This window comes from uncultured Tessaracoccus sp., from assembly GCF_947255005.1.
Lineage (GTDB): Bacteria > Actinomycetota > Actinomycetes > Propionibacteriales > Propionibacteriaceae > Arachnia.
In genome coordinates, this window is the sequence record NZ_CAMYFI010000012.1 from 1 (window position 1) to 55732 (window position 55732).

Here is a 55732-nt window from a genome sequence, read left to right on the forward strand (position 1 = left end):
GGTGTTGTGGAGACTGTGGATAACTTGCGTCGATCCTTGTCGCCATCCGAATCCTCGGTGTGGAAAAGTTCGACGAACCTGTCGAATTACACGCTGAGGATTTGTGGAGAGCCGTCCTCGAATAGTTTTCCACAGGAGCATCCACATCGAAACAACAGCACTTATCCACAACCCTGTGTGGGCATGCGACAGCGCCGCGGCGCACCGCGGTAAAGCACGAGCAGGAAGGCTCAGCGCTGTTTGATCTTGTTGGTGAGCTCAGTCACCTGGGTGAACAGCGATCGATCCTCACTGATGCGATCGGTGACGCGGCGCACGGAGTTGAGCACCGTCGAATGGTCGCGGCCGCCAAACTTGGCGCCGATCTTCGGCAAGGACAGCTCGGTGAGCTCTCGGCATAGATAGATGGCGATGTGGCGAGGCATGGCGATGCCTGCGACGCGGCTCGTCCCGGTGAGGTCATCCATCGAAATGTTGAAGTACTCACTGGTGGCTTCCATGATCGTTTGCGCATCCACCTGCACTTCGCCCTCCGGCATGAGGCTATCCAGCACTTCGGTGGCGAGCTCCGTCGTGATCTCCTGCTGATCCAGCGACGCGAGCGCCGCGATGCGGGTAAGGGCACCCTCGAGCTCGCGGATGTTCGTCGTGATTCGAGCCGCGATGAGTTCCAGCACCTGCGTACCCGCGGTCAGGCGCTGCGAAGCAACCTTTTTGCGCAAGATAGCGATGCGGGTTTCGAGGTCCGGCGGTTGAATATCGGTCATCAATCCCCATTCGAAGCGCGAACGCAGACGTGGCTCCAGCGCCTCCAGCAACTTCGGCGGGCGGTCGGAGGTCATCACGATCTGCTTTTGCGCATTGTGCAGCGTGTTGAAGGTGTGGAAGAACTCTTCCTGCGTCTGAATCTTCTGCGCCAGGAACTGAATATCGTCGACGAGCAACACGTCGATGTCGCGATACGTGCTCCTAAACTCCGCAGTTCGGTTGCTCGAGATGGCGTTGATGAAGTCGTTGGTGAGCTCTTCGGTGGAGACGTACTTCACGCGCAGATTGTCGTAGTAGCTCGTGACGTAATGCCCGATGGCGTGCAGGAGGTGCGTTTTGCCCAGCCCGGAGGCGCCGTAGATGAGCAGCGGGTTGTACGCCTTGCCGGGGGTTTCCGCGACGGCGGCCGCCGCGGCGTGCGCGAAACGGTTCGACGAGCCCGCGACGAAACTCTCGAAGGTGTAGCGGGGATTGAGGCGAACATCGGACTGGGGACGAGGCTTCGCCAAGATGGGTTCCGGAAGCTCCGAGGTTATCTCCTCGTCGACTTCCGCCTCGACAGTGCGCTGCTCGGGCACCTGATCCGGATCAATCATCACCGCGAGGTGCGTCGGGGTGTCGAAGTGATCGGACAGTTGCTCTTCGAGGGCGACGCGCAGGCGAGACTCAATGCGCTCGCGGGTGGGTTCGTCGCTCACGGCCAGCATCATCGTCGAGCCGTGCATGGCGATGGGTTTGGTGCGACGCAGCCATGCGCGAGTAGGTGCGTCGGCCGATTGAATGATGCTCTCCCACATGACATCGAGGTCAACAGCGTCAGTCACAAAGACCCCTTGTCACACTCGCGAGCGCATGCTCATTGTCCACATTTCCACAGAGTTTCCCACAGGCGCGGGTGACACCTGAACCTAGTACCCTCACTCAGGTTGCGCAACCTCTTTGAGCGAATTTGACGGCGTGTTGACTGGACTACATCAATGTAATTCATCTTGGAAGAATTCGGGTTTGGAGAAACGCCTCTCGTACGCGTATCGTTACATAGCCGCTGTCTCGGACAGCCCACGTCCTCAAGCCTTCGGGCTCGTGATCACCAGATCGTTACGGAGAATTCTCGCATGAGCAAGCGTACCTTCCAGCCGAGCAATCGTCGCCGCAGCCGCACCCACGGTTTCCGCAGCCGCATGCGCACTCGGGCCGGCCGCCAAATTCTGGCCGCCCGTCGTCGCAAGGGCCGCTCCAAGCTGTCGGCCTGATCCTGCTCCGTGCTGCCCGTCGCGCGTCGTCTGAAGGCTCCCGCAGACTTCACCGCCTGCTTTCGTGACGGCGTGAGAGCGGCAGGAGCGTCGGTCGTCGTGCACGTAGGCCGACCACCCCACACGAATCCACCCGATGTGACCCGGGTGGGTTTTGTTGTGTCTAAGAAGGTAGGCAACGCCGTCACCCGGAACCGCGTGAAGCGTCGGCTGCGGCACATCGTCGCCGACCTGCCCACCCCCCTGCACACCGACGTGGTCGTCAGGGCCCTGCCTTCGATTGTGAACGCCGGGCCTGAATTACGCGACGATGTCGCCTCCGCCTGGCGCAGAGCGTTCAAGAAGGCGTGCCGATGCTGAAGTATCCGCTCATCTGGTTCGTCAAGGGTTGGCGACGCTGGATCTCGCCGCTGTACGGGGACGTGTGCAAGTTTCATCCGACGTGCTCCGCGTACGGTCTCAGGGCGCTGGAGGTGCACGGGGCGGTGCGCGGTTGTGGGTTGATCGCGTGGCGGTTGGTGCGCTGCCATCCGTGGTCGATGGGCGGCGTGGACTATGTTCCTGGCACCAAGGAATACGACACCTGGGAGGCAGAGATGACCTCGCAGAACACACTTGAGGTGAATATCTGATGGAGTTTGTTGTCCCCCTGGGCATCGGCGACGCTTTCATGGGCTTGATGTCGACGATGATGCAGCCGCTCTACTGGGCGGTCTCCGGGCTGTTGGTGATGTTTCACTGGGTCTGGGGTGTGTGGCTGAACCTGCCGCAGGGTGCCGCGTGGGCACTGGCGATCGTCTCGCTCACCGTCATTGTGCGTACCGCGATGATTCCGCTGTTCGTGAAGCAGATCAACAGTTCGCGCAACATGCAGCTGCTTCAGCCCAAGATGCAGGAGCTGCAGAAGAAGTACGGCAGCGACCGCGAGCGTCTAGGCCAAGAGACCATGAAGCTGTACAAGGAGGAAGGCGTCAACCCCATGGCGTCGTGCTTCCCCCTGCTCATTCAGATGCCCATCTTTTTGGCGCTGTTCCGTGTGCTGCAGGGAGCATCCGACGGGCCCGTGCGCGGCCAGTGGCTGAAGGATCGCCCGGAGCTGGTCGAATCGCTGCAGAGCGCGAAACTGTTCGGAGCAGAGCTCGCCTCCCGAATCTTCCCGCTGACCCCCTTCGGCATGACGCAGATCCTCGGCATCATCTTGGTGATTTTGATGGTGGGAGCGCTGTTCATCACGCAGCTGCAGCTAATGCGCAAGAACATGCCGCCGGAAGCACTCACGGGGCCGATGGCCCAGCAGCAAAAGGTCATGCTGTATCTGTTTCCGATCCTCTACGCCACGTCCTCGGTGGTGATCCCCATCGGCGTGTTGCTGTATTGGTTTGCCTCGAATGTGTGGACGATGGCGCAGCAGGGCATCCTTATCCGCAACAATCCAGCCCCCAACACCCCTGCATACATCGACTGGGAAGAGCGCATGCGCGCAAAGGGCCAAGACCCGGCTCAGATCATGCGGGAACGCCGCGAGAAGGCTCGGCGCAAGCGCAGGGGCGTAACGAACGCGTCCACCACTCGCAAGGTGCGCGGGCAGGACGTGACAAGTTCCGACGATGTCGACGAGACCACAACCCCCACCACCCCCAGGGTGCAGCGGCAACAGGTGAGCCGCTCTACCGTTCGCGTGGACGCAGACGGCAAACGCGTGGTGACGAGGCGCCAGCCTCGCCAGCAATCGCGCGCCAAGCGCAAGAAGAAGTGAAAGGACGCTCATGAGTGACAGCGAATCCAGCCTCCTGGCTGAAGGCGACCTCGTCGCGGATTACCTTGAGGAACTGCTCGACATCGCCGACCTCGATGGGGACATCGAGAACTTAGTTGCAGAAGGAAGAGCCTTCGTGGCCATCGACACCGACTCCGACTTGCTGGTGGGCAAGGACGGCAAGGTGCTCGACGCTCTCCAGGAGCTCTGTCGCCTCGTCGTGATGACGGAGACGGGTCACCGCTCCCGGTTGATGGTGGACGTGGCCGGTTACCGTGAGCGTCGGCGAGCTGAACTCGTCGCCATGGCGCGCGATGCGATCGCCGAGGTTCAAGCCACTGGCGATCCGGTACGCATGATGCCGCTGAATGCCTACGAACGAAAGATCGTGCACGACGAGGTTGCCGGTGCCGGCCTCATGAGCGAATCCGAGGGTGAGCCTCCGAACCGTCGAGTCGTGGTGCAGAAGGCATGACGAAGCCCGGTCACGGATCGTTGGATGAAAGCGCGGCAATGGCCGCGCTTTCATCTTTATACTCACAAAGCGCTAAGCAGCTAAAACGATATGTCGATATACTGTTGCATGAGGGGATCACCTGGGGATTGCTTGGCCCGCGGGAAGGTGAACGCGTGTGGACCAGGCATATCGCCAACTCCATCGCGCTCGTGGATGTGATTGCTGAAGGTGTTCAGGTAGCCGACATTGGCAGCGGAGCTGGCTTGCCTGGCATTCCGGTGGCCCTCGTCCGCCCTGATCTTCGGGTCACCCTGGTTGAGCCACTTCTGCGACGCGCGGAGTTCCTTGAGCTCGCGGTGGACCGCCTCGACATTGGCGACCGCGTAACCGTGCAACGGGCCCGTGCAGAAGATCTGGTATCCGGGGCTAGACGTTCCGCCCTCTTCGACGTGGTGACCTGCCGAGCAGTGGCACCTTTGAGCAAACTGCTCGGTTGGACCACCGACCTGTTCCTTCCCGACGGTCAGCTCGTTGCCCTGAAGGGCCAGTCTGCCGAGCAAGAGGTTCACAAAGCCAACAAGATTCTCGCCAAGCGTCAGTGCTCGGCAGAGGTGCTTGAGCTCACACTCCCCGGTGGCCTCGAGGGCACCAGGGCCGTACGTGTTCGTCGCACTTCCTGATTGAAGTGCTGCGTTCCACGTGGAACGCTCTCGACATGTCATCGTCGGGCGGAGCGGGTAGAATCGCATCGCACGAGCGATTGGAGCACTGTGGCGATATTTTTCCGCAAACGTAAGGCGACGGCGGACGCTCCGTCTAGCGATTCCCCCCAGAGCAGCGAAGACGTTCCACGTGGAACGGAAGACGGCGTAGCCCAGCCTCGGCGTGCCAAGCTCGATGATGAGCTCGACGAGTACGGCATAGAGCCGGAGTCGGAATACGGGGACGAGCTGCATCCCGATGAGATCATTCCGAGTAAGCTGCCAAAACCGCAGACGCCGCGGGTGATCGTCGTGGCAAACCAAAAGGGCGGCGTCGGGAAAACGACCACGACGGTGAACATTGCGATGGCTCTGGCCATGGGTGGACTCAACGTGCTGGTGATCGACAACGATCCGCAGGGTAACGCCTCCACGGCGCTCGGCATCGAGCACCCACAAGGAACCCTGGGCACCTACGAAGTGCTGATTGAAGGCGATCCCATCATCGCACACGCTCAGCAGACCCCCCACTCCCCCAACCTCCACGTACTTCCCGCGACGATCGACCTCGCCGCCGCAGAGATGGAGCTCGCTACCGCTGCAGGACGGGAATCGCGAATGAGTACAGCCATCCGGGACTATCTCGAGGAGAGCGGGGCCGACTATATCTTTATCGACTGTCCCCCCTCGCTGGGCCTGCTCACACTGAACGCGTTAGTCGCAGCTAGAGAAATCATAGTGCCCATACAGACCGAGTACTACGCACTCGAGGGCGTCACCGCTTTGATGAACACGATCAACCGGGTGAAGGGCTCAATGAACGACGACCTTCGACTCTCGAACATTTTGCTCACGATGTACGACCGACGCACGAATCTGTCGAGAGACGTCGCGGCAGAGGTGCGGGCACACTTTCCCGACGAATTGCTCGAAGTGGAGATCCCGCGGTCCGTGCGCATCGCGGAGGCACCCAGTTTCGGGCAGACGGTGCTCACCTATCACCCGCGATCAGAAGGAGCCGTCGCATATCATGAGGCGGCGCAGCTCATTGCGAACCAAGTGGAGTTGAAGGAGTAAGACGTGGCGACGACGAAACCGTCGCGCCTAGGCAAGGGCCTAGACGCGCTCATGACGAACACGGCCAACGACGACCGCGTAGCGTTCAAAGAGATTGCGCTCGGCAAGATCCAGCCGAACCCGAAGCAGCCGCGACGGGACTTCGACGAAGACGAATTGGACGAGCTCGCCGAGTCGATTCGAGCATTCGGTGTGCTGCAGCCCGTGGTGGTGCGCCCGCTGAAGGCGGGTTCGTACGAGCTCATCATGGGGGAGCGCCGCCTACGCGCCAGTGAGAGGGCTGGACTACAGACCATTCCAGCGGTCATCCGCAACACAGACGACGATTCGATGCTGCGCGATGCGCTCATCGAGAACGTGCACCGCGCGGATTTGAACCCCATCGAGGAGGCGCTCGCCTACGAGCAGTTACTCGAGGAGTTCGGGTGCACGAAGGAAGAGCTGTCGACGAGAATCCATCGCTCGCGCCCACAGATCTCGAACACACTGCGCCTGCTCGGGCTGCCCACGTCGGTGCAGACGAAGGTGGCCGCGGGGGTGCTCACGGCCGGCCACGCGAAGGCCCTGTTGGGGCTCGACAACCCAGCCGCAATGGAGGCGCTTGCTACGCGCATCATCGCGGAGGGCCTTTCGGTGCGGGCGACAGAGGAGCTCGTCGTGCTCGACAAACACACCAGCGAGCGACGGTTGGTGGAGCGCGGCCCGCGTCTGCCGTCGGAGAAAGAACGCAGCCTCTCAGCCTCGCTGAGCGATCATTTTGACACCCGGGTCAAAGTGAACATCGGCCGCAACAAGGGCAAGATCACCATTGAGTTTGCGACGGGGGAGGACCTCGAGCGCATCATGGCGATCATTAACGGTAAAACTATCTAACGATAAGCCAGTAAACCCTTAAAAGAATATAGAGGTATGTCGACAAATGGATGATTTCGAGGACGTTGAGGTGGACGCCGACGATCTCCGCGAGGTGGACGTCGAAGACCTGCCCGCGATCCGCACCAGCCTACGCGCCTATCAGGTACTCGCCTGGGTGGTGGGCGTGCTGCTCGTCGTGCTTACCCTCATCGCGATGCCCATCAAGTACCTCGCCCACGACGGACGACTCGTCCAGTACGTCGGTGTGACCCATGGCTGGCTGTACGCCATCTTGCTCATCAGCGTCGTCAACCTGGGCATGAAGATCAAATGGTCATGGAAATGGCTGCTCGGCATTGCATTGGCCGGCACCGTACCGTTCCTGAGCTTCGTCGCCGAGCGCAAGGCGACGCGCTACGTGCAAGCACGCATCGCAGAGATCGAGGCAGGCGCTGCCCCCCAGCAGTAACAGCTACCGATTCGAAGGGCGACGCCCCTACGCGCGCTTCTGTTTGCGGGCTTTCGCCTGGCGCTCCTGCTGCGCAAACTGCCGCGCGAGGAAGACGCCAAAGGCGATGGAGGCGACGGCAAACACCCACCACTGCAGTGCGTAGCCCTTGTGCATCGCCGTGCCCTTCTGATCTGGCAGCTGCACCTGGGCAGGGAGGAGCCCCTGCTGAGCGGAGGCCTCGTCCTCGAGCGTAACGTAGCCCGAAATCAGCGGACCAGGCCAAGTCTGCGCCAAAGCCTGCAACCGGACGGTGCCATTCGGCCGATCGGCCGCGCTGTCGCTGGCAAGAAACACCCCCCGAATGCGCTGTGGGCCGCTCGGAGGGGGTGCGGGCTGCTCACCCTGGCTCACGCCGCCGCGCACCACCGCCAAGATTCGGCCGTCGTCGAGCCGTAACGCAGTGACCACGCGCGCCTTCGTCGAGCCCACCACCTCTTCCACATCGGGCACGTAAGTACCAGACGCGGTGACCGTCCGCCCGTAGACGTCGTCTACAGAACCGTCTGCGTGTACAGCCGGTGCCAGCTCAACGGGTTGCTGGGCCGCCCGCTCAGCGGCGATCTGTTCGACGGACAACTCGAAGCGGTGCATCTGCCACAGCCCGAGCACGAGCATCACGATGGCCACCACCACACTCACCGCGATGGCCGTAGCCTGTTTCCCGCGCAGGCTCATCTGGCTCGCTCCAGGAGCACGCAGAACACGTCGCCAATGGAACGCCCCGCGGCCTCGAACGCGAGGGGGGCAAGCGAGGTCTCCGTCATACCCGGGGCCACATTGCCTTCGATGAAGACGGGTTCGCCTTCCGGGCGCACGATCATGTCCATGCGCGACAGCTGCTCGAGCCCCAGAGCCTGGTGTGCCGCGACGGCTGCGTCTGCCACCCGGGCGGCCACCTCGTCGGGAAATGTTGGTGGAGTCACGAAGCGGGTCTGCCCTGCGGTGTACCTGGCCTCGTAGTTGTACATCCCCGAGGCCGGATGCACCTCGACTATGGGCAATGCGACAGGGCCAGCGCCCTCATCGACGATGGTGACGGCCACCTCGGTACCCTCAACGAATTCCTCAATGACTACGTTGTTTCCGTAAGCGAAGGCGCTGACGAGCGCAGTGGGAAGCTCCTCTGACGAGTGCACCATCGCGACCCCCAGTGCGGAGCCGGACTCCGATGGCTTCACCACAAGGGGGAAACCCAACCGCGCGGCCAACGCATCCATGATGCGATCGGCGCCGAGCTCTTTGAACACGTCTTGTGGAAGCGCCACCTGGTTGGGCGTCGCGACGCCGGCAGCGGCTACGATCGGGGTGGCGATGGATTTATTGAATGTTCGACGAGCGGCCCGCCCGTTCGATCCGACGAAAGGCACCCCGAGCGTCTCGAACACCTCACGCAGCGCCCCATCCTCACCCAAACCGCCGTGCAACATCGGCACCACGACGGCGTCGGGGTGCTCGTCGAACAGGGCAAGCAGGTGGGCGTCGACATCGGCTTGCAACACGTCGTGCCCGGCAGCGTGCAGCTGGGCGCTGACCCTTCGCCCCGAACGCAAAGAGATGTCGCGCTCGTGGGAGAGCCCCCCGGCAATAACGATCACGTCCATAGCAACACTCCTTGTCAGCTGAGATCCGGCGCGGGCCCGGGGCCATCGAATCGGTGAAGCTGTGTGATGGTTGTGCCGAACACCTGCTGCATCTCTAGCTCGCTGCGGATCACCTTCGCGAGCCGACGAACCCCCTCACGGATGCGCTGCGCCGTAGGGAAGCAGTACGACAACCTGATGTTGTTGGAACCCTGGCCGTCGACGTAGAACGCGGCGCCTGGCACGTACGCGACGCGCGCATTGACGCCACGGGGCAGCATGGCCTGCGCGTCGATACCCATCGGGAGGGTGAGCCACACAAAGAAACCACCCTTGGGCTGCGTCCAGGTCACCTGCTCGGGCATCAGCCGGGCGAGCTCTTCCAGCATCGCGTCGCGGCGACCGCGGTACATGTCGCGGTACGAGACGATCTGCTGCTGCCAGGGATAGTGCTCGAGGTAGTCGGCGATGGCGAACTGCGAGAACACCGGCGGGCAGAGCGTCGCTGACTCCTGCGCCAGGGTGAGCTTCTCGCGCACGGCGTGCGGGGCGAGCACCCAGCCCACCCGAAATCCGGGGGCGAAGATCTTCGAAAACGAACCGAGATAGATCACCTCGGACTGCATGGAACGCATCGCCGGCAGCGGCTGTGATTCCAGCGTGAGTAGGCCATACGGGTTATCTTCGACGACCATCACCTGCAAGTCGTTGCACACGTCGAGAACCTCCCTACGACGCTCAACCGGCTGCAGCAACCCCGAAGGGTTGTTGAAGTTTGGGATGGTGTAGAGAAATTTCACGTTCTTCTTCGCGCTGCGCACGCGGTGGATCGTCTCCCGCAGCGCGGCAGGGTCAATGCCGTCGCCATCGGAAGGCACATGCACTACCTCTGCCTGGTAGGAATGGAAGGTGCCGAGGGCGCCAACGTAGCTCGGTGACTCGGCGAGAATCACGTCGCCAGGATCGCAGAACACGCGCGTCACGAGGTCGAGGCCCTGCTGAGAGCCCGCCGTGACGACAACGTCGTCGGGATGCGCCTTAATGGACTCGAGCGCCATGACCTCGCAGATGCGCTCGCGAATCTCGGGCTCGCCTTGGCCAGACCCGTACTGCATCACTTGCGCGCCACGCTCGCGGATCAGGCGAGCGACGTTGTCGGCGATGGCGTCGAGGCCCAGATCCTTGATATTCGGCATGCCACCGGCGAGCGAAACGATCTCGGGGCGATTCGCGACGGCGAACAGCGCCCGCACGGCGGACACCCGCATGCCTTGCGTGCGCTGAGCGTAGTGATCGACGAACCGGTCCAGCCGGGTGTCATGCCTGGGGGTGCTCACCTCGTGCAGTCTACGCCGTGCACGACGCGGCTGGGTGGGAATGCCGAGCTGTCCCACACACTGGTCAGCGAGGAATCTGCGCGAGCAACGCCCGCAGCGTCTCGGGCTGCAATTCGGTGGTGGCGACGACGAGTTGCCCCGTCGTCGGCAACCCGTCAGCGCTCACCATGCGCCCGCAGGCGGCGAACGTGGTGTCCGTCGAGCGCCCGCACATCTCCGTCGCCCCCGAGCCGCCGGTTGCGTCCGGCGACGTGGAGGTACCTGGCTCGACCCCCTGCAAGTCGGTGACGCCGGCGTCGGTCATGAACTTCTCGAGATCATCGACGGGCCTGGTTAACACGACGATGAGTTGGTTCGAGCCGTCGGTGTAGTCACCGCGCAGAATCTGCTGTGATGTGCCCGGCGCCATCGACGGAGCTCCGGTGGTCGAGAGCGTGTACCCCTCGAGCTGCTGGGGCAGCGTCAGCGTTGCTGAAGGTGTGGCGCTGGGTTTCGGCGCGGTGGGTGTGCCGATGCTGCGGCCGAGCAGGTAGGCGCCGCCGATGAGCGCCACCGCCACCAGCACGGCGGCGATGGTGAACAGGGTCGGAATCGGAGGCTTCGACTGCTTGGCGTTGCGCTCCGGATGCTCGCCCTCGACGGCTTGCGCGTTGGTCACTACGTTCTTCTCGTCAGCCACGTCAGCGCAGTTCTTCGATGACCTTCTTGAGCGCCTTCTTCGTCTTGCCGCCCGTGAGCGACTTCTCGACGCTGCCTCGCTGGAAGAACTGGAGCGTGGGAAGACTCATCACGCCCTGCAGGGCAGCGAGGCCGGGCTCCGCGTTCGTGTCGACCTTGACGAATTTCACGTCGGCGTATTCCCCGTCGAGCTCCTCGAGGATGGGAGCAATCTGCTTGCAGGGTGCGCACCAGTCGGCCCAGTAGTCGACGACGACGAGCCCCTCGTGGTTGAGCACCTCGTCGGCGAATGTGCGTTCTGTAACAGCAGCGATAGCCATGCGTGTCTCCAATCAGTCGAGTCAGTTGCTCAATGAGGCGAGGAATTTTTCGGCGTCGAGCGCGGCCTTACAGCCGCTACCCGCAGCGGTGATGGCCTGGCGATAGCGGTGGTCGACGAGGTCGCCACACGCGAACACGCCAGGAACGTTGGTGATGGAGGTGTCGCCGTCGACGAGCACGTAGCCCTCCGCGTCAAGCTTCACCTGGCCCTGCACAAGCGCGGAGCGCGGGTCATGCCCGATGGCGATGAACACGCCGCCCACCTCGAGCTCGCGAGTCTCGCCCGTCACCGTATCGGTGAGGATGAGCGCCTCCACGGAGTTCTCACCCTTGATGCCGGTGACCTGCGAGTTCCAGGCAAACTCAATCTTCGGATCGTTCATGGCGCGCTCGGCCATGATGTGGGATGCGCGCAGTTCGTCGCGGCGGTGCACCACCGTAACCTTCGACCCGAAGCGCGACAGGAACGTGGCTTCCTCCATCGCGGAGTCGCCGCCGCCGATCACGGCGATGGGCTTGTCGCGGAAGAAGGCGCCATCGCAGGTAGCGCACCAGCTCACGCCACGCCCAGAGAGGCGGTCCTCGTCGGGGAGTCCGAGGCGACGGTAGCCAGAGCCCATTGCGAGGATCACCGCACGCGCGCGATACTCGGTGCCGTCGGAATCCTTCACCACTTTAACGTCGCCGGTGAGCTCGACTGCCTCAGCGTCGTCGGTGATGATCTCGGCGCCGAAGCGCTCGGCCTGGGCGCGCATCTGCATCATGAGGTCGGGGCCCTGGATGCCCTCGGGGAAGCCGGGGAAGTTCTCCACCTCGGTGGTGTTCATGAGTGCGCCGCCGGAATCCAGCGCGCCTTCAAACACCAGCGGTTGGAGGTTGGCGCGGGCGGCGTAGATCGCTGCGGTGTACCCGGCCGGGCCGGATCCGATGATGATGATGTCGCGAATGTCGGACATGGATCTCCTTGCGGCAAAACGTGCTAGCCCCACTATCCTAGACGCTTGCCAACCGGTTCCACGTTTCGAGTGCTCCCCACCGTGGGTAGGCTGTATTGCTATGAGCGAAATTGGCCGCGACGATATCGAGGCGGCGCTGGAGGTCCGCAAGGAACGCGGCGCCGACATCGAACCCGCCCTGATTGACGCCATGGCGCACAAAGTTGAGGCGACGGTGCGCAGGCGGTTCGACGCCGAGGTTGCCGAGCGTCGGCGCAGTGAGACGGCTGAGCAGTCGAGCAGGGGAGGACGCGTCGCCGTCGCAGTGCTGTCACTCATCATGGCTGTTCCGCTCACGGCCATCGCCTTGGATGCCGGCCTCCTCGCGCTCGTCGTCGTGTGGACGGGCATCGCGTTGGTCAACATCGCCCTCGGAATGCGGCGCCCGCCGAAGAAGTAGGTAGGCGCAGGGAGAACCACCACAGGTTGTCCTGGTCATCATCGCTTCCGGCTTGGCGCTCAGCCAATGCCGTGGCCGTCAATGCTCCGACGGCGTGGTTGGCGAAGTGGGCTCCTCGGGCGGGCGACCGGTGGCGCGGTCGCGGAGATTGCGCAGGGCTCGTCGGATGGCGCGACGGTTGTCGAAGTAGCTTTCGTCGTAGTGGAATATGGGCAGGTTGATCCGGAAGCGGATCGCAAGGACGCGCAGTACGAATCCGACGGCTAGCGTGATACCGACGGCCCAGTTCGTTGATGCTCCAGCGGTCAAGAGCCCGACGTAGCCGAGTCCGCAGACGGCCGAGATCGAGCCGTAAAGCTCCTGCTGGAAAACGAGGGGGATCCGGTCGCAGAGCAGGTCGCGCATGATGCCGCCGGAGACGCCGGTGAGCACCGCGGCCATGACCGCGATGACGACGCCGAGGTCCATGTCGAGCGCAGCTTGCGCGCCGAGGATGGAGAAGACGACCAGCCCGAGGGCGTCGAGCAGCAGGAACCACTGTCGAAAGTACTTCATGAGGTGGGAGATCGACATCGCCACCGCCGAAGCGCCGACGACCAGAAGCAGGTAGAGCGGCTCCCGGATCCAGATGAGGGGGTAGTTGTTGAGCAGCACGTCGCGGATGGTGCCACCACCGAGCGCCGTCACGAAGCCGACCATGATCACGCCGAACAGATCCATGCGGGCCTTGCCCGCCGCGAGTGCGCCGGTCATGCCCTCCGCGGTGATGCCGACGATCCACAACCAAGTGAGCATGCCGTCTCCCTTTCAGAGCTGGACTCTAAGGTAGCCGGCGCTCCGGGATGGCTGGCGTCACGTGACCTTCAGGGCGGTCACCGCGGCTGCGAACTCCGGTAGCCGCCCTCGTCACGTCAGTACGCGAACACTTCGTCGACGGCGGAATCTGGCACGTCTTCCAGGCGCTGCCAACGCCACTGCGGGCGGTTGTCTTTGTCGACGAGCAGCGCGCGCACGCCTTCGGCGAAGTCGATGGGGAGCATGCGCTCTGCCAGGCGCAGATCTTGGCCGAACACCTCAGACAGCCGCAGATTGGCGGCTCCGCGCAGGGCGCGCAGCGCGACGAGCACCGAGAATGGGCTGTGTGCGCGGATGTCGGCAGCGGCCGCGTTCGCATCCGGGTGCTCGTGCTCCTCGAGGCGGCGCACGATCTCGACGGCGTCGTCACCTTGGTAGCACTCCTCAATCCACTGCGCTTCGGGCGAGAACAGCGGAGCGGGGAGTTCGCCGTCGCGGGACTCATTGGCGATGTTGAGACGCAGCGCGTCGCCGCCGGTGAAGGTGCGGCTGGTGAGCGCGAGGTGCGTGCCGACGGAGCCCGCGCGCGAGAGCTGGTACATGATGGCGCAGTCGGGGAAGAACCCGATCTTCGTTTCGGGCGTGGCCAGCGTGGAGGATTGCCCCACGATGCGTCTCGCCGCATGCCCGGCAAGGCCGAGGCCGCCGCCCATGGTGATGCCGTGCATCTGAGCGGTGACCGGCGCGGGGGAGGTGGCGAGCAGCATATCGACGGCGTACTCGAGCTCGAGGAACTGCAGCCAGGGGCCGCCGTCGAGGATTGTCTGGCGCAGTTCGCGAACGTCGGCGCCCGCGCAGAAGCCGCGCTCGCCCTCGCCGCGCAATTCGATGGCGGTGATCGTCTTCTTGTGCAGCCAGCTTTGGAGGGTCTCGTAGACGGCTTCGAGCATCTCGAGATTGAGCGCGTTGATGGTGCGCGGGCGACACAGCGTGAGGTGGCCGACGTCGTCGATGATCTCACTGCGAATGAGTTCCGTCATGGCCCCAGAGTGTACCTAGCGTACTTCGCTCTTGTGCGACTGAGCGCACACCAGATGCCCAAAACCGGCCCACAAACCCCAGAATCGGCAACTGGAGTGCGCTCAGTCGCGCTGCGGGGTGTGAAACAGAAACTGCGGGGTCGAAAGATAAGAGGAGGCCGGACGCAGGGGGGGTGAGCGTCCGGCCTCGGCCACGCGTTTCCAGGTAGTGATGGGGGGGGGAACTTACGTACCTTCAACTGCGTGGCGAATGACACAATAGCTTGAAGGGAGATCACCTTTCAACGCGGGGGGAGGCAATACGCACCGATTCATTGGCCATGGGTTCCAGCGATCCTTTTCTTCGTGGGTTTTGCCACCTGGCTAGGTGATTTAGTTGAAAATTACTGGAATATTGGAATCCGCAGTCGGCCATGCCGCGGCCAAAGTGCAGCGGCCCTCCGGGGCCATACGCACTGCGCTCGGCAACGGGGTGGATGGCCCCCGTCGACCGGTCCCCGACGCTGAAGCGTGAGCAGCTGGATCTAGAGCACCTGCTTCAGATCAGGGTGGACGAGGGCCTGCACCGCGCGGCGCGCCGCAGTCGGTGAATTGGCCGCGAGCACGGCTTCCAGCATCTCCTCGCAGTCAGCGACGGTGTGCCGCGCCAGCGAGGCACGAACCAGCGGCACCCGAGGCAACGCCATCGACAGCGACTGCACCCCGGCTCCCACGGCCAGCAGCGCCAACAGCGGGTCTCCGCACGCCTCGCCACACATGCCGATGGGTTTGCCCGCCGCTGCCCCCGCGTCGGCGGCGAGCTTCGTGAGTTGCCACAAGGCGGGTTGCCAGGCGTCGAGAAGGTCGGCGAGCCCACCGTTCAGGCGGTCGGCGGCGAAGAGATACTGCGCCAGATCGTTCGTGCCCAACGAGGCGAAGTCGCAAGCCTCCAGCACGTGGCTCGCCTGCAGCGCGGCACTGGGAACCTCGATCATCGCCCCAACATGCGAGATGCCCACGCTGTGCGCGAGCTCGTAGAACCAGGCTGCCTCGGAAGCGGTGGAGACCATCGGCGCCATCACCCACACGTCGGTGCACGTCATCCGTGCGGCCCGCGCGATCGCGGTGAGCTGATCGGCGATGATACGGGGCATGACCCCATAGAGCCGCATTCCCCGCATCCCCAGCGCGGGGTTCTCGTCGATGCTGGTGGGGACAAAGGGAAGTGGCTTGTCAGCGCCAGAATCGAGCGTACGGATGACGACCTTGCGCCCCTGGAGCACCTGGAAGATACGTCGATAGGTGTCGGTTTGCTCCTCCACGCTCGGGGCGGTCTGCCGCCCCAAGTACAGGAATTCGCTGCGGAACAACCCCGTGCCCTCGACGTCGGAGCGGCCGGCAGCCATCGCGTCGGCAACCGTTCCCAGATTCGCCAACAGCGCTACCGGCCTACCGTCTTTTGTGTGGCCAGGCCCCCCATCCTGTTGCTCCAGCGCAGCGCGACGCTCGCCCTTGCGCGCCCACTCGTCGGTGTCGTCGTGACTGGGATTGACGGCCACCTGCCCGACGGTGCCGTCCACCGCCAAGAACGTGGCATCCTGATCGAGAATGCCAGAACACTGCACGACGGCGGGGATGCCGAGCTGCGACGCCAAAATCGCCGTGTGCGATGTCGGCCCGCCCTGCTCTGTTACCACCGCCAGCACCATCTCGGAGTCGAGGTCGACGGTGTCTGCCGGGGCGAGTTCCGTCGCGACGATCACCGCCGGCTCAGTGAGTTCGGGCAGGCCCGGCTCGGGGTGCCCGAGTAGGCGGGCGTGCGCGCGACGGTGCACGTCGCGCAGATCGGCCACCCGTTCCGACATGTAGCCGCCCAGGCTGCTGAGCATCTGCGCGAAGTGATCGATGGCGCCCGCCAGCGCGCGGAGTCTGCCTTTGCCGGCCCGTAATTGGCGGCCCACCTCGTCGCTAATTGCCGGATCGCGCGCAATCATGGCGGTGGCGCGCAGCACGTCGGCCGAATCGGGTTCCGCGACGGACTCCGCGCGCTGCTCCATGCCGCGCGCAACCTCTTCCAGTGTCGCCACGATTAGCCGCTGTACCTCGTCCGGATCCGCCTCGACGGGCTCCGTCGCCGGCAGCTCGACCGCGTCGTGGTGCACGACGACGACACGGCCCTGCGCCAACCCCGGGCTGACCCCAATGCCGCTCAATCTCATGTCCACAGAATATGGTGCCGAGGGGGCACAACGGCTCCGGAGTACCCAATGAATCGCCGCCTCGCTTGATGCCCGCCTGGCGGGGAGATCGTCGGGATGCGCACGCCTCGATATGCGCTTGCCCCCGAGGTATTGGTACTTTTGACTTGGTTCGATATTGATTGCCCTCGTCACACGTCATGAAGGCAAGCTGAGAAAGGAAACGTATGTCCCAGTACGGTCAGAACCCACAGGGAGACTACGGCCAGCAGAACTACGGTTCTAACCCGTACGGCCAGTCGCAGCAGGGCGGCCACGGCAGCTACCAGCAGCCAAGCGGTATGCAGCAGTACGCCTCGTACGGGCAGCAGGGGGAACACCCGCAGGCGCAGACGGTGCTCATTCTCGGCATCCTTGGCTTCGTCACCGGCATCACCGCGTACATCGGCTGGTACATGGGTGGCAAGGCCAAAAAGGAAATTGAGGCGGGCGCTCCGTATCGCTGGGACGGCAACCTCAAGACGGGTTACCTCATCAGCAAGATCCTGTCGATCATCTCCATCGTCTCCATTGCCGTCATGATCGTCATATTCATCGTCACGTTGGCGGGCCTGTCCGCAATGTCTTCGTAGACCGGGAGCCACCGCTCGATCCGAAGCGGTCGACCAGAGCTACCGGATGAACACCGGTTGGTCTTTGGTCGACCGTTCTTCGTCGTAGCGGTATCCGAGCCCGTCGAACTGGGTGATGGCGCTCGCCGTGCGCACTCTGTTGCGCACCAACCAGCCCGCCATCGCTCCGCGCGCCCGCTTGGCGTGGAACGAGACGACGCGGGGCGTGCCGTCGGGGGCGCGATCCTCGAAGCGGGGGCTGATCACCCGCCCCCCGAGGCGCTCGGGCTGGATTGCTTTGAAGTACTCGTTCGACGCCAGGTTGACCAGCACATTCGCGCCCGGTGAGGCGTCGAGATCGCGGCGCAAGGCGTCGGTGATGCGGGTGCCCCACCACTCGTACAGGTCGTCGCCGCGCATGGTGGAGAGCTTCGTGCCCATCTCGAGGCGGTAGGGCTGGATGAGGTCGAGCGGGCGGAGGATGCCGTAGAGGCCCGAGAGGATGCGCAGTGTTTTCTGCGACTCGGTGAAGTCGCGCGCGTCGAAGCTGCCGGCCTCCAGCCCGCGGTAGACGTCCCCGTCGAATGCGAGCACGGCGGGCTTCGCGTTGGAGCGGGTGTGCTCTGCCTCGTAGGCGCGGAAGCGCTCGACGTTGAGCGTCGCAATGTCTTCCGAGACGCCCATGAGCGCCTGGAGATCGTCGGCTGACTTCGCCCGCAGTACCTCGACGAGGCCGGACGTTTCACGAAGCATGCGCGGTTCGGAGTGCTTCTTCGTGCAGGATTTCGAATCGAAGTCGAGCGTCTTGGCGGGCGAGAGCACGGAAAGCATTGCCCTAGTCTATGGACGCCTCCTGCTCCGAGCCAACGCCCGCGTGTGTCGTCGCGCCCGGTTCTTCCGAGACCGGCCGCTGCAACGCAAAAGTGACCGTTATCCTCCACGCCCGGTCGAGTATCGCCCCGTACGGGGGATCATCAGCTTCTTGTGGAGGATAACGGTCACTTTTGAGGCGGTATCGCCCTCAGGCCTTGGTGTTCGTCGAGACGCCGGGCTCGCCGTCGTGGACGATCTTGCCGGGGTTCAGGTTCTTGCCCGGGTCGATGCCCTCGAACAACACCCGCTGCACGTGCACGCCGGCCGGCGAGATGTCCTGCTCCATCCACGGGCTGTGCTCCTCGCCCACGCCGTGGTGATGCGACACCGTGCCGTGGTGATCCATGAATGCCTGCTGCACCGCCTGCTTGCACACGTCGTAGCTGTGCTCGGCCGTCTCCGTGTTGTCATTGATGACGAACGTGAAATACTGACACGCACCCGCGTGGTACGAGTGCGACAAGTGGCAGAACACGGTGCCCTGACGCCCAGTCGACTCCAGCGCCTTAAAGAACGCCTTGCGGGTTTCGTCGTAAATCTCGACGGCCTTGCTCCACGGCGTGGTGGTCTCGGACACGTCGCAGATCAGGCCGCGGTCGAGCATGTAGTCGCGGATGTAGGGGGTGTCGTACTTCTTCTGGTCGTACATGCTGCCCGGGCCGGAGCCGACGCCGAAGCCGCCGTGCTTGCGCACGATCTTGCCGACGAGACCCTTCTCGTAGCGCACGTGGTTGGGGGAGCCCTCAAAGCCGATGAGGCACATGGCGATCTGCTCCAGATCCCACTTCTTCATCTCCATGAACTTCTGCACGGCCTGGTTCGACCACTTGGAGATCTTGGAGCCAGATTCCTTGCCGTTGGCCATGATGTACTGCGTCTCGATCGCGTCGGAGACGCGGGCCATCATCACGTCGGCGTCGGATTCCACAATCTCCTGGCAGGCCTTGAGCCCGGCGTAGTAGTCGGGGAAGAAGTAGGCCTGAATCTCGCGTGCCTCGGGGAGGCGGTGCACCTGCATCCACGCCTCGGTGATGATGCCCAGGCGCCCCTCGGAGCCCAGCACCATCTCGCGCACGCTCGGGCCCGATGATGTCGACGGCAGCGGGCGCAGTTCCAGCACCTCGCCTGGCATCACCATGCGCAGGCCGCGCGTGATGTCGGCGATGTCGCCGTACTTGTCGGACTGCATGCCGGTGGATCGCGTCGCGATCCAGCCGCCAAGGGTGGACCACACGAACGAGTCGGGCTGGTGGCCCATCGTCCATCCTCGCGCGCCCAGCTGTTCTTCCATGTCGGGGCCAAACACGCCTGCCTGGATGCGCGCGAGGCCGGACTCCTCGTCGATCTCCAGCACCTTGTTCAAGCGCCCCATGTTGACGCTCACGACGGCGCGGCGCTCGTCGGGCTGCGCCTCGAGCGCACCGACGATGTTCGAGCCGCCGCCGAACGGAATGAGCACGGCGTCCGCGTCGACGACGGTGTCCATGATCTGGAGGATCTCGTCCTCGTCGGCGGGGTAGAGCACGACGTCGGGAATGCGTCCCAAGTCGCCGCGACGGATGCGCATCAAGTCGCGTACGCCCTTGCCGTAGCAGTGCACGACGCGGGTCTCGTCGTCGTCGTGGAGGTACTTCTCGCCGACGATGTTCCGCAGTTTCTCCCGCAGCGCGTCGTCGATGAGCGGCGCGGGCACGTCGAGGCTGGAGAAGTCAGGCTTCGCCGGGGTGGCGTCGTAGATGTCGAGACCCACCATCTTCTTCACAAACGACCGGAACTTGGGCCGCCCCTCGTCGGAGTAGCCGAGGTGCTCTTCACCCCAACCCCACCACTTTTGCTGCTTGACGTCGTCAATCATTCGTCCTCCTGACGGGTTGCCTGTTGCTTGGCCTGGCGGGCCAGTCGATCAACTTCGGATTTCGCCGCCTCCTCGAGCGCGGCGTTACGTGCATATTCGACGAGGGTTTTGCGCCCGTAGGCCATGGCGGTGTTGTCATGGAGCTCGATGAGCTGCCTGCGCATGCGCTCGCTGAACGAGTGCGCGATCTCGCCACGCTGCGGGAACATCGGCCGCCCAATCACGACGTGCACCTCCGGCCTACCGCGGGGCATCTGGCGCTGCTGGGCTGGCCAAGCCTCGTACGCGCCGACCAGCGCGATGGGCACAGCCGGGCAGCCATTCGAGATGCACAGCGCCGCAGTGCCGTGGTGGAAGCGGCCCATCGCGCCGGTGCGCGAACGCGTGCCTTCGGGGAAAATCAGCAGCGGGACACCGTCGGAGAGCAGCGCCGCGGACATGCCGCGCTGCCCTTTCTTGGAGCCCTTGCCGCCCTTGCCGCGGTCAATGGGGTAGCCGTTCATGAACAGGCTCATAGGGGCGGATTTCCACCACTTGTCGTAGAAGTGATCCCCCGCGGCGCCGACGGCGACGTGCGAGCTGAGCTTGCTGGGCAGCGACGTCAGAATGAGCGGCGCGTCGAAGTGGGAACTGTGGTTGCCGAACACCACGAAGGGCGCCTCAAGGTTGGCAATGTTCGCGCGCCCGTGCACGCGGATTCTCAGTAGGCGTTGCAGCGCGGGTCTGAGAAGCAGCATCTGCGCTGCCTGCCGCGTCGCCATGCTGGTGCGTTTGGAGTAGCGCTTCCGTTGGACTTCGAGTTCCTTCGCCATGCGTGTTACTTCTTGCGGGAATTAGTGAGTTTGCGGGAGAACCACCGCAGGAACGATTTCGGGGCAAACTTCGCAACGAGGAGCGCAATCTTCCACTTGAGCGACGGGATGCTCACCGGCTTGCCCTTTTCCGCGTCGGCGAGGCCTTGACGGATGAGGGTGTCGATGTTGATCCAGACGATGTCGGGGAGGCTGTGGGCCTTGATGCCGGCGCGCTCGTGGAACTCCGTCTTGACCCATCCGGGGCACAGCGCCGTCACGGTGACGCCCGTGCCGTGCAGTTCGACGCCCAGCGACTCCGAGTAGTTGTACGCCCAAGCCTTCACCGCCGAGTAGTTTCCGGTGAAAATGAATCCGGCCGACGACGCGACGTTGATGATGCGCCCCTTGCCGCGGGCGCGCATAGCTCGCCCGGCTGCGCCTCCCAGGATCAGTACTGCGAGGCACATCACGTCGAGGGCACGCGCGTGCTCGTCGATGTGCGCGGGGTCGAGCACCGTCGAGTGGAGCCCAAAGCCGGCGTTGTTGATGAACAGGTCGAGCGGTTTCGACGGGTCTTCAATGATCTCCGCGATGCGTTCGACGTCTTCTCGCACCGCCAGATCCGCTTGATGCGTCTCGACGGACACGCCGAACTTTTCTTCGAAATCCGACGCGATCGACGCGAGACGCTGCGCGTCGCGGGCCACGAGCACAAGGTCTGTGCCGCGGCCCGCGAGCTCACGTGCGAATGCCAGCCCAATGCCGGAAGTACCGCCAGTGATCATCGCTGTAGCCATGGATCCAACCGTAGCGCGTCAACGTGGTCTTCGGCTTCTGAATACTGCCAATCATGGAAGACGATACTTGTGGGCCGCACCGCTGTGTTTGGTCATTCGAACAACCAACGAGCGTGGGCGCCCAGCGAGTTGCCGTAGCTCACCATGATCCCGTCGATGTCTTCGGATGCGCTCTCGCCGGACTCATCGTCCGTGCTGGGCGCAGGTTGCGTATCAGGGGTATCGGAAATTTGACCGTTATCCTCCACCAGAAGCGGTAGCCACCCCCGAATGAAAAAATTTCTTCAGATGTGGAGGATAACGGTCAACTTGGGTTCAGAGATGCTGCGCCTGCACCGCGGTGAGCGACACCGCGAGCACGATTTCCTCGACGCTCGCCCCAGACGACGTGTCGTTGATGGCCTTGCCCAGCCCTTGCAGGATGGGGCCGACGGCGACCGCGCCGGAGTGGCGCGCGACGGCCTTGTAGGTGTTGTTGCCTGTGCTGAGGTCGGGGAACACGAACACCGTCGCCTGCCCGGCCACCTCGGAACCGGGCATCTTCCGCTCGGCCGCCTTCGCGTCGACGGCGGCGTCGAACTGCATCGGCCCGTCGATCTTCAGCTCAGGGCGACGCTCGCGCACCAGGTCGATGGCCTCGCTGATGCGTTCGCTTTCCGCGTTGTCGCCACGCCCCGTGGAGTACGAAAGCATCGCGACGCGCGGCTCGACGCCGAAGTAGCCTGCGGTCTCGGCGGAGCTCATCGCGATGTCCGCGAGCTCCTGCGCCGTCGGATGGGTGTTGACGGCACAGTCGGCGTAGACGAGCACCCGGTCGGCCATGCACATCAGGAACGAACCAGACACGACGCTGACGTCGTCGCGTATCCCGACGGTGTCGAGCGCGGGGCGGAGCGTGGCCTCGGTGTTGGTGTTGATGCCGGTGACCATGCCGTCGGCCAAGCCCAGCTGCACCATCATCGAGCCGAAAGCGTTCACGTCTCCGAGCGCGGCGTGCGCATCGTCGACGGAGGTCTCGGGGTGGAGCTTGCGGTAGCCATCGATGAGGCGATCAAGCACCTCGGCGTCCGTCAGACTCACCACCTCGGCGCCGGAGAGGTTCAGCCCAAGCTGCGATGCGCGCCTGGAGATGGCGCCCGACTCGCCAATGAGCACGATGTCTGCCACACCGCGGGTCATCACCACCGATGCGGCCTGCAGCACGCGGTCGTCGTCGGTGTTGGTGAGGATGATGCGACGATGCTGCGTGCGCGCCATCTGCATGAGCTGGTGCTCGAACATCGTCGGGGTGCGGAGATCGGTGCGGGGTAGGTCGATGGCGGCGAGGAGCTGCTCGCGGTCGACGTAGGAGGCGAACAGGTTGCGGGCGGCCTCGATCTTCCTCGGCGACGAGGTGGAGAAGCTGTGCACCGACTGCAGCTTGGCGGCGGTGGAGAAGGTGTCCTGCTTCGTGATGCCGATCGGGAGATCGATGTTGGCGTCGGCGAAGAGCTTCTGCATCGAGTCGGGGATCTCGAACCCGCCTGTGAGGATGAGCGAGGCGAGCGGCCCGTACTCCGGCGAGCGGTGCGCCATGATGAGCGCGGGCACCAGCTCGAGGCGGTCGGCGGGGAACACCACCGTCGCTTCGCGCTGGAGATGCGGCAGCAGATTGGGCAGCGTCATCGCGCCGACGATGGTGTGCAGCGCCTCGCCCTTCAGCAGCGCCTCGTTGCCACGCCAGAACTGGACGTCGGCGGCGTCAAACTGCTGCTGAACGGTGGGGGCGTTCAGCGTGGCCGAGTAGGGCACGACAGCGACGGGCACGTCGCGGATGCCACGCAGTGCGCTGGCGTATTCGTCGCGATCGGCGGGGTTGGCCTGCGTGCCGACGATGGAGATCACGGTGTTGTGGTGCGCCTCGAACGCTTCGACGGCACCCTCCGTGCGGCGCTGCACCTCGTCGGCGGTGTACCCGGCGAGGGAGGTGACGAAGAGCACCGGCGCGTTGAGGTTCGCGGCGAGCAGGGCGTTGCGGTCGAGTTCCTGCGTTGACTCGATGTCGGTGTAGTCGGAGCCGACGATGACCATCGCGTCGCAGCCCTCCGCCAGCGTGGCGTACTTGTGGACGATGGTGTCCATGGCCGCGAGGGGGTCGTCGGCGTACTGCTTGTAGGTGACGCCGAGCGCGGAAGCGAACGTCTGCTTCGAGTTTCGGTGGCTGAGCAGGGCTTCGGCCACCTGGTCTTCGTCGAGGGAGTGCACCAGGGGACGGAACACGCCGACGGTTTTCACGCGGCTCGAGAACAGCTCGAGCACGCCCAAGGCGATGGCCGACTTGGTTACCTGCCGCTCGGCAGCTGAGATATACACGCTTTTCGTCACGCCGTCAGCCTAGCGAAAGACCCGCCGCCTGGAGGCGTCTATCCAGCGAAGCCCAAGATAGATCAAGTTCGTGGTGGGTACACGAGCCACCAACTTGATCTATCTCGCAAGGTGCCGCGAGCGTGGCGCTTACTTGGGCTGGTTGACGTCGGCGAGGTCGTCCGCGAGGTCGTCGGCGATGAGGTTACGACGGGGGATCAGCCCGGAGCGATACGCACTGCGGGCCACCATGCTGGCCGACACCGGCGCGGTGAGCAGCTGGAACCCGATGGCGAGCACCGCGACGAACAGCGCCCACCAGGTGCGTACCCCGAGCGCTACGCCGAGGCAGATGCAGGTCATGCCCAACACCTGCGGCTTCGTGATGGCGTGCAGCTTGGTGAGCACGTCGGGGAACCGGATCAGCGCCACAGCGGCGGCGAAGCACAGGAACGCGCCGAGCAGCACGAAGATGGCTGCGAGGAGATCGAGCACGATCATTTCTGAGCCTCCTTCTTATCGTCTGAGCGGCGGTGCACGACGCGCTCGCCCACCATGCGCGCCACGGACACGGCGCCGGTGAAGCCGAGCATCGACAGCAGCAGGATCATGGCGATCTCGGTGTCTTGACGTTTCGCGACGGCCCACACGCCCACCGCGGCGATCACCACGGCGACGAGCAGGTCGGAGCTGATCGAGCGGTCGAGCTGGCTGGGACCGGTGGCGAGGCGCTCGACGGCGATCAGGGCCGAGAGCGTGAGCAGCACCACGGCAGCGCCCAACACGATGGCGATAGCAATGTTCATCGACGTCTGCCTCCCTCCGTGTCGGCGGCGGCGTCGGCCTCGCCAGCGCCAAAGCCGACGGCGACCTCATCGGTGGCGGCGGATTCCTCGTCGCCCGAATCCTGTTCGACGGCGTCGGCTTCCTCGGCGTCCCAGTCGGTGGCGGGGGCCACCGTCGGAGTAGCTACCGCGTCCTCGAAGGCGGCGATCTCTTCCTTGGAACCGATGGCGCGCACCAGCCGGCGCTCCACGCCGATCACCATCTCGTGAATGTCGTCTTCGGTCTGCTCGTGCATGCCGACGCAGTGCAGATACAGGCGCCTAGGGTGTCGCACGACTTCCACGACGACGGTGCCCGGCACCAGCGAAATCAGCGAGGCGACGCCGGTTTGGTGGAGGTCATCGTCGGTGTGGAGATCGACGCTGAGCAGCGACGAGTGGAGGTTGACGTCGCGCTCGAAGATGTAGCGGATCAACCGTATGGACGACACGGTGAGGTCGGCGAACAGGTGGGTGACAAGGTGAATCAGCCCGAACGGATGCAGCCGGCCCTGCCAGTAGATGGGCGGAAGCGGGAAAACCATGCCGATGACCCAGCCCAGCAGCGCGCCGGAGATGAGGACGAACGGGCTGAAGCTCGCCCACAGGAATGCCCAGAACAGGGCACTGATCACCATCACCGCAGGCCGGAACCGGAACCTGCTGACGTGGTAGCGCTGGCGGAACTTCGACGGCTTCATCGCACCCCCTCCGGAAGCACGGTGGACACGTACGCCTGGTTACGGATGGATTCGGCAGCCCGCTCCGCGTAGCCGTACAGCGGGCCCGCCAGGAACGTCAGTGCCAGGGAGAACGCGACGAGCACCCCCGTCGCGAACACCATCATGGGAGGCATGTAGCGCGGGTCGTCGTCGTGGTCGGGGGCCTCCTCCTCGACGGCGGGCCGCTCCGGCGTGACGCCCCAGAACGCGCGGTTCCACACCTTGGCCATGCACATCAGGGTGAGCAGCGACGTGGCGACGCCGCCGATCATCGTCACCCACACGAGCGTGCCGCCGTACTCGGCGCCCGCCTGCAGCAGCCCGATTTTCCCGATGAAGCCCGAGAGCGGGGGGATGCCTCCCAGGTTCATGGCGGGCACGAAGAACAGCATCGCCAACACCGGCGAAACCTTGAGCAGGCCGCCCAACCCGTCGAGCGACGAAGTGCCTCCCCGCCGCTCGATGAGGCCGGTCACGAGGAACAGCGCGGCCTGGATGGTGATGTGGTGGGCGGTATAGAAGATGGTGGCCGCGAGCCCGGTGTGGCTCGCCAGCGAGATGCCGAACACCATGTAGCCCAGGTGGGAGACGAGTGTGAAGGACAGCATTCGCTTGATCTCCACCTGCGCCAACGCGCCCAGGATGCCCAACACCATCGTGAGCAGGGCAGCCACCATGAGCAGGTTGCTCAGTGGCGAGTTAGGGAACAGGAGGGTCTGCGTGCGGATGATGGCGTAGATGCCCACCTTGGTGAGCAACCCCGCGAACATGGCGGTGACAGGGGCCGGCGCGGTCGGGTAGGAGTCGGGCAGCCAGCTAAACAGCGGGAACACTGCCGCCTTGATAGAGAACGTCACCAGCAGCATGCCTTGCAGCAGCAACTGCACGGGCTCGCTCAATTGGCCGAGCCGGATGGACAGCTGCGCCATGTTCACCGTGCCGGTGGCCGCGTACACCGCGGCTAGGGAGGTGAGGAACAGCGTCGAGCTGAGCAGCGACACCACGACGTAGGTGGTGCCGGCGCGGATGCGCTCCTTCGTGCCGCCGAGCGTGAGCAGCACATAGGAAGAGAACAGGAAGATCTCGAACCCGACGAAGAGGTTGAACAGGTCGCCGGCGAGGAACGCGTTCGAGATGCCCGCCATGAGCAGCAGGAACGTCGGGTGGAAGATCGACACGGGTGTCTCCCGCTTGATCTCGTCCTTGTCTTGCCCCGTCGAGAACAACAACACCGACAGCGCGACGACGCTCGCGACGAGCAGCATGAGCGCGCTCAGTCGGTCGACGACCAGCGAGATGCCGAGCGGCACCGGCCAGTCGCCGATCCACAGCGCGAGGGCGCCGTACCGGTCGGTGAGCACGATGAAGACGGCGGCGATGACCGCGACGCCTGTGAGCGAGCCAATCGAGATGATGCGCTGCACGATGGGACGCCTCGGGAATAGCAGCGTGACGGCCGCGCTGAAGAATGTGAGCAGTACGGGTACGGGGATGAGGTTCGTCATTCGCTCACCACATCCTCACCAGTGTCGGAGAAGTGCGTTTCCTCGTAGGACTCGGACTGTTCATCGGCCTCAGCGAGCTCGCGAATGCGGCGGTCTTCGACGTCGTCGGCCACCTCGTCGTGCCCGCTCAGCTGGAAGCTGCGGTAGGCGAGCGCGAGTAGGAATGCGGTGACAGCCATGGTGATGACGATGGCGGTGAGCACCATGGCCTGGGGGAGCGGATCGGCGGTGGTGCTCTCGTCGAAGAGCCCCGAGATGGGCGGAGTGCCCGGGCTGCCGGAGGCGACGAGGAACAGCAGGTTCACGCCGTTGCTGGCCAGAATCACACCGAGCAGGATGCGGGTCAGCGAGCGCTCGAGCATCAGATACACACCGCAGGCGACGAGGATGCCGGCGGTGATGGCGAGGACGAGGTTTGCGCTCATCGGTACCTACTTCCCGGCAGCGCCTTCGTCGAATCTGCGAGTGGTGTGGGGGCGCGGTCTTGCAGCTGGTGGGTGTCGATGCCCGAACCCAGGCTGCGTGCAAGGTCGAGCAGGGTGCCCACGACGACGAGGTACACGCCGATGTCGAACACCGTCGACGTTACGAGGTGCAGCTCGCCCATGAAGAAGTACTCCTGGCCGAAGAGCGTGATGGTGTCAGGGCCCGGCAGGTTGAGGTACACGTCGTAGCTTTGGAAGATTGCGCCACCGAAGAAGACGGGGGCGATGGCGGTGCCGATCGCCAGGAGCAAGCCGGTGCCCAGGAGGCGGCCTGCGTCGAAGGGGACGGCGTCGTCGAGCTCGTGGCGGCCGGCGGACAGGTAGCGCGTCATGAGCGCCATGCCCGCGACGAGACCGCCCGCGAAACCGCCGCCGGGCTCGTTGTGGCCGGCGATGAGCAGGTAGACGCTCATCAGCACCAGCAGCCAGAACAGGAACCGCGTGACCACCTCGAAGATCAGCGAACGGGCGAACGGTGACATCGTCTGACCGGCGCGCAGCCAGACCGCGGGCGACGTGTCCGCTTCGATCTGGCGCTCGTCGGATGCCAGCGACAGCGTCGGCTTGACCTCGCCCGCGCGGGTTTGGAGGAAGATCAGCGACGCCACACCCGTCGCGGCGATGACGAGCACGGAGATCTCGCCGAACGTGTCCCAGGCGCGGGTGTCGACGAGGGCGACGTTCACGATGTTGTGCCCGAAACCGATCTCGTAGGCGGCCGTGTACCAGGCTTTCGAGACGGGAGCATTGAGGCGTGCACCGGCCGCGACGAGCGCGATCAGCGTGACTGTCGTCCCCACCGCCGCGGCGAGCAGCACCCGCCACCATCGCGACGAGCTGAGCGGGCGGTTGGTGAAATAGCGAGGAAGTTTGCGCACGACGAGCACGAACACCACCAGCGACACCGTCTCGACGAGCAGCTGGGTGAGGGCCAGGTCGGGTGCGCCCCACATCACGAACAGCAATGCCAGGCCGTACCCCGTCGCGCCGGTGAGCATGATGCCACGCACGCGACCGCGAGATTTCGCGGCGCCAAACGCGGCTGCGACGATCACGCAGCACACCGCGAGCTGGGAGAGGGAATCGCCCCAGCGCACGTGCGGCCAGAAGCGGATGTCCATGAGCGCCACGACGCTCAGCACCACGAAGGTGACGAGGATGGTGCCCAGGTAGACCGGCAGCGAACCGCGCTGGATGCGGGCGGTCGTCTCCACCGCGAGGCGGTCGAGAAGACGCATCGAGGCGTGGTACATGTCTTCCATCGACGTCGACTTCGGGAACGTGGCCTGAATGCGCGCGATGTCGGAGCGGAATAGGAACAGCGCCACGCCGGAGATCAACGCGATCGCCGACATGATCAGCGGGGCGGTCACACCGTGCCATAAGGCGAAGCCATGCGGCTGTTCGCCCAGCTTGACCGTATCCGCGTGCATTGCCAGCGCCGTCGTGAGCGGGGCGCCGAGGAAACCGCCCGCCAGCGACGCCGCCGCGAGCAGGCTGGGAATGGCGGTCATCGTCACTGCGGGGGAGTGCCACTGGAGTTCAGGCGCGCCGTCCTTCGACGCGAACGCGCCCCACCACCAGCGCAGCGAGTACGCGACGGTGAGGGCCGAGCCAAAGACGAGCGCGGTGGCCAGGAACATGCCTGCGAGCGGAGTGATGGCGTACTGGTCGCCGCGCACGAGGTACACGATGGACTCGAACGCCGACTCCTTGGTGACGAAGCCGATGAGTGGCGGCATGCCAGCCATGGAGAGGGCAGCGAGGCCACCCACCGTCGCGAGGATGGGAGCGCGACGTCCTACGCCGCTCAGCTGGGTGAGGTCGCGGGTGCCCGAGCTGTGGTCGATGATGCCGACCGTCATGAACAGCGTCGACTTGAACAGCGAGTGCGCCACCACCATGCCGAGCCCGGCCAGCATGCCGGCGCGCGTGCCCATGCCCACCAGCAGCACCATGAAGCCCAGCTGGGAGACGGTGCCGTAGGCGAGCAGCAGCTTGAGGTCGGTTTGCCGAAGCGCTCGCCAGCCGCCGACGACCATCGTCGCCGCACCGAGCACCAACACCGTCGGGCGCCAATATGGGACGTCGGAGAACGCCGGCGCGAGCACCGCGACGAGGTACACGCCGGCCTTCACCATGGCGGCGGCATGGAGGTATGCGGAGATGGGGGTGGGCGCGGCCATCGCGCCCGGCAACCAGAAGTGGAAAGGGATCAGCGCCGATTTGGTGAGCGCCCCGACGAGCATCATGAGCGCGCCAGCGCCGGCGAGGGGAGTGAGCGGAGGGTTGTCGACGATGGCGCTCAGCGAGTAGGTGCCCGCTTGGTGTCCGAGCGCGACGATGCCGAGCAGCATGGTGAGGCCACCCGCGGTGGTGACCACCATGGCGGTGTACGCGGCGCCGCGGTTTGCTCGTCGGGTGGGGTCGTGGCCGATGAGGAGGTAAGAAAAGATGGTGGTGAGTTCCCAGAAGATGAACAACACCACGAGGTTGTCGGCCGTGACAAGGCCAATCATCGCTCCGGCGAAGGCCAGGAGGACGCCGCCGGAGAGGTTCGGCATCCTGTCATCGAAGTACCAGCGGCAATAGAGCAGCACGAGCACGCCGATGACGGAGACGATCAGCCCCAGCAGCCACTGAACGAGCCCGATGCGGAAGTGGAGCTGGACGTCCAGGCTGGGTATCCATTGGTACGACTCGGTGAGTGCGCCGCCGGCGAGCGCCGTCGGGGCGTGGGCAATGAGGTAGGCCGCGGTGGCGAGTGGGGGAAGCGCGAGGATGAAGAACGTGCGGGTACGGAGAATTCGGGATAGGGCAGGCGTCGCCATCGCCAGGATCGCGTGAGCGGTGAGCAGGGCGATCAGCACACGATTCCTCTCTCCCGTCGCGCCGAGGACGTTGCCAGTCTATCGGCCACATGGCGGGCGTTCAATGAAGTTTCATCTCTTGGATGGGGTAGGCGGGTGCTGCCGGCCCTCGGCGATGTCGTCGGTTGCGGGGGCCGGGCTCGCCCCATGAAACTGCAAAACTCGCCAACAGTTGAAGCGCTCACGCGTGATTGCCACGGGAGACGATCGACTGTTGGCGAGTTTTGCAGTTTTGATTGACGTTACGTTCGCTGCCAGGTGGCGAGGTAGCGGAAGGTGCCGACGCGCTCCCACGTCGAGCCCTCGAGGTACTCGCTGAACAGCTGACGGGTCTCGTCCCAGCTCAGCTGAGGCTCCGCCTCCGGCACGTCCGGGTGCCACAGTTCCTTGCCGCGCTCCCGCCATTTCGCCTTCGCGGCGTCTGTCGCGGCGGCGGCAAAGTCGGCCACCGACTTGTCCGCGGCCAACCCCACCACGACGATGCGTCCGCCGGGCCGCAACACGCGGCGCATCTCGCTGAGCACCAGGCCCTGCTCGCGGTTGTGGTGCAGGGCCGCCACCGCGACCGCCGCGTCGAAGGAGTCGTACCCGTAGGGGAGATTATTCGCGTCGGCGAGTTCGAAGTGCGCGCCGGGCACATCGTCGGGAAGTGCGCCGGGGCTACGGTCGATGCCCACCACCTCGTGGCCCTGCTCCGCGAGGTAGCGGGCGAGGGTGCCGTCGCCGCAGCCCACGTCGAGCACCACCTTGCAGTCGGCGATCAGCTCGGCCACCTGCGGGTACAGCTCGGAGTTGTGGTTCCACTGCGACGCGAAAGGATGCATGGCCTGATCCTAGATGCCCGCCGGCGCCCACCCCCGACGAGCGATGTCGCCCTAGACTGGCGGCATGTCTTTCCCCGTCGGTGCCCATGTCAATTCCCCAAACCCGCTCGACGAGGCCCGCGAGCTGGGCGTCAAGGTGGTCCAGCTCGTGCTGGGCGACCCGCAGAGCTGGAAGAAACCCACCTTCCACCAGCCTGGCCTGAAGGAAGAGGCCGCGGCTGCCGGGGTGCAGCTGTTCGTGCACTCTCCGTTCATCATCAACGTCGCGTCCACCAACAACCGCATCCGCGTGCCCAGCCGCCGCGTGCTCCAGCAGCACGTCGACGCGGCGGCAGAGATCGGCGCGCGGGGAGTCGTGGTGCACGGCGGGCACGTGACCGCCGACGATGACCCCGCCGTCGGTGTGGAGAATTGGCGAAAATGCGTCGACGGGTTGGAGCTGCCGGTGCCGATCCTCATCGAGAACACCGCCGGCGGCAAGCACGCGATGGCGCGCTACCTGGAGTCGCTCGCGGCCTTGTGGGACGGGCTTCGCGGCAGCGAGAACCTCGCGCAAGTTGGGTTCTGCTTCGACACCTGCCACGCGTTCGCGGCGGGCCTCAACCTCACGAGCGTCGTCGACGATATGCGCGCCATCACGGGGCGCATCGACCTGGTGCACCTCAACGACTCTGAGCGCCCCGCAGGCTCGGGCGCCGATCGGCACGCCAGCCTGGGCGACGGGCTCATTCCCGACGACGAGCTCGTCGCCATGGTGCGGGCCGCCGAAGCGCCGGCCGTGCTGGAAACCCCCGGCGGGGTGGCGGAGCACGCCCGCGACCTGGAGTGGATCAATGCCCGACTGTGAGCGCCCAGCGCTGGTGGCCACCGACCTCGACGGCACGCTGCTGCGCGACGATAAGACGGTGAGCCGCTACACCCGCGACGTGCTGCGTCGGGTGGCGCAGGCCGGCATTCGCATCGTCCCCGTTACGGCGCGGCAGCGCTACGGCCTCATCCCGATTGCGGAGGCCGCCGGGCTGAGCGGCCTCGGCGTTTGCGCCAACGGGGCGGCGGTGGTGGACATCGCCACCGGCGACGTGCTGCTCACCCGCCCCATCCCCGCCGACGAAGTGGCCCGCCTGGTGGGCGCCGTCAAGCGGGCGGACCCTCGGGTGCTGTTCGCGACGATCGGGCCGGAGGGCGAGTGGTTCCGCGCGGAGGCCGACTACATCGAGGGCTCGCAGTTTTCCGACCACAACCTGGCGCCGTCGGAAATGACGATCGTCACCCAGGAACAATTGGTGGCGGAGTGCTCCAAGGTGGTGCTGCGCTGCCCGGGGGAGCCCGCGACGGTGACCCTCGAGCGTCTGCGTGCCGAGATGGGCGATTGCATGGCGACGACGTCGGGGGCGCCGATGGTGGAGGTGATGGCGCCGGGGGTGTCGAAGTCGAGCACGCTCGAGGTGCTGTGCGCGCGGCTGGGTGTGGCGCGCGAGCAGGTGTGGGCGTTCGGCGACGCCGCCAACGACGTCGACATGCTGCGCTGGGCGGGTACGGCGTTCGCGGTGGGCAACGCCTGCGCCGAGGTGCGCGCGGTTGCTGCGCACGTCGTCGGGTCGAACGAGTACGACGGGGTGGCGCGCCAGCTGGTGACGTTGCTGCAGTGACATGGAAATGGCCCGGGGCTTGGCGGAACCCACTAACGTTACGGTTGCGTAGGTTTCGGTACCGAGGAGGCACGCGGTGGCCCAAGACAGTCCACACATCCTGAAGCAGCACGGCAAGGCTGGCGCGAAGCGGCACATCATCGCGCGCTTCCGTGAGGTGGCCGACGAGCTGCCGCAGCGCGTCGCCACGCGCATCCGCCGCGACGGCCAGTGGGAAGACCAGACCTACGCCCAGTTGCTGGAGAAGGTGAACCGGGTCGGCCAGGGGCTGCTCGACGTTGGTGTCGAGGTGGGCGACCGTGTCGGGCTGTTCGCACAGAACTGCCCGGAGTGGACCGAGGTTGATTTCGGCATCAACACCATCCGCGGCATCACCGTGCCGCTGTACTCCACGTCGACGCCCGCGCAGATTGCACACATCGTCTCGGATTCGCAGATGCGCGTCATCGTCGTCGGCGGCGACAGTGAGGCTCGACGGGTGATCGCGGCCCGGGAGATCGCACCGATGCCGCCCATCGTGACGCTGACCGACTACGCGTCGCGTCCCGACGATGTGCAGCTGTACGCCGACCTCCTCGCAGCACCGACGGCCGCCCTCGAGGAGCGCTTCGCGTCGGCGGAGCCGGCTGACTTGTCGGCGCTGGTGTACACGTCGGGGACGACGGGTTCCCCCAAGGGCGTGATGCTGTCACACTTCGCGTTGTGCGCCGAGAACGATGCGCTGGAGGAGTTCTTCGAGTTTGGGTCGGACGAATCGTCGCTGTGTTTCCTCCCGCTCAGCCACGCGCTGGAGCGCGGATGGACATGCGTGGTGCTGATGCACGGCTGCATGAACGTCTACGTGGCGAATCCGCGTGAGATTGCGCAGCAGATGGTGCTGGCGAAGACGACGATGATGGTCTCGGTGCCCAAGCTGTACGAGCAGGTGTTCGCCACCGCGCACCAGAAGGTGCAGGCGTCGCCGGTGAAGCGCGCGATCTTCAGCTGGGCGCTGCGGGTGGGCCGCCACAACCAGTATGCGTTCCGTGCCGGGCGCAAGCCTGGCGTGTGGCTGCGGGTTCAGCGGGCGCTGGCTGACAAACTCGTGTACCGCGCGGTGCGCGAGGCGATGGGTGGACCGAAATCGGTGCTCGCGTGTGGTGGGGCACCGTTGCGACCGGAGATCGAGGAGTTCTTCTCCACGGTTGGGCTGCCGCTGCGCGTGGGGTACGGGCTCACGGAGGCCGCGCCGCTGGCCGCGTTCAACTCGCCCACCGAATTCAAGATCGGCACCGTCGGCAAGGTGATGCCGGGCGGCGAGATGCGCGTCGGGGAGCTCGGCGAGCTGCTGTATCGCGGACCGAACGTCATGGATGGCTACTGGAATCAGCCGGAGGCGACGGCGGAAGCCATCGACGACGACGGCTGGCTGCACACCGGCGACGTCGGGTACATCGATACCCAGGGGTTCATCACGATCACTGATCGGTTGAAGGACATCATCGTCACGCTCGGTGGCAAGAACGTCGCGCCGCAGCCCATCGAGGGGCTGATCCTCGCTGACCCGCTGTTCGAGCACGCGGTGCTGATTGGCGATACCCGCCCGTTCGTGACGCTGCTGGTGAAGCCGTCGCTGGCGGGTGTTGAGGAACTGGGGCAGCGGCTCCAGTGGCCCGGCGAGGTGAAGGATTGGCTGCAGAGCAACGAGTTGCTGGCGGAGCTGCGGCGACGGGTGAGCGAGCTCACCGCGATGCTGCCCACCCAAGACCAGCCGAAGGACACCGAGGTGCTCCAAGACGAGTTCACGATGGATAACGGTCTCCTCACGCCGACGCTGAAGGTGCGCCGTCGGGAAGTGGAGAAGCGGTTCAAGGACCGCATCGACTCCATGTATGAACGCCTGGAGGCGCTGCGGCGTGGCCAAAGCAAGTAGCGCGCCTGCGCGGGTGTGGTGGTCGACGTGGCTGGCCGTGACGTGCTGGGCGCTGCTGGTGCTCGTCGCGGTGGTGCCTGCCGCGCTGGGGTTCGCCGTGACGGCGTTCTACACCGTCGATACGGTCTCGGGTACCGATTTGTCGGTGGAACAGGGGCAGTCGCCTGCGTGGCTGCGGGTGCTGTGCGCGGCGGGGCTCGTCGGGGTGCTCGCGCTGCCGGTGGTCGTGGCGCGATGGGCGCGCAAGCAGTGGCTCGGATGGTTCCTCGTCGGCTGGATGGTGACCGGCGTGGTGCTGATCGTCGGGCTGGCAATGTTCGGTGTCGTCTAGCGCGCCCGTGCGGTATGGAAAGATGACCGTATGGGTTTGTTGGACTTCCTGAGCAAGCGCTCCTCGTCGGGGCTCACGATTGAGGAGACGCTCATCGCGCTCTCGAAGGGGGCGGTGCTCATCGACGTGCGCACCCCGCACGAGTACGAGGCCGGGCACGCGCCCGGTGCGCGGCCGGTCGACCCCAAGGAGCTCAAGGAGAACCCACTCGACGCGATCCACGGCGACGATCCCCTCGCCGAGCGCGACGCCGCCATCATCGTCATCTGCGACAACGGGCTGCGCTCATCGATGGTCGCCGCGCAGCTGCGCCAAGCCGGGCTGCTGGCGGAGTCTGTCGCTGGCGGGCTCATCGCCTGGGGCAAAGACGGCAACCCCATCCTGCCCGGCAAGTACCGACGGCGACGCTAACCGTCTAAGCCTCAAGATAGATCAAGTTCGTGGTGCGTCTACCCGCCACGAACTTGATCTATGTTTCAGCGTGCCGTAGGAGCCAGTAGCCAGGCTTTCGACGTTGGTGTGCGTAGGCGAGAATCAGAATGGAATCACTGTCAACGGTGTAGATGATCCGATATGGAAAGCGCCGAATACGTTTGCTGCGAATCAACGTCCCGTCGGCGGTGGTGGTGAATAGCGGACCGGCATGCGGCCACGCCGCGAGTTCGAGCCGCGCAGACTGGGCACATTCCATGAACGCTAGACCGATACCAGGCTCTTGGTCCTCGTACCAGCGCACAGCAGCATCGAATTCAGCCACTGCGGCTGGATGTTCTCGCTGCGGCAGGTTCATTGGCGCAACGATTCGCGTAGGCGAGCGTAATGCTCGTCGGCGTCTTCCAGCTCTACTTCGCCACGACGAATATCGTCCAGGCGGCGGGAAGCCTCATGTTGCCAGGCCGCGTCGGAAGCGGTGCCAGCTTCGCCGTCGAGGCTTTCAAAGAGGGCATTCGCAACCACCGCGCGCTGGTCAGCGTCGAGAGTGAGGGCATCGCGTAGTAGAGCCTCGGCGGTGGTAGTCATGTACTGGAGTGTACCTGCCGGGTGGATGAGGCGCTGAGAGTGTGGGTTGCCGGCGACGCTAACCGTCTAAGCCTCAAGATAGATCAAGTTCGTGGTGCATCTACCCGCCACGAACTTGATCTATGTTTGGCTGCCGATCAGAACGGTGTGATGCACCAGGGTTCACGACGACGGCGCAAGAGCATGCCGAACACGTCGATGGCTTCCTGGTTGCCCTTGACCCATCCGACGGTGGTGAGCGCGTGGATGTTCACGCCACCCAGGAGCGTCGAGCCGAGGGCGGCGACGTTGATGTCCAGCTCGGGTTCGTCGTCGGTGGGGACGCAGGTGGCCTTGCCCTGCTGAACAGTGAGGCGCCACCCGCCGTCGGCGATGCCCATCTTGTCGATGACGCGGAAGCACACTTCGCCCTCGGTGTAGTAGTTGCGGGCCGTGAGCACCGCAGCCGGGTCGAGCACGCGCAGCCACAGCAGGTCGTCGTGTTCCTTCACAATGTAGCGGCGACGATCGGTGAGCGCCCAGGGGAGGTGCTCGTCGTTGCGGGCGCTATTGAAGCGCACGCGGCGCACCAGGTCGAGTGAGCCGAGGAATGCCCACATGGCGACGCTGGCGTCAGTGTTCGTCGGAACGAAGTCGACGACGTTGATAGCGTCGTCGCGGTCGGCAGACTTCCAGGTGGCGTAGCCGTCGAGGTTGCCCTGCTCGTCCCAGTGCCCGACGGCGCGGATCTTGTCGTCGTGCTTGCGGGTGGACTTCTCGACGGAGCCGTTCAGCACCTCCATGACGGGTGCGCAGCGGCCGATGGAGCCGGTCTGCGTGGCGTGGAACTTGTCGAAGACGATGCGGGACGCCTCGGCCAGCTGCTGCACGTCGAGGTACTCGCAGGTGCCGGTGATGGGGGCGTGGATGTCGAAGCCGCTGCCGACGCGGAGTTCGATCTGGTCTTTGAAGATGGCGGCTCCGAAGCCGAAGCGACCGTAGATGGTGGCCTCGGTGGCGGTGAGGGCAGCGACGGCCAGCCCGCGCTCCTTCGCTGCGGTGAGCGAGGCGGTCATGAGGTTGCGGGCAATGCCTTGGCGACGGTGTGAGGCGCGCACGGTCACGTCGCTGATCTGGTGACAGTCGATCACGGAGCCGCCGACGTTGAGGGAGCCGTTCCACTCCATGAAGGTGGCGACGGGGATGTCGGTGCCCAGCGCATACTCGCGCGGCTCCAGGTCCCACACGCCGCGCATGACGGTGCCGTGCTCGGCTTCGATGGAGAGTTGGTGTTCGAGGAATTCCTCGGTGGGGTGGGGGTCGTGGAACCCCTGCTGCACGGCGGTGAGCCATGCGCGATACCACGGGTTCTCAGAAAGTTTCGCGCTCGTAACTTCGTGTGTTCTGTACTCGTGCTTCACTCATTTGAGGCTAGCAAACGAGGTGTTTGGCCCAAGACCTTCGCAGAAGGTAATGTTGCTCATCGGTTCGATTTTTTCGGGCCATGCCCTCCTGCCACGGGACAGACTCGTGGCCGTTAGTCCGAAGGAGGTGGGGCAAAGCATGCGCAAGTACGAAGTTATGGTCCTCATCGACTCCGACGTCGACGAGCGTCAGGTGCCGGCTCTCATCGAGAAGCACCTCGAAACCGTCACGAAGGAAGGCGGCACCGTCGATAACACCGACATCTGGGGCCGTCGCACCCTCGCCTACGACATTAATAAGAAGTCTGAGGCTATCTACGTGGTGGTCCAGCTCACCTGTGAGCCTGCCACGGTGTCGGAACTCGATCGCCTGCTGGCAATCGACGAGAAGGTCGTGCGCACCAAGGTCATTCGTCTCGAGGACTGAAGTTTTCCACAGATTCAAAGCAACATGGGCGTGACTGTCAGTCCCCGCCCATAGTGTGGGTATAAGAACACGTCTAACTCGGAGGCATCTCAATGGCAGGCGAAACCCAGATCACGATCATTGGCAATCTCACGAGCGCACCAGAACTGCGCTTCACCGCGAACGGTTCTGCGGTCGCGAACTTCCGCGTGGCGAGCACGCCGCGCACGTTCGATCCGCAGTCGAACCAGTTCCGCGACGGCGATCCGCTGTTCCTGAACTGCTCCGTGTGGCGTCAGCACGCCGAAAACGTGGCTGAATCTCTGGACAAGGGCATGCGCGTCATCGTTCACGGCAAGTTGAAGTCGCGCAGCTACCAAGATCGCGAGGGTCAACAGCGCACGGTCTTTGAGATCGATGTCGACGAGGTTGGGCCCGCTCTTCGCTACGCAACCGCACAGGTCACCAAAACTTCCGGTGGCGGTCAGTGGTCAGGTGGCCAGAACTCCGGTGGCGGCGGTGGCGATTCCTGGTCGAGCTCCAACAACTCGAGCCAGAACCGCGGTGCCAACGATCCGTGGGGCCCTGCATCGCAGTCCGACGAACCGCCGTTCTGATCCCGCACACGCCGCGTCTCGATACGGGCCTTCGGCCCTACTCGACGACCGGGGCGTCCGCACGGCACCCGATGGTCGAGTGAGGCCCCTTCAGACGGTCGAGTAGCGGCGAAGCCGCGTATCGAGACCCCCTGCAATTCGACGGTCGAGGAGCGGCGCAGTCACGTATCGAGACCAGACTGAACCAGACGGTCGAGTAGGGCCAGATCCGTATCGAGACCATTTACCAACACAACAACATAACCACAAGGCACATTCCGTCGAGAGACGGGCTTGCTCGGGAAACCCGAGAGAAAAGGAGCACCATAATGGCCGGTCCACAGCGCAAGTCTGTGAACAAGAAGAAGATCATGCCGGTGAAGACCACCCGCGTGGCCAACATCGACTACAAAGACATCAACACGCTCAAGCGGTTCATTTCTGAGCGTGGCAAGATCCGCGCCCGCCGCGTCACTGGCCTGTCGGTTCAGGACCAGCGCAAGGTTGCCATCGCCGTCAAGAACGCTCGTGAGGTAGCGCTGCTGCCCTACGCGTCCACGGCCCGCTGATCGGAGGAAGACTCATGAAGCTCATTCTCACCAGCACCATTGACAAGCTCGGCGTTGCCGGCGACATCGTTGAGGTTCGCGACGGCTACGGCCGCAACTACCTCATCCCTCAGGGCAAGGCCATCCTGTGGAGCAAGGGCGCCGAAACCCAGATCGAGGGCATCAAGCGCGCACGTGACGCGCGCGAGATCCGCGGCGTGGAGCACGCTCAGGAGATCCGCTCGCAGCTCGAGGAGCTCACCATCAAGGTGGCTGCTCGCGCGTCGGAGGAAGGCAGCCTCTTCGGTTCGGTGACGCCGAACGATTTCGCCGTCGCTGTGAAGAAGGCCGGCGGCCCGACCGTCGACAAGCGTGCCGTCTCATTCCCGAAGCACGTGAAGAGCCTCGGTCAGCATGCTGCTGAACTCAAGCTGCATCCCGCCGTCGTCGCACACGTCAACTTCGAGGTGGTCAGCGCCTGATCTAGGCAACCTCAACAGTTGGGCCCCGCACTCCGAACAGGAAGTGCGGGGCCCAACTGTTAATCAGCCATGGCCGGGTACGGGTGAGCGTGAATGGAATGCTATTTCGCAAAGTATTCACGCTATGCTGCATGTGGCGAAGGGGGAAGGTATGGCAGACCAAAGCCTGCGGAGCCGCGTGGCTGCGCTGCAAGAGCGGTATCAGGAGCTGTCCGATAAACACGCTGACGCCCTGCATGAGATTGCTCTAGCGGAACTTCCGGAAGCGGTGCACCAGTCCAACGCCATCGAGAACTCGACGCTCACACTCACTGACACCGAGCAAATCCTCCAGGGCCGGGTGCCGGTCGGCAAACGTGACCTGCGTGAATTGTTCGAGGCCACCAACCTGGCGAGTGTCACGAAGGAACTCCTTGGCAGCGACGACGAATTCACCCCGGCGCTCATCCTCCATTGGCATGGCATGTTGCTGCGCGGCATCCGCGACGACATCGCAGGCAGATATCGACGCGCTGGCGAATGGGTGCACGTCGGAGGCCACGTCGGAGCCAACCCTGAGTTCATCGCAGAGCTCGTTAATGACGCTTTGGCGCAGTGTCGTCGCGATATTGCAGCTGATCCTATCGACGCGGTGGCCAGGTTCCACTGCGAGTTCGAGGTGATCCATCCATTCGTCGACGGCAACGGGAGGATCGGGCGCGTGCTTATGAATAAGCAGCTTCGCGACGCCCGGCTTCCCCCGGTGATCTTGCGCGCGAAGGAGCGGCACACGCAGTATTACCCGTTGCTCGAGAGATATGCGAGGAGCGACGAGCATCAGGGCATGGCGAGATACTTGAGCCTGCTGCTGATGGAAGCGTTGCATAAGCGCATCGCGATGTTGGAGAGTCGACGTATCGTGCCACTCACGGCGTGGGCGAAGGCGCGAGCAATGACACCGCAGGCTGCGTCGAACAAAGCCAAGCGCCAGACGATTGCGGCGTTTCGGGTACGCGGCCGATGGATGATTGCGGAGGATGAGCCAGCCCATTCCTGACCACCGCCGGCCCAGGCACAGCTAGTCTCTGGATATGCAGAACTACATCGTCTCCATGAACCCCGAGCGCGACGTCACGCTGGAGGTGTGCGCATTCTCCGTGGGTGACCCGGACGGGCCCGCGGCGATGATGGAACAGGCGCGCCCTGCCATCATCATCTGCCCGGGCGGGGGCTATGAGTTCCTCTCCGACCGGGAAGCCGACCCCGTCGCCATCGCCTTCCAGCGCTTCGGGTTCCAGTGCTTCGTGCTGCGCTACTCCATCCGCGAGCATGCGCAGTATCCGCAACCCATCGTCGACGCGGCCCGCGCCGTGCGGTGGGTGCGCGGCCACGCCGTCGAGCTGGGCGTCGACTCGAACCGGGTGGCCGTGTTGGGGTTTTCCGCCGGCGGGCACGTCACGGCGATGCTCGGCACCATGCACGCCCGCGAAGAGGTGCTCGAGGCGGAGCGCGACGAGTACGCGCGGCTGGCTGCGGAGGGCGTCGAAGCCAACGAGGGGTTGCTGGAACATTCGTCGCGCCCGGACGCCATCGTGCCGTGTTACGCGGTGATGGCGGCGGACTGGATGGATATGCCGTTCCCGAAGGAAACCATCATGGCCACCGATTGCATCCGGGCAGCCGGGCCTCACGTGCCGCCGGCGTTCGTGTGGACAACGGGCGAGGACGATCTCGTGCCCGCGACACAGTCGCTCCGGTTCGTCAATGCACTCTCCGAGCACGGGGTGGCCTTCGAGTACCACCACTACGCTCACGGCCCGCATGGGCTCTCGCTTGCGGATTCGCTTACGAGTTTCCACGACGAGGTGCCGGAGAATGCCTACACGTGGGTGAAGCTCTGCGCTCGCTGGCTGCGCGCCACGATGTGACGTCAGTGCTCGGCGGTGCGTCCCTTCAGCGTGCCGACGAGGTGCGCGACGCCGAAGACGATCGCGCCGACAGCCACCCCGAGGAGCATCGAGAAGAAGGTTTCGACGATCCACCCGAGCGCGCCGCCTACCCCAGGCACCGCGCCTGCTACGAGCTCGGAGAGGTGATGGACGAAGCCGTACGGCGGGTGGAAGCCGAGTTCGTCCATGCCGACGAGGAGAATGTGTCCGCCTACCCACACCATGGCGAACGTGCCCACCACCGACAAGATGCGCAGAATCACGGGCATGGCCTGCACGAGACGCTCCCCGAGTCGCTGCGTCGCTGGGCGGCTCCTTTTCGTGAGGGCGAGGCCGACGTCGTCGAGCTTCACGATGACGGCAACCACTCCGTAGACGAGGAGCGTGATGAAAATGGCCACGACGATGAGCGTCGCCGCCCGTAGCCACAGGGTTTCGGTGGCTACTTCCTTGAGCGCGATCACCATGATCTCGGCGGAGAGGATGAAGTCAGTGCGGATGGCGCTGCTGACGATGGCCTTCTCTTTTTCCGGGCCCCGTTCGACCGCGACGTCCTCGGGCTCCGCTTGGTGGCCGCTGGCCCACTCCCACAATTTTTCCGCGCCCTCGAACGCCAGGTAGGTGCCGCCGCACATCAGCAGCGGGGTGAGCAGCCAAGGAATGAACTGGCTGAGCAGCAGGGCGAGCACGATGATGATCGCCTTGTTAACCAGTGATCCCTTGGCGATCTTCCAGATGACAGGCAATTCGCGCTGCGGTGTGAAGCCCTGGACGTATTTCGGCGTGACCGCAGCGTCGTCGACGACCACTGCCGCCGCCTTGGCCCCCGCGCGGCCCGCCGCCGCACCGATGTCGTCCACAGATGCCGCGGCGAGCTTCGCCATGGTCGCGATGTCGTCGAGAAGTGCTGCCAGTCCACCGGCCATGGGGTACCACCTTGCGTTCAGTCGTCGGATTAAGGGTAGGGCTTCGATCGGCCGACGGTGAAACTGCGCGGTTCAGCTGGGCCGGCCGCCACGTACACTGTTGCGATCAGAGAGGAGACACGCATGAGTCAGCAGCCTTACGACTTCGGTCAGTCGAGCCCTGACCGTTCAGAGACAGCGCCTGAGTCTCCCCAGTATGGGTACGAATCGCGACGTTCGTACTCCGACTTTGCGGCCATTCAACCCGGAAGCAAGGGGCACAAGAAGCGTGCGAGCTTCCGCCGTGTTGTTGGCATGGTGTTGCGTGTTGTAGGTGGCTGCCTCTTCGCGCTGCCCTTCCTCCACATGTTCGGGGTGCTTGAGCTCGTCGGCTTGGGGCCGGAGAGAATGACTCCCGAACACATGGAGAGGACCTTCTCATTCATGACGGCCGGATTCATCGGCTTCGCACTCATGACCCTCAGCGTGTTTATCCAGGGGAAGGAGAAGTAGCGGCCCAGGAAAGTCCATGCGTCGGGACTACCTACTCTTTCCCGCGTTGGGCATTACTCCCCGTCGTCGAGATTTGAGAAGGTTTCGATGAAGGTCTCGATGGCGTGTACGGAATCGTGTTTTGCCCACGCCTCCATGCACACGGTGCTGCTATACCCCATGGCATGCAGGCTCTTCGCTACGTTGCGGTAGTTGATCTCGCCGGTTCCAGGCTCACACCGTCCAGGAACGTCCGCCACCTGCACCTCTCCGAGATATGGCAGGGCGGCCTCGCAGGTTGCGATGAGGTTCCCGTCGCCAATTTGTGCGTGATACAGGTCGAGGTTCATCCTGATTCGAGGTGAGTCGACAGCCTTAATCAGTGCCAACACATCATCCGGATGGGAGAAGGGCGTGCCCGCGTGGTCTACGGGAAGGTTGAGGTTTTCCATTTGGTAGACGACGTCGTGCCGTTCGGCGATGTCAGCGAGTCTCAGCAGCGTCGTCGTAGCTTTCGCCCACATGGCGCCTGTTACCACTTGTACCGGTTTCACCGGGTAGCCTCCCTCGCCGAGGCCAGTGCCGTGGAAGTTGAGTCGAGGCTTGTCCAGGATCTTGGACTTGGTCGCCCCCTGCTCAGCAGTGTCGAGGAAACGCTCGATGTCTTCATCATCGGTGAGGTTGCCTGAGATGTATGCGTTCATATTGAGCACAGGCACTCCGGTGGCAGCGATAGCCTCGAGGTCGACGTGCTCCTCATGCCAGTTCCACAGTTCGGCGGCGATGCCGAACTCGCCGATGCGTTTCACCCGTTCAGGAAGTGGCAGATCGAGAAACTGCATCTCTGCGCAGACAGCTAGCTCAAATGGTGTGTGCATGTCACCCTCCTTGTGATGTGCCCGGCGCTTCGAAGGGAACGCTGCCAGTCCACCGGCCATGGGGGACCGCCTTGCGTTCAGTCGTCGGATTACAGGGTAGGGCTTTGATGAGTCGACGGTGAAACTGCGCGGTTCAGCTGGACTGGCCGCCGCGTACACTGTTGCGATCAGAGAGGAGACACGCATGGGTCAGCAGCCCTACGGTTTCGATGAGCCGGAACGTGATCGCTCGGAGACAGCGCCTGAGTCTCCCCAGTACGGGTACGAACAGCGAGATTCATACTACGACTTCACGACCATCCAACCCGGAAGCAAGGGACGCAAGAAGCGTGTGAGCATCCGCCGCGTAATCAGCACAGTGTTGGCTATTGTGGGCGGCTGTCTGTTCGCGCTGCCATTCCTCCAGATATTCGGGGTGTTTCACTTTCTCGGCCTTGGGCCGGGGCGTGATGAAACGCCCGATTATCTCGTCAGCAGTTTCTCCTTGATGCCCATGGCCTTCCTAGGGTTTTTCCTCCTGTTTATCAGCGTATTCGTCGGAGGAGGCCGGAAATAGCGGCTCAAGTGGCTGCGAGGTGGGTTGTCAGATGTCGAACACTGTGTGAGGCAGCGCAGCCAGCCCTGCGTCACAGGCCTCCTGGAACTGAGTTGATGCCCGGGGGGATCTTAGGGCTCGGACCTACGCGATGGAGGGTGAGTGTGGACCTGGCAATTAGCACGTGCTATTGTGATGGATGTCGACGGAAGCAAGAGCGTGAGGCCCGTCGGGAAGTGATCCGGCAACGTGCTTGACGCTCACTCGGAACAACAGTTGATCAGTACGAAGACGTACTCATAGAGGAGATGGCATGAGCTCAGAGCTGAGAGTTGCAGTGATTGGGGCCGGATACGCCGGCCAGTCCCACGCGTTTGGGTACCGTAATGCATCGATGGCGAAGGATCTACATGACGTGAGCGTCATCCTGGACACGGTAGTCGATGCCAATGAGTCCTTGGCGAAAGAGGTCAGAGGCCAATATGGGTTTGAGCGCTATTCGACTGAGCTTAATGATGTGCTTGAGAACCCGAATATTGATGCGGTGAGCTTAGCGTTGCCGAACAGGGTATATGCAACGGTAATGCCGACGATCATCGAGTCGAAGAAGCACATTTTCTGTGAGAAACCACTCGGCCTCAACACTGTACAAGCCAAAGAAATGGCAGATCGGGTAGAAAAATCAGACCTGATCAATATGGTTGGTTTCTCATTCCGGCGCCTCCCGGCATTGGCGCAGTTAGCAACAATTGTGCAGGAGGGAAGGCTGGGAGAGATTGAGACGTTCAATGCCTGGTACTACGCAGACTATGCGGCAGATGCACAGCAGCCCTTGACGTGGCGGTACATCATGGAGCAGTCCGGCGGTGGTGCCATAGCCGACATCGGAGCCCACAGCATCGATAGCATTCGCTACGTCGTTGGCGAAATCACCGAGGTCAACAGTGCATTACTGAGTACCTTCATTGACCGTCGTCCACTCCCTGCTAAGGGCGGCGTAGGGCACTCCATCGCCGCATCGGAGACAGGGGAAACAGGAGCGGTGGAGAATGACGATGTCGCCGTTGTGAACCTGCGTGCCGGGGGAGCGGTAGGCACACTGACGCTGAGCAGGATTGCCCGAGGAATTCCGAACGATCTCGGTATTGAGGTGCACGGCTCGAAGGGCTATGCCAGGTTCACATCCGCGCGCACAGACGAGTTGCTGGTGTATGAAGAGGGAGTGAGTGAGACGGGTATGGACGGACCTCGAATTGTAGCGTCCGGCCCAGATTTCCCCTTCTTCGCCGAAACCGCCGCGATGCCTGGGCGAGGTGTGGGAACGGCGTACGGAGAAGCCTTTATTGCAGAAATCCAAGAGTTTGTGCGAGCCGTGACAAGAAACGACCAATCCATCGTGATGACTCCCTTCAGAGAAGCCGTACCGACGATGAAAGTCATTGAATCGGTACTCAAGGCAGCGGCGAATGGAGAGGCGGTCAAGATAGCCTGACATGATGGGTAAACTATAGGCGAACATGAAACATGATCGAAAAACTGTCATGGAATGAGTCAACGTAGAAGCCCGATGGAAAAAAGATTTGTGACTCAGGCAGACGTCGCGAAACAAGCTGGTGTCTCGCGCCCCCTCGTCTCGCTCGTGATGAGGGGGTCGCCTAAGGTGTCAGATGAGAAACGAGAGCGAGTTCTCCAGGCGGCGCAGGAGCTTGGGTATATCGGATCATCGATCGCTACCTCGATGGCGGGAAACCGCGACAGGCCTGTCATAGGCTTCCTGAGCCAGTCGCTGTCGAATGGGTTTTTCACAGACATCTACCGAGGAATTCAGAAAGTTGCTGAACCATCGGGCTGCATCCTGGTTGTGATGGAAGGGTCGCTCGATCCGAAAAAAGAAGACAGCAGCCTGAGAAACTTAGTATCTCTGAGGCCTCATGGAATAATCCTGGCCGGCTATGCCGGTTCAACCTACGCCCTGAAAGCTGCAAGTTCTACTATTCCATTCGTTTCCGTGACGCGAGACATCAGTGACCACAATGTTAGTTCTATCGTCTGCAATGATTTTGACGGCGGCGTTATGGCAACGAATCACTTGGTGGAACAAGGGCACGAGCGAATCCTGCACCTCGCCCTACCGAAGGAGATCCCATATAGACAACGGGCCAAGGGGTATCTACAGGCTATGGAAGCAGCTAATCTTCAACCTAACATCCGTCACGTACAACAAACCGAGGAGGCCGGAAGGGCGGCAGCGCTCCAGGTATTCACTGACAGCCCAGGCGAGTATCCGACCGCGATCTTCTGCGCTTCTGATGCTATAGCGCTAGGAGTATTGGATGCCTTCAGGGGTCTTGGGGTGAAGACGTCTGACTGCGCCGTGGTCGGCTTTGACAATATCACCGAGGCAGAGAGGCTGGGGCTGAGCTCGGTTGACCAGAAATCCCAGTTGCAAGGCAGCTTGGCGGCTAAGCGGCTTCTGCGGCTACTCAATCAAGAATGCGATGAGCCACCGAGTATGGTTCAGGTCATTGATCCTCAACTCATTGTGAGAGAGACATCCCTCACTACCTAGCAATTGTATTAATCTGCGTAATTCGCAATTACTGACATATGTATCAAAGGAGAACCATGTCTATTCGTCTATCCATCGCACCAGATTCTTGGGGTGTATGGTTCCCGGAGCACCACCTCCAGCCGAGCCCAGATCGATGCTTGTCCGAAATGGCCGAGGCGGGGTTCGAGGGTGTCGAGCTCGGGCCATGGGGGTACTTTCCCACCGACCTTGAACAGTTGCGTGGAGCATTGCATGAGCGTTCCCTCAGTCTCGTTGCGGGCACCATAGGGGCCAATTTCTTAGACGAGAGTAGCGTGGCGGAAGCGTGTGCGACTATTGATGACATCGCCAAGTTGATGCTCAACTTCCCAGAAGCCAAGTACGTTGTGTTGTTGCCCGCAATGTACACCGATTTGGAGACTGGGCAACCGGTTATGGAGGCCACCCTCTCGGATGCTGACCGCGATCGATACTTGGCAAATGTTCAGCGCCTGGCGGACCATTGCGCATCGTTCGGATTGGAGGGAGTGTTCCACCCCCATGTGGACAGCCATGTTGAGACGGAGGAGCAAATCGAGCATCTTCTGGCGAACACCAATGTCAACTTGTGTCTCGACCTCGGTCATCATGTGTACGGTGGTGGGGAACCAGTGGCGTTCTACCGCAAGCATGCCGAGCGCATCCCCTACATGCACATCAAGGACTGCGATCTGAGCATCAAGAAAAAGATGGATCTTGAAGGATGGTCTTTCGCGAAGGCCGTCGTCGAAGGAATCATGACCGTGCCGGGCAAGGGTGCCGTGAACCTCTCGGAGCTTCATGAGGCCCTGGTAGCACAAGGCTACTCGGGTTGGGTGACCGTAGAGCAGGATCTCTTTCCGGTGGCGTCCTTCGACATCCCTCTTCAACTCGCCAAGGAGGCCTACTACGGACTCCGAGCTGCCGGCTTCTAGTCGGCTTTTCCGCTGTGTAGGTACAGCTATCCATGCTGCGGACAGCCCGACTCGGGGCAGGCGATGCGTTGTCATCTCGACGCGGCAATCATGTGCCTGGCTCCGAGCGATGGAAGGAGCGCCGCCTCGGGCTTGGAGTTACTCAGGACAACTGGGCGGCCCAGTCACGCGTGACGTACGATCGCCGAGCGGCAATCTCTTGAGCGGACCCTATCTTGTCAGGACATGTGTGTTCGTGTAGGTTACCCTCAAACCCAGTGAGTAACGATGCTCACTGAAGAGCGCGCCCCCGCTTACCTTGGGGGTGAGCTCGACACGCTGAGAGCAGCGTTGCTGGCATGGAGCCACCAGCGTTGAAAGCCCGGTTCGAAGGAGAGCCAGATGACAGGAAACGACCAGACCGCTCGAGTCCGGATCGCCCAACTTGGTGTAGGAAGGATTGGCGTCGGACACGCGCAGGCCCTGGCCGCCAATCCATCGGTCGAACTGACCGTGTGCGATGTCGACACCGATCGTGCTGCCCAGGTAGCCGCAGGACTGACGCCGGTCAGTGGCGTTCCCGTGGCAGCCGCGAGTGTTGAATCGGTCTTCGAAGAGCCAGGGAACTTCGACGGCGTGGTCATCGCTACGCCAACGCAGACCCATGAGGAACTCATCATCAAAGCGGCCGATGCCGGGCTAGCTCTCTTCTGCGAAAAACCGGTGGCTGTCGACTTGGAAGGAACACTGCGGAGTATCAAGTCCGTCCATGATGCAGGTGTCGCGTCCCAAATTGGCTTCCAGCGCAGATTCGATCCCGGCTATCTCGAAGCACGCCGCAGGGTGCAGTCGGGAGAGATCGGTGATCTGCACCGGGTGCACATGCTGACCTGCGACCAGAACCCACCACCAGAGAACTTCGTGGCTGCCTCGGGAGGCATTTGGCGAGACTGCGTCATCCACGACGTTGACGTGCTGCGCTGGATCACCGGTCAAGAAGTTGAAGAAGTATTTGCCTACGGAGCGGTGCGAGGCGACGAATACTTCACGAAACACGATGACATCGACGAGGGCGTCGCGGTACTCAGGCTGAAGGACAACACCCTCGTCACTGCCCACACTTCGAGAAATAACGGGCAGGGCTACGACGTCAGGATGGAGCTCGCAGGTAGTCGAGGCCAGGTGACCGTCGGCCTGGAGCCAAAGGTGCCGCTGGTGAGTGCAGAGCCGGGAGTGACGTTCCCTGACGCCGAACCGTGGAACGACTTCATCGCCCGATTCAAGGAGTGCTACGAGGTGGAACTAGCGGAATTCGTCGACGTAGTAGCAGGCAAGAAGCCCAGTCCATGCACCGTCGATGATGCTCTTGAAGCTCTGTACGTGACGCTCGCCCTAGGCGTATCGCGCAGGGAAGGGCGCCCGGTCAAGGTTGAGGAGATGCGCACCCATGGATAACGTGAACAGTCCGTACAACGAGCCCGACGTCGGCGTGAGTCAGGTGCCGGAGCCATTGAGCGGTACGCCAATGCTGGAAGCCAAAGGTATTGTCAAGGAGTTCCCTGGAGTTCGGGCACTCGATGAAGTCCAGTTCAGTCTCCACGCTGGTGAAGTGCACTCGCTGGTTGGGGAAAATGGCGCCGGTAAGTCAACATTGATGAAGATCCTGGGAGGGATCTATCAGCCCGACGCCGGGGTCATCAAGCTACGGGGGAAAGAGACCAAGATACAAGGGCCTTTGGACGCGCAGCGTAAAGGCATTTCCATCATTCATCAAGAGTTAAACTTGATGCCCGATCTGACCGTAGAGCAAAATATTTTCTTCGGTAGAGAGCAATACACCGGAACTCGCTTCAACCTTTCACCAAAGAAAATGAGGAGAGAGGTTGAGGCTCTCTTGGAGCGTGTGGGCTTGTCTCTCAATCCGGATGACAAGGTTGGGGACCTAACAGTCGCAACACAGCAGATGGTCGAGATTGCGAAAGCCCTGTCATTCGACGCCAAGATCCTCATCATGGATGAGCCCACCGCAGCTCTTACCGACCGCGAAACAGAAGCGTTGTTCCAAGTGATGAAGGACTTCATCAGTGATGAGACAGCTATTGTCTATATCTCACACCGGATGGATGAGATTAAACGCGTGTCGGACACAATCACGGTGATGCGCGACGGACAGTGGATCTCAACTTCCCCGGCCGAAACGCTGACCATTGATGACATCATCGAAAAGATGGTTGGACGGAAGATTGCTACCGACATACGCCCCAAACCGCTTAAGGGTGAGCGCCCTGTCGTTTTGAGTGTGCAGGACTTGTCGACGAAGGACGTCCTGAGAAACGTCAGCTTCGACTTGAGGAAAGGCGAAATTCTGGGTTTTGCTGGGCTGGTAGGAGCCGGCCGCACAGAAACTGCGCGAGCACTGATTGGGGCAGATGAGAAGACTTCAGGAAGAGTTGAGATCAATGGACAAGAAGTCAATATCAAATCGCCCGCAGACGCGGTGAAGAACTCGCTCGCCTACCTGTCTGAGGATAGAAAGCGCTACGGCCTACTTCTTGACAAGGGTCTCGTTGAAAATACTGCTCTACCGTCGTATCAACGATGGGCTCGCGGGATCATCGTCGATGATTCGAAGGCTGCTGGGATCACAGATACCTACATTGAAAAGCTTCGTGTTAAGACCCCATCTCGGTGGCAGAATGCAAAGAACCTCTCTGGAGGAAACCAGCAGAAAGTGGTCATTGGAAAGTGGCTCGCTAGAGATTGCGACATCCTCATCTTTGACGAGCCAACCCGAGGTATTGACGTCGGAGCTAAGGACGAGATCTACGATCTACTTAATGAGCTCGCTGACCAAGGAAAATCGATCATTGTAATCTCTTCGGAAATGCCCGAGATTCTCAGGTTGTCACATAGGATTGTAGTGATGTGGGAGGGTCGAGTGACCGGGGTTCTTAACAACGAAGAAGCTAGCCAAAATGTGATTATGAGCTTGGCCACGGGTCAGCTCTCAGAAACAACAAAGGAGTCGGTGTTATGAGCGTTTCCCAGGCGGCGCCAGACCACAATTCTACGATGGTCGGGCACAAAAAGAAGTCGGGCAGAAAAGGCTTCTTAGCCAGGCATGCTTCGCAAGTGCTTGTGTTGGTTTCTGAGATCATCCTGATCGTCCTCTTCTCCCTGGCAAGCCCCTACTTCCTGCAAGTTTCAAACTTCTCGGCACTGTTGCTGGATGCGTCCGTCTACGTGTTGCTGGCGCTAGGACTCACGTTCGTTATCGCGACGGGCGGTATCGACCTCACGCCAGGATTCGGCATTGCGTTTACCGGGGTCTGTCTGGCAGTGGCGATGACGTGGGCCCATGACGCAGGCCTGGGTACGGTCATGGTCATCGTCGTGGGCGTTGTCGTCGGCCTCCTCTCAGGCGCACTACTCGGCACTATCAACGGTGTTCTCGTCGCTTACCTGAAGATGCAGCCCATGATCGCCACGCTCGCAATGATGTTGGTGGCCTGGGGTATGGCGATGGTCATCTCGGGAACCTCCGCTATCCCACTGACTCAGTTTGAAGCGTTCCTTCAGCTCGGCCAAGGCAGCACCTTTGGATTGACGAACGCGCTCTTCTTGATCGCGGTTGTCGCAGTCATCGCCGCCTACCTTCTGAACCGCACGCTCATCGGGCGGTACGCGCTCGCTATCGGCTCGAATGAGGAAGCAACGCGTCTGTCTGGCGTCAACGTGCGCAAATGGAAGATGCTGGTCTATACCTTGGGAGGCACCTTCACGGGAATCGCCGGTATCTTGATGGCCTCGCGATTGGCCTCGGGCAAGCCGGACGTGGGCCAGTCGTACGAGATGTACGCAATCGCGGCGGCTGTCCTCGGAGGCGCATCACTGCAAGGTGGCCGGGCATCAGTGTTCGGCTCCGTTATTGGCGCGATCGTGATCGCCACGATTCGTAACGGCGCCGTGCTCATGGGCATCCCGGACCAGTGGCAGAAGGTTCTGCTGGGTGCCGTCGTGCTCGCAGCTGTGTACCTCGACGCTCGCCGCCAGAAGAATTAGTCATCATCAGTAAATGTCCACTTCTTCTCACAATAGGGTGAGAACCGAATTTAGGAGTAAGAAAAAAAAATGAAGCGTGCACAGTTTGTTAGTGCGGTGGCTGCCATCGCGCTAACCCTCACTGGATTGACTGCGTGTGGCGGAGAAAACAATGGAGGCGGTGGAGCCTCCGGTGGGGAGGGTGGTAAATCCATCGCAGTCGTAGCAAAGGGCTATGCCAGCCCATTCTGGGCCAGCGTCAAGAAGGGTGCTGAGGCGGCAGGCAAGGACCTCGGATACGCCGTCACTTTCAACGGCCCCGACACGGAAACAGACGTGCCTCGACAGAACGACCAGTTGCAGCAGGCACTCATCAAGAAGCCCGCTGCCCTGGTATTTGCTGCGCTTGACTCCGACGCGCAGGGCACAGTGCTGAAGCAGTTCGCAGATGCCTCCATCCCCGTGGTCGCGTTCGACTCGGGCGTGCCAGGTTCTGACATTCCCAAGACGACAGTCGCTACCGACAACAAGGCAGCCGCCGCAGAAGGCGCACAGCGACTGGCTGACCTCATTGGCAAGAAGGGCAAGATAGCCATTATTTGTCACTCCCAGACCTCGGTGACGGGACAGGATCGGGAGCAGGGCTTCCGGGAGTGGGTTAAGGAGAATGCGCCTGACATCCAGATCGTCGATGTCCAATACAACAACTCGGACCAGGCTGTCGCTCAGCAGCAGTCGTCCGCGATCCTCCAAGCTAACCCTGATCTGGCGGGAATCTTCGCCACTGACGACGATGGTGCCGTAGCAGCAGCACAGGCCACTGAAACCGCAGGCCGAAAAGACAAGGTCAAGATCGTCGGATTCGACTCCGGCAAGCCGCAAATGGATCTCATCAAGTCGGGTACCATCACGGGCTCCGTAACCCAGAATCCGTACGAGATGGGTTACCAAGCCGTGGTTGCCGCGGACAAAGTGCTCCAAGGTAAGGAAGTCGAGAAGTTCATCGACTCTGGCTTCTACTGGTACGACGCCGAGAACATGGACAATGAAGACATCAAGAAGGCTCTCTACGACTGATCCCTGGTAGACAGCTGCAGCAGCGAGGGGGTGAGCGGGTGTTTCCCGCTCACCCCCTCGCTGTTCCTGGTTGTGAGCGTATGTCTGGATGACGTTGAGATGTTCGCGCCCATCGAAGAGCTGATATCGATTACATAAACTGCCCCACACTGACGCCGCAGTGTGTAAAACTGGGTCCCTGTAGGAACCGAGCACAGCCGCTCAGGGACGGAGAAGCTAGTGACGACGCAGTTACTCGAGATGCAAGGTATAGGGAAGAGTTTTCCCGGCGTGCATGCGCTGCGCGACGTAGAACTCAGGCTTAACGAGGGCGAAGTAGTTGCGTTGCTGGGTGAGAACGGCGCGGGCAAGTCCACGCTGATCAACATCCTCTCGGGCGTATTCAACCACTACGACGGCGACATCACGCTCGCGGGCAACCCCGTCGTGCTGCACACCCCCACGGATTCCCAACGCCTCGGTATTTCCACCATCCACCAAGAGCTGAACCTGGTGGCCTCCATGTCCATCGCAGACAACATCTGGCTAGGGCGAGAGCAAGGCAAAGGCGGGTTCGTCAATCGTCGGAAGAGCCTCGACAGGGCCAAGGCCCTCCTCGCTCGTGTCGGGCTGGACCTCGAACCGACGACGCCGGTAAGCCAACTGCGCGTGGCGGAGCAGCAATTGGTGGAGGTGGCCAAAGCACTCTCAATCGACGCGAAGATCCTCATCATGGACGAACCCACCTCGGCGCTGGCTGACGCCGAGGTGCAAAAACTCTTCGACGTGATCCGCTCTCTGACTGCCGAAGGGGTCGGGATCATCTACGTATCCCACCGCCTCGAAGAACTCGAGGTGATTGCCGACCGCGTCAACGTGCTCCGCGACGGATGCTGGGTCGGGGAAAAAGACATGGCGGGTACATCCAGGCCAGAGCTCATTCGAATGATGGTTGGCCGAGACGTGTCCGACCTACCGCGACGAGAACAAGGCGCAGCCGATGCCCAAGGCGAACCGCGCCTGCGTGTACGCGACCTGCGACTCGAACCCGACGCTCTCGCCGGGCGGGTGGAACTGAAGGGCATCGACTTCGACGTGCGGCCTGGAGAGATCGTCGGTTTGGCCGGGCTCATGGGTGCGGGGCGCACGGAAACCCTCGAGTCCCTGTTCGGCGGCTACCCGCCCAACGTCATCTCAGGACACATCGAGCTCGACGGCGCCACCTATCACCCGACGAATCCTCGCCACGCCATCGAGTCCGGATTCGCGCTCGTCGCTGAGGATCGCAAGCAACAAAGCCTGCTGCTCGACATGAGCGTGAAGTTCAACGCCAGCCTCGCCGCGCTAAGCCGATTCACCACCGGGGGTTTCGTGAAACAGCGTGACGAGGCCCGTCTCGTGAATTCCGAGATCAAGGCGCTGGGAGTGAAAACCCCGAGTGCAGAGTCGGCGGTCGGGACACTCTCAGGCGGCAATCAGCAAAAGGTGGTGCTGGCGAAGTGCCTGCTGACGAAGCCGTCGGTCATCCTGCTCGACGAACCCACACGTGGCATCGACGTGGGAGCGAAGGCCGAAATCTATGAGCTCGTCAACGAGCTCGCCGAGCAGGGGGTTGCCATCGTTGTCGCGTCCTCGGAGCTGCCGGAACTGCTGCGTATGTGCAACAGGATCGTCGTGCTGTGTGAAGGCCGGAAGATGGCAGAGCTCGACGCGGCGACGACGAACCAAGAGGAAATTCTGTCGGCTGCCATGGATCGAACCCAAGCGGTCACCGTCCAAGAGTCAACTGCGGTCACTGACGGGGTTGAGGAAGGCCAAGAGTCATGAGTGAAGAATTGAACACTGGCAAGCCGACCACGTGGTAGCGCATCCGTCCCTTAATGGGTTCATTACAGGGCTATCTCGGGTTGGTGCTGATCATCATCATCGGCATCGTCACTCAATCTGATCGCTTCCTGTCGCTGGATAACCTCACCAATGCTGTGGCCTACTTCGCGCCCCGCGGCATCCTCGCCATCGGCATGACGCTCATCATCATCACCGGCGGCATCGACCTTTCCGTCGGTTCCGTGCTTGCGATTGGCGGCACTCTGTCTGCTTGGCTGCTGGTGGATCAGGGTTGGTCTGTGGGAGCAATTCTTCCGATGACGCTGCTGGTGTGCGCCATCTTCGGCCTCATCAACGGCCTCGGCACTGCGCTCCTCAAGATACAAGCCTTCGTGATGACACTCGCCATGATGACGATTGCGCGAGGTATCGTGCGTGAGTTCTCGAACAACGTCTCCATCGGCACTGTGCAGTACGACGAGAACGGCATTCTTCCCGGTTCACGAGATTTCCAGGTGCTGGGCCAGCCTGGCGCACCGCTGTTCGACGTGCCGTTCCTCGGGTCGTTCCCCGTGCTGGCGCTCATCGTCATCACGATCGTCGCCCAGGTCATTCTCTCGAAAACGAAACTCGGGCGACACATCTATGCCGTGGGCGGTAACCCGACGGCAGCCAGGCTCTCCGGCGTGAACGTCACGCTCGTACTCATCTTCGTCTACACCTTCACCGGTTTTCTCGCCGGCATTGCTGGGCCCATCAACGCCGCCTACAACGCGTCGGCTGATCCAACAGCCGGCCTCACGTATGAACTCGACGCGATCGCCGCCGTCGTCATTGGCGGGGCCAGCCTCGCGGGCGGTAAAGGCACTGCAATTGGCACGTTTATTGGCGCCATGATTCTGACCCTGCTCGACAACGTGCTGGGGCTCAATAACTTCAGCGCTAACTGGCAGATGATCATCAAGGGCATCATCGTCATCGTCGCCGTGGTGATCCAGCGCCCAGAACTGTTCAACGAGATCGGCGAGTCCATCCG

At 62.8% G+C, this 55732-nt stretch carries 59 protein-coding genes and 1 pseudogene (1 of these 60 cut by a window edge); 33 read left to right on the forward strand and 27 right to left on the reverse strand.

The features are described from left to right. Nucleotides 1–230: 230 nt before the first annotated feature. Complete coding sequence (dnaA, locus tag Q0X61_RS04215; RefSeq protein WP_297740786.1) at nucleotides 231–1565, reverse strand: chromosomal replication initiator protein DnaA; 1335 nt, start codon at nucleotides 1563–1565, stop codon at nucleotides 231–233. A gap of 318 nt (nucleotides 1566–1883) precedes the next feature. Between dnaA and rpmH the strand changes: the two genes are divergently transcribed. From rpmH to Q0X61_RS04260, 9 genes and pseudogenes are all read left to right on the forward strand, one after another. Next, nucleotides 1884–2021: a 50S ribosomal protein L34 gene (gene rpmH, locus Q0X61_RS04220; protein WP_297740671.1), complete on the forward strand. Its 138-nt coding sequence runs from the start codon at nucleotides 1884–1886 to the stop codon at nucleotides 2019–2021. Between the two features lie 9 nt (nucleotides 2022–2030). Further along, nucleotides 2031–2381 carry a ribonuclease P protein component gene (rnpA, locus tag Q0X61_RS04225; protein WP_297740673.1) on the forward strand — a complete coding sequence of 117 codons (351 nt, stop codon included), beginning with the start codon at nucleotides 2031–2033 and terminating at the stop codon, nucleotides 2379–2381. Next, nucleotides 2375–2596, forward strand: a pseudogene (gene yidD / locus Q0X61_RS04230) (membrane protein insertion efficiency factor YidD); the annotation flags it as partial. The gene rnpA and the pseudogene yidD, both read left to right, overlap by 7 nt. 53 nt (nucleotides 2597–2649) lie before the next feature. After that, entirely contained in the window at nucleotides 2650–3777 is a 1128-nt protein-coding gene (gene yidC / locus Q0X61_RS04235; protein WP_297740788.1) for a membrane protein insertase YidC, read from the forward strand. Between the two features lie 10 nt (nucleotides 3778–3787). Next, complete coding sequence (locus tag Q0X61_RS04240) at nucleotides 3788–4252, forward strand: R3H domain-containing nucleic acid-binding protein (protein ID WP_297740675.1); 465 nt, start codon at nucleotides 3788–3790, stop codon at nucleotides 4250–4252. Between the two features lie 38 nt (nucleotides 4253–4290). Further along, nucleotides 4291–4914: a 16S rRNA (guanine(527)-N(7))-methyltransferase RsmG gene (rsmG, locus tag Q0X61_RS04245; RefSeq protein ID WP_297740677.1), complete on the forward strand. Its 624-nt coding sequence runs from the start codon at nucleotides 4291–4293 to the stop codon at nucleotides 4912–4914. Nucleotides 4915–5154: 240 nt separating this feature from the next. Continuing rightward, nucleotides 5155–6012 (forward strand): ParA family protein, encoded by an 858-nt coding sequence (locus tag Q0X61_RS04250; protein ID WP_297740790.1) that lies wholly within the window; start codon nucleotides 5155–5157, stop codon nucleotides 6010–6012. A 3-nt stretch (nucleotides 6013–6015) separates the two neighbouring features. After that, entirely contained in the window at nucleotides 6016–6885 is an 870-nt protein-coding gene (locus Q0X61_RS04255; protein ID WP_297740679.1) for a ParB/RepB/Spo0J family partition protein, read from the forward strand. 46 nt (nucleotides 6886–6931) lie between these two features. Then, nucleotides 6932–7336: a DUF3817 domain-containing protein gene (locus Q0X61_RS04260; protein ID WP_297740681.1), complete on the forward strand. Its 405-nt coding sequence runs from the start codon at nucleotides 6932–6934 to the stop codon at nucleotides 7334–7336. Between the two features lie 27 nt (nucleotides 7337–7363). Here Q0X61_RS04260 and Q0X61_RS04265 read toward each other — a convergent pair whose 3' ends face one another. Genes Q0X61_RS04265 through trxB form a run of 6 tightly spaced genes read right to left on the reverse strand, consistent with a single transcriptional unit; the run spans nucleotide 7364 to nucleotide 12250 of the window. After that, nucleotides 7364–8053, reverse strand: coding sequence for an SURF1 family protein (locus tag Q0X61_RS04265; RefSeq protein ID WP_297740684.1), 690 nt, complete (start codon nucleotides 8051–8053; stop codon nucleotides 7364–7366). Further along, a complete protein-coding gene (locus Q0X61_RS04270; RefSeq protein ID WP_297740686.1) occupies nucleotides 8050–8979 on the reverse strand; it encodes a D-alanine--D-alanine ligase in 930 nt (309 codons plus the stop codon). Before Q0X61_RS04270 ends, Q0X61_RS04265 begins: the two co-directional genes overlap by 4 nt. Nucleotides 8980–8993: 14 nt before the next feature. Then, a complete protein-coding gene (locus Q0X61_RS04275; RefSeq protein ID WP_297740792.1) occupies nucleotides 8994–10337 on the reverse strand; it encodes a PLP-dependent aminotransferase family protein in 1344 nt (447 codons plus the stop codon). 22 nt (nucleotides 10338–10359) lie between these two features. Then, a complete protein-coding gene (locus Q0X61_RS04280; protein ID WP_297740688.1) occupies nucleotides 10360–10974 on the reverse strand; it encodes a hypothetical protein in 615 nt (204 codons plus the stop codon). A 1-nt stretch (nucleotide 10975) separates the two neighbouring features. Further along, nucleotides 10976–11293, reverse strand: a complete 318-nt coding sequence (trxA, locus tag Q0X61_RS04285; protein ID WP_297740690.1) for a thioredoxin — start codon at nucleotides 11291–11293, stop codon at nucleotides 10976–10978. 21 nt (nucleotides 11294–11314) lie between these two features. Then, nucleotides 11315–12250 (reverse strand): thioredoxin-disulfide reductase, encoded by a 936-nt coding sequence (gene trxB, locus Q0X61_RS04290; protein WP_297740692.1) that lies wholly within the window; start codon nucleotides 12248–12250, stop codon nucleotides 11315–11317. Nucleotides 12251–12350: 100 nt separating this feature from the next. On the opposite strand from trxB, the gene Q0X61_RS04295 reads away from it, so the two are divergent. Next, nucleotides 12351–12689: a hypothetical protein gene (locus tag Q0X61_RS04295; RefSeq protein ID WP_297740694.1), complete on the forward strand. Its 339-nt coding sequence runs from the start codon at nucleotides 12351–12353 to the stop codon at nucleotides 12687–12689. Between the two features lie 78 nt (nucleotides 12690–12767). On the opposite strand, the gene Q0X61_RS04300 is transcribed toward Q0X61_RS04295, so the two are convergent. From Q0X61_RS04300 to ptsP, 3 genes are all read right to left on the reverse strand, one after another. Then, complete coding sequence (locus Q0X61_RS04300) at nucleotides 12768–13484, reverse strand: trimeric intracellular cation channel family protein (RefSeq protein WP_297740697.1); 717 nt, start codon at nucleotides 13482–13484, stop codon at nucleotides 12768–12770. A gap of 116 nt (nucleotides 13485–13600) precedes the next feature. Then, nucleotides 13601–14524, reverse strand: a complete 924-nt coding sequence (locus tag Q0X61_RS04305; RefSeq protein WP_297740699.1) for an enoyl-CoA hydratase/isomerase family protein — start codon at nucleotides 14522–14524, stop codon at nucleotides 13601–13603. A gap of 524 nt (nucleotides 14525–15048) precedes the next feature. Further along, the gene (gene ptsP, locus Q0X61_RS04310) at nucleotides 15049–16722 is read right to left on the reverse strand and encodes a phosphoenolpyruvate--protein phosphotransferase (protein ID WP_297740701.1); all 1674 of its coding nucleotides are present in this window, start codon (nucleotides 16720–16722) and stop codon (nucleotides 15049–15051) included. A 206-nt stretch (nucleotides 16723–16928) separates the two neighbouring features. Here ptsP and Q0X61_RS04315 point away from each other — a divergent pair, with 206 nt between their 5' ends. Beyond that, complete coding sequence (locus Q0X61_RS04315; protein WP_297740703.1) at nucleotides 16929–17333, forward strand: hypothetical protein; 405 nt, start codon at nucleotides 16929–16931, stop codon at nucleotides 17331–17333. Nucleotides 17334–17372: 39 nt separating this feature from the next. Here Q0X61_RS04315 and yaaA read toward each other — a convergent pair whose 3' ends face one another. From yaaA to Q0X61_RS04375, 12 genes are all read right to left on the reverse strand, one after another. Next, nucleotides 17373–18143, reverse strand: coding sequence for a peroxide stress protein YaaA (yaaA, locus tag Q0X61_RS04320; protein WP_297740705.1), 771 nt, complete (start codon nucleotides 18141–18143; stop codon nucleotides 17373–17375). A 190-nt stretch (nucleotides 18144–18333) separates the two neighbouring features. Then, nucleotides 18334–20040 carry an FAD-binding oxidoreductase gene (locus Q0X61_RS04325; protein WP_297740707.1) on the reverse strand — a complete coding sequence of 569 codons (1707 nt, stop codon included), beginning with the start codon at nucleotides 20038–20040 and terminating at the stop codon, nucleotides 18334–18336. Further along, nucleotides 20037–20852 carry a lysophospholipid acyltransferase family protein gene (locus Q0X61_RS04330; protein WP_297740709.1) on the reverse strand — a complete coding sequence of 272 codons (816 nt, stop codon included), beginning with the start codon at nucleotides 20850–20852 and terminating at the stop codon, nucleotides 20037–20039. The genes Q0X61_RS04325 and Q0X61_RS04330 overlap by 4 nt, the downstream gene beginning before the upstream one ends. A gap of 5 nt (nucleotides 20853–20857) precedes the next feature. Then, nucleotides 20858–21631: an SDR family oxidoreductase gene (locus Q0X61_RS04335; RefSeq protein ID WP_297740711.1), complete on the reverse strand. Its 774-nt coding sequence runs from the start codon at nucleotides 21629–21631 to the stop codon at nucleotides 20858–20860. Between the two features lie 315 nt (nucleotides 21632–21946). Then, nucleotides 21947–23995, reverse strand: a complete 2049-nt coding sequence (pta, locus tag Q0X61_RS04340; protein WP_297740713.1) for a phosphate acetyltransferase — start codon at nucleotides 23993–23995, stop codon at nucleotides 21947–21949. 129 nt (nucleotides 23996–24124) lie between these two features. Then, nucleotides 24125–24475, reverse strand: coding sequence for a monovalent cation/H(+) antiporter subunit G (mnhG, locus tag Q0X61_RS04345; RefSeq protein ID WP_297740715.1), 351 nt, complete (start codon nucleotides 24473–24475; stop codon nucleotides 24125–24127). Continuing rightward, entirely contained in the window at nucleotides 24472–24780 is a 309-nt protein-coding gene (locus Q0X61_RS04350; RefSeq protein WP_297740717.1) for a monovalent cation/H+ antiporter complex subunit F, read from the reverse strand. Before Q0X61_RS04350 ends, mnhG begins: the two co-directional genes overlap by 4 nt. After that, nucleotides 24777–25499, reverse strand: coding sequence for a Na+/H+ antiporter subunit E (locus Q0X61_RS04355; protein ID WP_297740719.1), 723 nt, complete (start codon nucleotides 25497–25499; stop codon nucleotides 24777–24779). The genes Q0X61_RS04350 and Q0X61_RS04355 overlap by 4 nt, the downstream gene beginning before the upstream one ends. Then, nucleotides 25496–27025: a Na+/H+ antiporter subunit D gene (locus Q0X61_RS04360; protein ID WP_297740721.1), complete on the reverse strand. Its 1530-nt coding sequence runs from the start codon at nucleotides 27023–27025 to the stop codon at nucleotides 25496–25498. The genes Q0X61_RS04355 and Q0X61_RS04360 overlap by 4 nt, the downstream gene beginning before the upstream one ends. Further along, a complete protein-coding gene (locus Q0X61_RS04365) occupies nucleotides 27022–27450 on the reverse strand; it encodes a Na(+)/H(+) antiporter subunit C (protein WP_297740723.1) in 429 nt (142 codons plus the stop codon). The genes Q0X61_RS04360 and Q0X61_RS04365 overlap by 4 nt, the downstream gene beginning before the upstream one ends. Continuing rightward, the gene (locus tag Q0X61_RS04370; RefSeq protein ID WP_297740725.1) at nucleotides 27447–30380 is read right to left on the reverse strand and encodes a Na+/H+ antiporter subunit A; all 2934 of its coding nucleotides are present in this window, start codon (nucleotides 30378–30380) and stop codon (nucleotides 27447–27449) included. The genes Q0X61_RS04365 and Q0X61_RS04370 overlap by 4 nt, the downstream gene beginning before the upstream one ends. 242 nt (nucleotides 30381–30622) lie before the next feature. Continuing rightward, complete coding sequence (locus tag Q0X61_RS04375; protein ID WP_297740727.1) at nucleotides 30623–31204, reverse strand: class I SAM-dependent methyltransferase; 582 nt, start codon at nucleotides 31202–31204, stop codon at nucleotides 30623–30625. Between the two features lie 64 nt (nucleotides 31205–31268). Between Q0X61_RS04375 and Q0X61_RS04380 the strand changes: the two genes are divergently transcribed. The 5 genes from Q0X61_RS04380 to Q0X61_RS04400 all read left to right on the forward strand — a co-directional run bounded on the left by Q0X61_RS04380 (nucleotide 31269) and on the right by Q0X61_RS04400 (nucleotide 35507). Then, nucleotides 31269–32051, forward strand: a complete 783-nt coding sequence (locus Q0X61_RS04380) for a deoxyribonuclease IV (RefSeq protein ID WP_297740729.1) — start codon at nucleotides 31269–31271, stop codon at nucleotides 32049–32051. After that, nucleotides 32038–32853, forward strand: coding sequence for an HAD family hydrolase (locus Q0X61_RS04385; RefSeq protein WP_297740731.1), 816 nt, complete (start codon nucleotides 32038–32040; stop codon nucleotides 32851–32853). Before Q0X61_RS04380 ends, Q0X61_RS04385 begins: the two co-directional genes overlap by 14 nt. Before the next feature lie 76 nt (nucleotides 32854–32929). Beyond that, nucleotides 32930–34765 (forward strand): long-chain fatty acid--CoA ligase, encoded by a 1836-nt coding sequence (locus Q0X61_RS04390; RefSeq protein WP_297740732.1) that lies wholly within the window; start codon nucleotides 32930–32932, stop codon nucleotides 34763–34765. Beyond that, a complete protein-coding gene (locus tag Q0X61_RS04395) occupies nucleotides 34749–35096 on the forward strand; it encodes a hypothetical protein (RefSeq protein WP_297740734.1) in 348 nt (115 codons plus the stop codon). The genes Q0X61_RS04390 and Q0X61_RS04395 overlap by 17 nt, the downstream gene beginning before the upstream one ends. A gap of 30 nt (nucleotides 35097–35126) precedes the next feature. Continuing rightward, a complete protein-coding gene (locus tag Q0X61_RS04400) occupies nucleotides 35127–35507 on the forward strand; it encodes a rhodanese-like domain-containing protein (protein WP_297740736.1) in 381 nt (126 codons plus the stop codon). A gap of 58 nt (nucleotides 35508–35565) precedes the next feature. Here Q0X61_RS04400 and Q0X61_RS04405 read toward each other — a convergent pair whose 3' ends face one another. From Q0X61_RS04405 to Q0X61_RS04415, 3 genes are all read right to left on the reverse strand, one after another. Next, entirely contained in the window at nucleotides 35566–35886 is a 321-nt protein-coding gene (locus Q0X61_RS04405) for a type II toxin-antitoxin system RelE/ParE family toxin (RefSeq protein WP_297740738.1), read from the reverse strand. Further along, nucleotides 35883–36116, reverse strand: a complete 234-nt coding sequence (locus tag Q0X61_RS04410) for an addiction module protein (RefSeq protein WP_297740740.1) — start codon at nucleotides 36114–36116, stop codon at nucleotides 35883–35885. Before Q0X61_RS04410 ends, Q0X61_RS04405 begins: the two co-directional genes overlap by 4 nt. A 137-nt stretch (nucleotides 36117–36253) precedes the next feature. Then, entirely contained in the window at nucleotides 36254–37516 is a 1263-nt protein-coding gene (locus Q0X61_RS04415) for a GNAT family N-acetyltransferase (protein ID WP_297740742.1), read from the reverse strand. A 142-nt stretch (nucleotides 37517–37658) separates the two neighbouring features. Between Q0X61_RS04415 and rpsF the strand changes: the two genes are divergently transcribed. The 6 genes from rpsF (at nucleotide 37659) to Q0X61_RS04445 (ending at nucleotide 41458) form a co-directional block, all read left to right on the forward strand. Further along, the gene (gene rpsF, locus Q0X61_RS04420; protein WP_297740745.1) at nucleotides 37659–37946 is read left to right on the forward strand and encodes a 30S ribosomal protein S6; all 288 of its coding nucleotides are present in this window, start codon (nucleotides 37659–37661) and stop codon (nucleotides 37944–37946) included. 92 nt (nucleotides 37947–38038) lie between these two features. Further along, nucleotides 38039–38542, forward strand: coding sequence for a single-stranded DNA-binding protein (locus tag Q0X61_RS04425; protein WP_297740747.1), 504 nt, complete (start codon nucleotides 38039–38041; stop codon nucleotides 38540–38542). Nucleotides 38543–38850: 308 nt separating this feature from the next. After that, complete coding sequence (gene rpsR, locus Q0X61_RS04430) at nucleotides 38851–39090, forward strand: 30S ribosomal protein S18 (protein WP_108870969.1); 240 nt, start codon at nucleotides 38851–38853, stop codon at nucleotides 39088–39090. A 14-nt stretch (nucleotides 39091–39104) separates the two neighbouring features. Then, nucleotides 39105–39551 carry a 50S ribosomal protein L9 gene (gene rplI, locus Q0X61_RS04435; protein WP_297740751.1) on the forward strand — a complete coding sequence of 149 codons (447 nt, stop codon included), beginning with the start codon at nucleotides 39105–39107 and terminating at the stop codon, nucleotides 39549–39551. A gap of 151 nt (nucleotides 39552–39702) precedes the next feature. After that, nucleotides 39703–40587: a Fic family protein gene (locus Q0X61_RS04440; protein ID WP_297740753.1), complete on the forward strand. Its 885-nt coding sequence runs from the start codon at nucleotides 39703–39705 to the stop codon at nucleotides 40585–40587. A gap of 34 nt (nucleotides 40588–40621) precedes the next feature. Further along, entirely contained in the window at nucleotides 40622–41458 is an 837-nt protein-coding gene (locus Q0X61_RS04445; protein WP_297740755.1) for an alpha/beta hydrolase, read from the forward strand. Between the two features lie 2 nt (nucleotides 41459–41460). On the opposite strand, the gene Q0X61_RS04450 is transcribed toward Q0X61_RS04445, so the two are convergent. Further along, nucleotides 41461–42405: a DUF808 domain-containing protein gene (locus tag Q0X61_RS04450; RefSeq protein ID WP_297740757.1), complete on the reverse strand. Its 945-nt coding sequence runs from the start codon at nucleotides 42403–42405 to the stop codon at nucleotides 41461–41463. Between the two features lie 123 nt (nucleotides 42406–42528). Here Q0X61_RS04450 and Q0X61_RS04455 point away from each other — a divergent pair, with 123 nt between their 5' ends. Further along, the gene (locus tag Q0X61_RS04455) at nucleotides 42529–42897 is read left to right on the forward strand and encodes a hypothetical protein (protein ID WP_297740759.1); all 369 of its coding nucleotides are present in this window, start codon (nucleotides 42529–42531) and stop codon (nucleotides 42895–42897) included. 53 nt (nucleotides 42898–42950) lie between these two features. Here Q0X61_RS04455 and Q0X61_RS04460 read toward each other — a convergent pair whose 3' ends face one another. Further along, nucleotides 42951–43754: a TIM barrel protein gene (locus tag Q0X61_RS04460; protein WP_297740761.1), complete on the reverse strand. Its 804-nt coding sequence runs from the start codon at nucleotides 43752–43754 to the stop codon at nucleotides 42951–42953. 184 nt (nucleotides 43755–43938) lie between these two features. Here Q0X61_RS04460 and Q0X61_RS04465 point away from each other — a divergent pair, with 184 nt between their 5' ends. The 10 genes from Q0X61_RS04465 to Q0X61_RS04510 all read left to right on the forward strand — a co-directional run. After that, entirely contained in the window at nucleotides 43939–44310 is a 372-nt protein-coding gene (locus tag Q0X61_RS04465; RefSeq protein ID WP_297740762.1) for a hypothetical protein, read from the forward strand. 292 nt (nucleotides 44311–44602) lie between these two features. Next, nucleotides 44603–45781: a Gfo/Idh/MocA family protein gene (locus tag Q0X61_RS04470; RefSeq protein ID WP_297740765.1), complete on the forward strand. Its 1179-nt coding sequence runs from the start codon at nucleotides 44603–44605 to the stop codon at nucleotides 45779–45781. A gap of 75 nt (nucleotides 45782–45856) precedes the next feature. Then, entirely contained in the window at nucleotides 45857–46858 is a 1002-nt protein-coding gene (locus Q0X61_RS04475) for a LacI family DNA-binding transcriptional regulator (RefSeq protein WP_297740767.1), read from the forward strand. 149 nt (nucleotides 46859–47007) lie between these two features. Then, entirely contained in the window at nucleotides 47008–47793 is a 786-nt protein-coding gene (locus Q0X61_RS04480; RefSeq protein WP_297740794.1) for a sugar phosphate isomerase/epimerase, read from the forward strand. Nucleotides 47794–48174: 381 nt separating this feature from the next. After that, nucleotides 48175–49227, forward strand: a complete 1053-nt coding sequence (locus Q0X61_RS04485) for a Gfo/Idh/MocA family oxidoreductase (RefSeq protein ID WP_297740769.1) — start codon at nucleotides 48175–48177, stop codon at nucleotides 49225–49227. Beyond that, complete coding sequence (locus Q0X61_RS04490; RefSeq protein WP_297740771.1) at nucleotides 49220–50809, forward strand: sugar ABC transporter ATP-binding protein; 1590 nt, start codon at nucleotides 49220–49222, stop codon at nucleotides 50807–50809. Before Q0X61_RS04485 ends, Q0X61_RS04490 begins: the two co-directional genes overlap by 8 nt. Continuing rightward, nucleotides 50806–51834, forward strand: coding sequence for an ABC transporter permease (locus Q0X61_RS04495; protein WP_297740773.1), 1029 nt, complete (start codon nucleotides 50806–50808; stop codon nucleotides 51832–51834). Before Q0X61_RS04490 ends, Q0X61_RS04495 begins: the two co-directional genes overlap by 4 nt. Before the next feature lie 69 nt (nucleotides 51835–51903). After that, nucleotides 51904–52890, forward strand: a complete 987-nt coding sequence (locus Q0X61_RS04500) for an ABC transporter substrate-binding protein (RefSeq protein WP_297740775.1) — start codon at nucleotides 51904–51906, stop codon at nucleotides 52888–52890. Between the two features lie 219 nt (nucleotides 52891–53109). After that, nucleotides 53110–54696: a sugar ABC transporter ATP-binding protein gene (locus Q0X61_RS04505; RefSeq protein ID WP_297740778.1), complete on the forward strand. Its 1587-nt coding sequence runs from the start codon at nucleotides 53110–53112 to the stop codon at nucleotides 54694–54696. A 53-nt stretch (nucleotides 54697–54749) separates the two neighbouring features. Further along, nucleotides 54750–55732, forward strand: partial view of an ABC transporter permease gene (locus Q0X61_RS04510; RefSeq protein WP_297740780.1) — the 5' portion only. Its footprint extends 49 nt past the window's final position; 983 of the gene's 1032 nt are visible here — the first part of the coding sequence; it begins with the start codon at nucleotides 54750–54752; its stop codon lies off the right edge, out of view.

Bases quoted from the DNA above. Each gene is read 5' to 3' on its own strand.
- dnaA (WP_297740786.1), bottom strand. From the start codon at position 1,565: ATGTGGGAGAGCATCATTCAATCGGCCGACGCACCTACTCGCGCATGG.
- rpmH (WP_297740671.1), top strand. From the start codon at position 1,884: ATGAGCAAGCGTACCTTCCAGCCGAGCAATCGTCGCCGCAGCCGCACC.
- Q0X61_RS04240 (WP_297740675.1), top strand. From the start codon at position 3,788: ATGAGTGACAGCGAATCCAGCCTCCTGGCTGAAGGCGACCTCGTCGCG.
- rsmG (WP_297740677.1), top strand. From the start codon at position 4,291: ATGGCCGCGCTTTCATCTTTATACTCACAAAGCGCTAAGCAGCTAAAA.
- Q0X61_RS04260 (WP_297740681.1), top strand. From the start codon at position 6,932: ATGGATGATTTCGAGGACGTTGAGGTGGACGCCGACGATCTCCGCGAG.
- Q0X61_RS04265 (WP_297740684.1), bottom strand. From the start codon at position 8,053: ATGAGCCTGCGCGGGAAACAGGCTACGGCCATCGCGGTGAGTGTGGTG.
- Q0X61_RS04270 (WP_297740686.1), bottom strand. From the start codon at position 8,979: ATGGACGTGATCGTTATTGCCGGGGGGCTCTCCCACGAGCGCGACATC.
- trxA (WP_297740690.1), bottom strand. From the start codon at position 11,293: ATGGCTATCGCTGCTGTTACAGAACGCACATTCGCCGACGAGGTGCTC.
- trxB (WP_297740692.1), bottom strand. From the start codon at position 12,250: ATGTCCGACATTCGCGACATCATCATCATCGGATCCGGCCCGGCCGGG.
- Q0X61_RS04295 (WP_297740694.1), top strand. From the start codon at position 12,351: ATGAGCGAAATTGGCCGCGACGATATCGAGGCGGCGCTGGAGGTCCGC.
- Q0X61_RS04300 (WP_297740697.1), bottom strand. From the start codon at position 13,484: ATGCTCACTTGGTTGTGGATCGTCGGCATCACCGCGGAGGGCATGACC.
- Q0X61_RS04305 (WP_297740699.1), bottom strand. From the start codon at position 14,524: ATGACGGAACTCATTCGCAGTGAGATCATCGACGACGTCGGCCACCTC.
- ptsP (WP_297740701.1), bottom strand. From the start codon at position 16,722: ATGAGATTGAGCGGCATTGGGGTCAGCCCGGGGTTGGCGCAGGGCCGT.
- Q0X61_RS04315 (WP_297740703.1), top strand. From the start codon at position 16,929: ATGTCCCAGTACGGTCAGAACCCACAGGGAGACTACGGCCAGCAGAAC.
- yaaA (WP_297740705.1), bottom strand. From the start codon at position 18,143: ATGCTTTCCGTGCTCTCGCCCGCCAAGACGCTCGACTTCGATTCGAAA.
- Q0X61_RS04325 (WP_297740707.1), bottom strand. From the start codon at position 20,040: ATGATTGACGACGTCAAGCAGCAAAAGTGGTGGGGTTGGGGTGAAGAG.
- Q0X61_RS04330 (WP_297740709.1), bottom strand. From the start codon at position 20,852: ATGGCGAAGGAACTCGAAGTCCAACGGAAGCGCTACTCCAAACGCACC.
- Q0X61_RS04335 (WP_297740711.1), bottom strand. From the start codon at position 21,631: ATGGCTACAGCGATGATCACTGGCGGTACTTCCGGCATTGGGCTGGCA.
- mnhG (WP_297740715.1), bottom strand. From the start codon at position 24,475: ATGATCGTGCTCGATCTCCTCGCAGCCATCTTCGTGCTGCTCGGCGCG.
- Q0X61_RS04350 (WP_297740717.1), bottom strand. From the start codon at position 24,780: ATGAACATTGCTATCGCCATCGTGTTGGGCGCTGCCGTGGTGCTGCTC.
- Q0X61_RS04355 (WP_297740719.1), bottom strand. From the start codon at position 25,499: ATGAAGCCGTCGAAGTTCCGCCAGCGCTACCACGTCAGCAGGTTCCGG.
- Q0X61_RS04360 (WP_297740721.1), bottom strand. From the start codon at position 27,025: ATGACGAACCTCATCCCCGTACCCGTACTGCTCACATTCTTCAGCGCG.
- Q0X61_RS04365 (WP_297740723.1), bottom strand. From the start codon at position 27,450: ATGAGCGCAAACCTCGTCCTCGCCATCACCGCCGGCATCCTCGTCGCC.
- Q0X61_RS04375 (WP_297740727.1), bottom strand. From the start codon at position 31,204: ATGCATCCTTTCGCGTCGCAGTGGAACCACAACTCCGAGCTGTACCCG.
- Q0X61_RS04380 (WP_297740729.1), top strand. From the start codon at position 31,269: ATGTCTTTCCCCGTCGGTGCCCATGTCAATTCCCCAAACCCGCTCGAC.
- Q0X61_RS04385 (WP_297740731.1), top strand. From the start codon at position 32,038: ATGCCCGACTGTGAGCGCCCAGCGCTGGTGGCCACCGACCTCGACGGC.
- Q0X61_RS04400 (WP_297740736.1), top strand. From the start codon at position 35,127: ATGGGTTTGTTGGACTTCCTGAGCAAGCGCTCCTCGTCGGGGCTCACG.
- Q0X61_RS04405 (WP_297740738.1), bottom strand. From the start codon at position 35,886: ATGAACCTGCCGCAGCGAGAACATCCAGCCGCAGTGGCTGAATTCGAT.
- Q0X61_RS04410 (WP_297740740.1), bottom strand. From the start codon at position 36,116: ATGACTACCACCGCCGAGGCTCTACTACGCGATGCCCTCACTCTCGAC.
- rpsF (WP_297740745.1), top strand. From the start codon at position 37,659: ATGCGCAAGTACGAAGTTATGGTCCTCATCGACTCCGACGTCGACGAG.
- Q0X61_RS04425 (WP_297740747.1), top strand. From the start codon at position 38,039: ATGGCAGGCGAAACCCAGATCACGATCATTGGCAATCTCACGAGCGCA.
- rpsR (WP_108870969.1), top strand. From the start codon at position 38,851: ATGGCCGGTCCACAGCGCAAGTCTGTGAACAAGAAGAAGATCATGCCG.
- rplI (WP_297740751.1), top strand. From the start codon at position 39,105: ATGAAGCTCATTCTCACCAGCACCATTGACAAGCTCGGCGTTGCCGGC.
- Q0X61_RS04440 (WP_297740753.1), top strand. From the start codon at position 39,703: ATGGCAGACCAAAGCCTGCGGAGCCGCGTGGCTGCGCTGCAAGAGCGG.
- Q0X61_RS04445 (WP_297740755.1), top strand. From the start codon at position 40,622: ATGCAGAACTACATCGTCTCCATGAACCCCGAGCGCGACGTCACGCTG.
- Q0X61_RS04450 (WP_297740757.1), bottom strand. From the start codon at position 42,405: ATGGCCGGTGGACTGGCAGCACTTCTCGACGACATCGCGACCATGGCG.
- Q0X61_RS04455 (WP_297740759.1), top strand. From the start codon at position 42,529: ATGAGTCAGCAGCCTTACGACTTCGGTCAGTCGAGCCCTGACCGTTCA.
- Q0X61_RS04460 (WP_297740761.1), bottom strand. From the start codon at position 43,754: ATGCACACACCATTTGAGCTAGCTGTCTGCGCAGAGATGCAGTTTCTC.
- Q0X61_RS04465 (WP_297740762.1), top strand. From the start codon at position 43,939: ATGGGTCAGCAGCCCTACGGTTTCGATGAGCCGGAACGTGATCGCTCG.
- Q0X61_RS04470 (WP_297740765.1), top strand. From the start codon at position 44,603: ATGAGCTCAGAGCTGAGAGTTGCAGTGATTGGGGCCGGATACGCCGGC.
- Q0X61_RS04475 (WP_297740767.1), top strand. From the start codon at position 45,857: ATGGAAAAAAGATTTGTGACTCAGGCAGACGTCGCGAAACAAGCTGGT.
- Q0X61_RS04480 (WP_297740794.1), top strand. From the start codon at position 47,008: ATGGCCGAGGCGGGGTTCGAGGGTGTCGAGCTCGGGCCATGGGGGTAC.
- Q0X61_RS04485 (WP_297740769.1), top strand. From the start codon at position 48,175: ATGACAGGAAACGACCAGACCGCTCGAGTCCGGATCGCCCAACTTGGT.
- Q0X61_RS04490 (WP_297740771.1), top strand. From the start codon at position 49,220: ATGGATAACGTGAACAGTCCGTACAACGAGCCCGACGTCGGCGTGAGT.
- Q0X61_RS04495 (WP_297740773.1), top strand. From the start codon at position 50,806: ATGAGCGTTTCCCAGGCGGCGCCAGACCACAATTCTACGATGGTCGGG.
- Q0X61_RS04500 (WP_297740775.1), top strand. From the start codon at position 51,904: ATGAAGCGTGCACAGTTTGTTAGTGCGGTGGCTGCCATCGCGCTAACC.